This window comes from Rhodococcus sp. BH4 (assembly GCF_002079265.1).
GTDB classification, from domain to species: domain Bacteria; phylum Actinomycetota; class Actinomycetes; order Mycobacteriales; family Mycobacteriaceae; genus Rhodococcus_F; species Rhodococcus_F qingshengii.
In genome coordinates, this window is sequence record NZ_CP014942.1 from 459,443 (window position 1) to 517,113 (window position 57,671).

Annotated in this window: 52 protein-coding genes and 2 pseudogenes (1 of these 54 cut by a window edge); 17 read left to right on the forward strand and 37 right to left on the reverse strand. The window is 61.2% G+C overall.

Translation table 11 applies throughout. From position 1 onward, the window contains the following. Positions 1 to 288: 288 nt before the first annotated feature. The 4 genes from A0W34_RS32965 to A0W34_RS31525 form a co-directional block, all read right to left on the reverse strand. The gene (locus tag A0W34_RS32965; RefSeq protein ID WP_156888987.1) at positions 289 to 456 is read right to left on the reverse strand and encodes a hypothetical protein; all 168 of its coding nucleotides are present in this window, start codon (positions 454 to 456) and stop codon (positions 289 to 291) included. 27 nt (positions 457 to 483) lie between these two features. After that, complete coding sequence (locus A0W34_RS31515) at positions 484 to 978, reverse strand: hypothetical protein (RefSeq protein ID WP_081559405.1); 495 nt, start codon at positions 976 to 978, stop codon at positions 484 to 486. A 75-nt stretch (positions 979 to 1,053) separates the two neighbouring features. After that, on the reverse strand, positions 1,054 to 1,449 hold the full coding sequence (locus A0W34_RS31520; protein ID WP_081559407.1) for a hypothetical protein: 396 nt from the start codon (positions 1,447 to 1,449) through the stop codon (positions 1,054 to 1,056). A gap of 45 nt (positions 1,450 to 1,494) precedes the next feature. Further along, positions 1,495 to 2,511 carry a hypothetical protein gene (locus tag A0W34_RS31525; RefSeq protein ID WP_081559409.1) on the reverse strand — a complete coding sequence of 339 codons (1,017 nt, stop codon included), beginning with the start codon at positions 2,509 to 2,511 and terminating at the stop codon, positions 1,495 to 1,497. Positions 2,512 to 2,868: 357 nt separating this feature from the next. Between A0W34_RS31525 and A0W34_RS32970 the strand changes: the two genes are divergently transcribed. Together A0W34_RS32970 and A0W34_RS33710 are read left to right on the forward strand one after the other, a co-directional pair. Then, on the forward strand, positions 2,869 to 3,321 hold the full coding sequence (locus A0W34_RS32970; RefSeq protein ID WP_156888988.1) for a hypothetical protein: 453 nt from the start codon (positions 2,869 to 2,871) through the stop codon (positions 3,319 to 3,321). Between the two features lie 240 nt (positions 3,322 to 3,561). Continuing rightward, positions 3,562 to 3,696: a hypothetical protein gene (locus A0W34_RS33710; RefSeq protein ID WP_269750132.1), complete on the forward strand. Its 135-nt coding sequence runs from the start codon at positions 3,562 to 3,564 to the stop codon at positions 3,694 to 3,696. 278 nt (positions 3,697 to 3,974) lie between these two features. On the opposite strand, the pseudogene A0W34_RS31535 reads toward A0W34_RS33710, so the two are convergent. After that, positions 3,975 to 4,816 (reverse strand): annotated as a pseudogene (locus A0W34_RS31535) (SDR family NAD(P)-dependent oxidoreductase). Then, positions 4,813 to 5,157, reverse strand: coding sequence for a nuclear transport factor 2 family protein (locus tag A0W34_RS31540; RefSeq protein ID WP_081559413.1), 345 nt, complete (start codon positions 5,155 to 5,157; stop codon positions 4,813 to 4,815). The pseudogene A0W34_RS31535 and the gene A0W34_RS31540 overlap by 4 nt, the downstream one beginning before the upstream one ends. 190 nt (positions 5,158 to 5,347) lie before the next feature. Between A0W34_RS31540 and A0W34_RS31545 the strand changes: the two genes are divergently transcribed. Next, entirely contained in the window at positions 5,348 to 6,175 is an 828-nt protein-coding gene (locus A0W34_RS31545; RefSeq protein WP_081559415.1) for a MerR family transcriptional regulator, read from the forward strand. A gap of 844 nt (positions 6,176 to 7,019) precedes the next feature. On the opposite strand, the gene A0W34_RS31550 is transcribed toward A0W34_RS31545, so the two are convergent. Further along, the gene (locus tag A0W34_RS31550; protein ID WP_232330104.1) at positions 7,020 to 8,030 is read right to left on the reverse strand and encodes an NADP-dependent oxidoreductase; all 1,011 of its coding nucleotides are present in this window, start codon (positions 8,028 to 8,030) and stop codon (positions 7,020 to 7,022) included. 173 nt (positions 8,031 to 8,203) lie between these two features. Between A0W34_RS31550 and A0W34_RS31555 the strand changes: the two genes are divergently transcribed. After that, complete coding sequence (locus A0W34_RS31555) at positions 8,204 to 9,766, forward strand: MFS transporter (RefSeq protein ID WP_198035746.1); 1,563 nt, start codon at positions 8,204 to 8,206, stop codon at positions 9,764 to 9,766. A gap of 74 nt (positions 9,767 to 9,840) precedes the next feature. On the opposite strand, the gene A0W34_RS31560 is transcribed toward A0W34_RS31555, so the two are convergent. Then, on the reverse strand, positions 9,841 to 10,629 hold the full coding sequence (locus A0W34_RS31560) for an SDR family NAD(P)-dependent oxidoreductase (RefSeq protein ID WP_081559421.1): 789 nt from the start codon (positions 10,627 to 10,629) through the stop codon (positions 9,841 to 9,843). A gap of 88 nt (positions 10,630 to 10,717) precedes the next feature. Then, positions 10,718 to 11,752, reverse strand: coding sequence for an ABC transporter substrate-binding protein (locus A0W34_RS31565; protein WP_081559423.1), 1,035 nt, complete (start codon positions 11,750 to 11,752; stop codon positions 10,718 to 10,720). Between the two features lie 204 nt (positions 11,753 to 11,956). On the opposite strand from A0W34_RS31565, the gene A0W34_RS31570 reads away from it, so the two are divergent. The 6 genes from A0W34_RS31570 to A0W34_RS31595 all read left to right on the forward strand — a co-directional run bounded on the left by A0W34_RS31570 (position 11,957) and on the right by A0W34_RS31595 (position 19,096). Then, a complete protein-coding gene (locus A0W34_RS31570; protein ID WP_198035747.1) occupies positions 11,957 to 13,282 on the forward strand; it encodes an FAD-dependent oxidoreductase in 1,326 nt (441 codons plus the stop codon). Positions 13,283 to 13,565: 283 nt separating this feature from the next. Continuing rightward, positions 13,566 to 14,600, forward strand: a complete 1,035-nt coding sequence (locus A0W34_RS31575) for an ABC transporter substrate-binding protein (protein ID WP_081559427.1) — start codon at positions 13,566 to 13,568, stop codon at positions 14,598 to 14,600. A 77-nt stretch (positions 14,601 to 14,677) separates the two neighbouring features. Continuing rightward, on the forward strand, positions 14,678 to 15,439 hold the full coding sequence (locus A0W34_RS31580; RefSeq protein WP_081559429.1) for an SDR family NAD(P)-dependent oxidoreductase: 762 nt from the start codon (positions 14,678 to 14,680) through the stop codon (positions 15,437 to 15,439). 2 nt (positions 15,440 to 15,441) lie between these two features. Next, positions 15,442 to 16,605 (forward strand): ABC transporter ATP-binding protein, encoded by a 1,164-nt coding sequence (locus A0W34_RS31585; protein ID WP_081559431.1) that lies wholly within the window; start codon positions 15,442 to 15,444, stop codon positions 16,603 to 16,605. Beyond that, complete coding sequence (locus tag A0W34_RS31590) at positions 16,605 to 18,311, forward strand: ABC transporter permease (RefSeq protein WP_081559433.1); 1,707 nt, start codon at positions 16,605 to 16,607, stop codon at positions 18,309 to 18,311. The genes A0W34_RS31585 and A0W34_RS31590 overlap by 1 nt, the downstream gene beginning before the upstream one ends. 20 nt (positions 18,312 to 18,331) lie before the next feature. Further along, entirely contained in the window at positions 18,332 to 19,096 is a 765-nt protein-coding gene (locus A0W34_RS31595; protein ID WP_081559668.1) for an SDR family NAD(P)-dependent oxidoreductase, read from the forward strand. Positions 19,097 to 19,123: 27 nt separating this feature from the next. Here the strand turns inward: A0W34_RS31595 and A0W34_RS31600 are convergent, their stop codons facing one another. The 14 genes from A0W34_RS31600 to A0W34_RS31665 form a co-directional block, all read right to left on the reverse strand. After that, the gene (locus A0W34_RS31600) at positions 19,124 to 20,140 is read right to left on the reverse strand and encodes an MBL fold metallo-hydrolase (protein ID WP_081559435.1); all 1,017 of its coding nucleotides are present in this window, start codon (positions 20,138 to 20,140) and stop codon (positions 19,124 to 19,126) included. Continuing rightward, positions 20,137 to 20,472 carry an EthD family reductase gene (locus A0W34_RS31605; RefSeq protein WP_081559437.1) on the reverse strand — a complete coding sequence of 112 codons (336 nt, stop codon included), beginning with the start codon at positions 20,470 to 20,472 and terminating at the stop codon, positions 20,137 to 20,139. Before A0W34_RS31605 ends, A0W34_RS31600 begins: the two co-directional genes overlap by 4 nt. A gap of 72 nt (positions 20,473 to 20,544) precedes the next feature. Then, complete coding sequence (locus A0W34_RS31610) at positions 20,545 to 21,168, reverse strand: TetR family transcriptional regulator (protein WP_081559439.1); 624 nt, start codon at positions 21,166 to 21,168, stop codon at positions 20,545 to 20,547. Positions 21,169 to 21,195: 27 nt separating this feature from the next. Next, positions 21,196 to 22,704, reverse strand: coding sequence for a class I adenylate-forming enzyme family protein (locus A0W34_RS31615; protein ID WP_081559670.1), 1,509 nt, complete (start codon positions 22,702 to 22,704; stop codon positions 21,196 to 21,198). Between the two features lie 67 nt (positions 22,705 to 22,771). After that, positions 22,772 to 23,833: an NAD(P)-dependent alcohol dehydrogenase gene (locus tag A0W34_RS31620; RefSeq protein ID WP_081559441.1), complete on the reverse strand. Its 1,062-nt coding sequence runs from the start codon at positions 23,831 to 23,833 to the stop codon at positions 22,772 to 22,774. Further along, positions 23,833 to 24,621 carry an SDR family NAD(P)-dependent oxidoreductase gene (locus A0W34_RS31625; RefSeq protein WP_081559443.1) on the reverse strand — a complete coding sequence of 263 codons (789 nt, stop codon included), beginning with the start codon at positions 24,619 to 24,621 and terminating at the stop codon, positions 23,833 to 23,835. The genes A0W34_RS31620 and A0W34_RS31625 overlap by 1 nt, the downstream gene beginning before the upstream one ends. A 31-nt stretch (positions 24,622 to 24,652) precedes the next feature. Continuing rightward, complete coding sequence (locus A0W34_RS31630; RefSeq protein ID WP_081559445.1) at positions 24,653 to 25,411, reverse strand: SDR family NAD(P)-dependent oxidoreductase; 759 nt, start codon at positions 25,409 to 25,411, stop codon at positions 24,653 to 24,655. Continuing rightward, positions 25,408 to 26,610, reverse strand: a complete 1,203-nt coding sequence (locus A0W34_RS31635) for an acyl-CoA dehydrogenase family protein (protein WP_081559447.1) — start codon at positions 26,608 to 26,610, stop codon at positions 25,408 to 25,410. Before A0W34_RS31635 ends, A0W34_RS31630 begins: the two co-directional genes overlap by 4 nt. Before the next feature lie 56 nt (positions 26,611 to 26,666). Beyond that, positions 26,667 to 27,626, reverse strand: a complete 960-nt coding sequence (locus A0W34_RS31640; protein WP_081559449.1) for a phosphotransferase family protein — start codon at positions 27,624 to 27,626, stop codon at positions 26,667 to 26,669. Beyond that, on the reverse strand, positions 27,623 to 28,816 hold the full coding sequence (locus tag A0W34_RS31645; RefSeq protein WP_081559672.1) for an acyl-CoA dehydrogenase family protein: 1,194 nt from the start codon (positions 28,814 to 28,816) through the stop codon (positions 27,623 to 27,625). The genes A0W34_RS31640 and A0W34_RS31645 overlap by 4 nt, the downstream gene beginning before the upstream one ends. A 43-nt stretch (positions 28,817 to 28,859) precedes the next feature. Beyond that, positions 28,860 to 30,011, reverse strand: a complete 1,152-nt coding sequence (locus A0W34_RS31650) for a thiolase family protein (protein WP_081559451.1) — start codon at positions 30,009 to 30,011, stop codon at positions 28,860 to 28,862. Further along, positions 30,008 to 30,385, reverse strand: coding sequence for a Zn-ribbon domain-containing OB-fold protein (locus A0W34_RS31655; RefSeq protein ID WP_081559453.1), 378 nt, complete (start codon positions 30,383 to 30,385; stop codon positions 30,008 to 30,010). The genes A0W34_RS31650 and A0W34_RS31655 overlap by 4 nt, the downstream gene beginning before the upstream one ends. A gap of 32 nt (positions 30,386 to 30,417) precedes the next feature. Beyond that, the gene (locus tag A0W34_RS31660) at positions 30,418 to 31,206 is read right to left on the reverse strand and encodes an enoyl-CoA hydratase/isomerase family protein (protein WP_081559674.1); all 789 of its coding nucleotides are present in this window, start codon (positions 31,204 to 31,206) and stop codon (positions 30,418 to 30,420) included. 102 nt (positions 31,207 to 31,308) lie between these two features. After that, positions 31,309 to 32,448 (reverse strand): acyl-CoA dehydrogenase family protein, encoded by a 1,140-nt coding sequence (locus A0W34_RS31665; protein ID WP_081559455.1) that lies wholly within the window; start codon positions 32,446 to 32,448, stop codon positions 31,309 to 31,311. 95 nt (positions 32,449 to 32,543) lie between these two features. On the opposite strand from A0W34_RS31665, the gene A0W34_RS31670 reads away from it, so the two are divergent. The 4 genes from A0W34_RS31670 (at position 32,544) to A0W34_RS31685 (ending at position 36,933) form a co-directional block, all read left to right on the forward strand. Continuing rightward, positions 32,544 to 32,924 carry a nuclear transport factor 2 family protein gene (locus tag A0W34_RS31670; protein WP_081559457.1) on the forward strand — a complete coding sequence of 127 codons (381 nt, stop codon included), beginning with the start codon at positions 32,544 to 32,546 and terminating at the stop codon, positions 32,922 to 32,924. Continuing rightward, positions 32,924 to 33,298, forward strand: a complete 375-nt coding sequence (locus tag A0W34_RS31675; protein ID WP_081559459.1) for a hypothetical protein — start codon at positions 32,924 to 32,926, stop codon at positions 33,296 to 33,298. The genes A0W34_RS31670 and A0W34_RS31675 overlap by 1 nt, the downstream gene beginning before the upstream one ends. Before the next feature lie 189 nt (positions 33,299 to 33,487). Continuing rightward, on the forward strand, positions 33,488 to 34,699 hold the full coding sequence (locus A0W34_RS31680; protein WP_081559461.1) for an acetyl-CoA C-acetyltransferase: 1,212 nt from the start codon (positions 33,488 to 33,490) through the stop codon (positions 34,697 to 34,699). Positions 34,700 to 34,755: 56 nt separating this feature from the next. Continuing rightward, complete coding sequence (locus A0W34_RS31685; protein ID WP_081559463.1) at positions 34,756 to 36,933, forward strand: 3-hydroxyacyl-CoA dehydrogenase NAD-binding domain-containing protein; 2,178 nt, start codon at positions 34,756 to 34,758, stop codon at positions 36,931 to 36,933. Between the two features lie 55 nt (positions 36,934 to 36,988). On the opposite strand, the gene A0W34_RS31690 is transcribed toward A0W34_RS31685, so the two are convergent. Then, complete coding sequence (locus A0W34_RS31690) at positions 36,989 to 38,029, reverse strand: ABC transporter substrate-binding protein (protein WP_081559676.1); 1,041 nt, start codon at positions 38,027 to 38,029, stop codon at positions 36,989 to 36,991. 276 nt (positions 38,030 to 38,305) lie between these two features. Here A0W34_RS31690 and A0W34_RS31695 point away from each other — a divergent pair, with 276 nt between their 5' ends. Continuing rightward, a complete protein-coding gene (locus A0W34_RS31695; RefSeq protein ID WP_081559465.1) occupies positions 38,306 to 40,240 on the forward strand; it encodes an oxidoreductase in 1,935 nt (644 codons plus the stop codon). Positions 40,241 to 40,595: 355 nt separating this feature from the next. Here the strand turns inward: A0W34_RS31695 and A0W34_RS31700 are convergent. Together A0W34_RS31700 and A0W34_RS31705 are read right to left on the reverse strand one after the other, a co-directional pair. Next, positions 40,596 to 40,924, reverse strand: a pseudogene (locus A0W34_RS31700) (ADP-ribosylglycohydrolase family protein); the annotation flags it as partial. Between the two features lie 173 nt (positions 40,925 to 41,097). Then, positions 41,098 to 42,426 carry a DUF1254 domain-containing protein gene (locus A0W34_RS31705; protein ID WP_081559678.1) on the reverse strand — a complete coding sequence of 443 codons (1,329 nt, stop codon included), beginning with the start codon at positions 42,424 to 42,426 and terminating at the stop codon, positions 41,098 to 41,100. 301 nt (positions 42,427 to 42,727) lie between these two features. Here A0W34_RS31705 and A0W34_RS31710 point away from each other — a divergent pair, with 301 nt between their 5' ends. Continuing rightward, positions 42,728 to 45,202, forward strand: a complete 2,475-nt coding sequence (locus A0W34_RS31710; protein ID WP_198035748.1) for a LuxR C-terminal-related transcriptional regulator — start codon at positions 42,728 to 42,730, stop codon at positions 45,200 to 45,202. 69 nt (positions 45,203 to 45,271) lie between these two features. On the opposite strand, the gene A0W34_RS31715 is transcribed toward A0W34_RS31710, so the two are convergent. The 4 genes from A0W34_RS31715 to A0W34_RS31730 all read right to left on the reverse strand — a co-directional run bounded on the left by A0W34_RS31715 (position 45,272) and on the right by A0W34_RS31730 (position 49,161). Further along, positions 45,272 to 46,585: a DUF1254 domain-containing protein gene (locus A0W34_RS31715; RefSeq protein ID WP_081559469.1), complete on the reverse strand. Its 1,314-nt coding sequence runs from the start codon at positions 46,583 to 46,585 to the stop codon at positions 45,272 to 45,274. A 106-nt stretch (positions 46,586 to 46,691) separates the two neighbouring features. Next, on the reverse strand, positions 46,692 to 47,105 hold the full coding sequence (locus A0W34_RS31720) for a DUF7144 family membrane protein (protein ID WP_081559471.1): 414 nt from the start codon (positions 47,103 to 47,105) through the stop codon (positions 46,692 to 46,694). A gap of 42 nt (positions 47,106 to 47,147) precedes the next feature. Beyond that, on the reverse strand, positions 47,148 to 47,432 hold the full coding sequence (locus tag A0W34_RS31725; RefSeq protein ID WP_076948908.1) for a hypothetical protein: 285 nt from the start codon (positions 47,430 to 47,432) through the stop codon (positions 47,148 to 47,150). 55 nt (positions 47,433 to 47,487) lie between these two features. Continuing rightward, positions 47,488 to 49,161 (reverse strand): SulP family inorganic anion transporter, encoded by a 1,674-nt coding sequence (locus tag A0W34_RS31730; protein WP_081559473.1) that lies wholly within the window; start codon positions 49,159 to 49,161, stop codon positions 47,488 to 47,490. A gap of 67 nt (positions 49,162 to 49,228) precedes the next feature. Here A0W34_RS31730 and A0W34_RS31735 point away from each other — a divergent pair, with 67 nt between their 5' ends. Continuing rightward, positions 49,229 to 50,467 (forward strand): hypothetical protein, encoded by a 1,239-nt coding sequence (locus A0W34_RS31735; protein WP_156888992.1) that lies wholly within the window; start codon positions 49,229 to 49,231, stop codon positions 50,465 to 50,467. Between the two features lie 337 nt (positions 50,468 to 50,804). Here A0W34_RS31735 and A0W34_RS31740 read toward each other — a convergent pair whose 3' ends face one another. The 7 genes from A0W34_RS31740 to A0W34_RS31765 all read right to left on the reverse strand — a co-directional run. Then, positions 50,805 to 53,339, reverse strand: coding sequence for a cutinase family protein (locus A0W34_RS31740; protein ID WP_081559475.1), 2,535 nt, complete (start codon positions 53,337 to 53,339; stop codon positions 50,805 to 50,807). A gap of 939 nt (positions 53,340 to 54,278) precedes the next feature. Beyond that, positions 54,279 to 54,518: a toxin gene (locus tag A0W34_RS31745; RefSeq protein ID WP_076948904.1), complete on the reverse strand. Its 240-nt coding sequence runs from the start codon at positions 54,516 to 54,518 to the stop codon at positions 54,279 to 54,281. Further along, complete coding sequence (locus A0W34_RS31750; RefSeq protein ID WP_076948903.1) at positions 54,515 to 54,775, reverse strand: ribbon-helix-helix domain-containing protein; 261 nt, start codon at positions 54,773 to 54,775, stop codon at positions 54,515 to 54,517. Before A0W34_RS31750 ends, A0W34_RS31745 begins: the two co-directional genes overlap by 4 nt. Positions 54,776 to 54,803: 28 nt before the next feature. Beyond that, a complete protein-coding gene (locus A0W34_RS32975; protein WP_143541236.1) occupies positions 54,804 to 55,112 on the reverse strand; it encodes a hypothetical protein in 309 nt (102 codons plus the stop codon). A 285-nt stretch (positions 55,113 to 55,397) separates the two neighbouring features. After that, positions 55,398 to 55,562, reverse strand: coding sequence for a hypothetical protein (locus A0W34_RS32980; protein ID WP_156888993.1), 165 nt, complete (start codon positions 55,560 to 55,562; stop codon positions 55,398 to 55,400). A gap of 527 nt (positions 55,563 to 56,089) precedes the next feature. Further along, positions 56,090 to 56,959, reverse strand: coding sequence for a MaoC/PaaZ C-terminal domain-containing protein (locus A0W34_RS31760; RefSeq protein WP_076948901.1), 870 nt, complete (start codon positions 56,957 to 56,959; stop codon positions 56,090 to 56,092). Next, positions 56,959 to 57,671: the 3' portion of a CaiB/BaiF CoA transferase family protein gene (locus A0W34_RS31765; protein WP_081559477.1), read on the reverse strand. The gene runs 484 nt beyond the window's last position; the window shows 713 of its 1,197 coding nt (coding positions 485–1,197); its start codon lies off the right edge, out of view; the stop codon is at positions 56,959 to 56,961. The genes A0W34_RS31760 and A0W34_RS31765 overlap by 1 nt, the downstream gene beginning before the upstream one ends.

Below are 57,671 nucleotides of genomic sequence, written 5' to 3' on the forward strand. Positions count from 1 at the left end.
CGAGCGACTCCAGCGGAGCGTCATATGCCTCTGCTACAGCCTCATCCCTGATGCCGTCAACCCGGATGTCCGCAGCGTATCGAACAGATGGCGCGCTGGCGGGGAGGTGAACTGCGGGCCGCTACGGCGTTTCGCTGGCCCCGCTGTCAACTACATGGTTGCGCAGCGCGATTCGATTGTCATTTTGGCGAGGCCTCGACTGTACGTCGCCCAGCGGGCGGACGTTTCTTGCGGCTTGGGCTGAGTTCGGATGGTGCCCAGCGGATTCCCTCGGGTGCCCTCCGCGGCTCACTGTGTAGTTTCCTTCAGGACGCCCTGCCCGTCGGCTGACAGGTTGTGCGTGTCCAACAGTTCGTCCGCGTGCGCCTTCTGATCGTTGTACTTCGCGGTAGTACTGATCTCGAGCAGCATGGTGCGTATCGGAATGTCCTCGACGAGGTACAGCTCTTCGAACACGGACTGGATGTGCCAGTACGCGTTGCTTTAGCGCAGGCATTCGTAGACACCTTCGGTGCCGTAGCGCTTGATCAACGCCTCCGCTGCGATTTCCCTCGGGGCGAGATTGGTCGGGAAGCGCAGTCCCTCGGTGAGAATGGGCCAGTCTTGTTCTCCGGTCGCGTTCTCGATGAACCACCGCAACCCGGCTTTTGCGGATGCCCAGTCGCCTCGATCGATTTCGGCGAGGGCCTCCTCTCGGGTTTGTGCGGCGGCTCGTTCACTCACCAGCGGCGTTGCGGCAGAGACCGTAACTGTGGAACCCACGTCGACTGCGGGTGCGACGGCTGCAGTCCGCGCCTTGGCGGCCTGTCGTAGGAGCTTGAACGCCGCAATGAGGTGAAAGGCCGCAACCCCAATTAGTACTGCGGCTGCGATGGTCGTCCGGGTGGTTGTTTCTTCCAGGAATCCGTACGCACCGGTGAGCGCGACCGCCGCGAAAGCAGTGCGGGTAACCCATCCCGGATTGCTGGTGTCACTCATGGCGCCGCCGGGCCTCCGGCCGCGGTGTCGCCTCGTTGCGGTGCCCAGCCATCGGATACTCGTTGTGGGACATGGCTATTTCTTCGTCGTGGGTGGAGGTGGATCGCCGGGGAGGTGGGGGGATTTCGGGAAGTACCATTCGCCGTCGTCGCCTTCGATGGGCCCGAAGTTCTCCGAGAACCGTGGAGCTAGGTTCATTTTTCTTTGCTCGGGCGGGATCGCCGCCTGAGCTTTGATTTTAGCGTTGATCCTCTTCACGGTCTTTCGCTGTTCCTTCGACAACCTGAATTCACCACTGCGGTCGGTCCTCTCGACATCACCTCGGACGTAGATCCAAGCGATGAAACCCGCACAGATAGCGAAGATTCCCGACACGACCGTCCACGCGTTCAGAGCGAACCCAGTCAACACGACGCCCGCAACGAACACCATCGCCGCGACCGCTACACCGGTGTACAGCTGCTTCGTCATGTCATCTCCTGCCTTCCCCTGCCTGATATGCGGGAGCTGATCGTTTCAGCGTTGAGTGGTGGAGCGGCCAGTGTTGAAAGGTGCTCCGCCCACACGTATGTCGATCACTTCGCGGCGCTCGTCGAGCACCAGATCGACAGGTGTCGGGTGCCTGAGTACCTCGTCGAGTACGGCTGCGGCGCGCGAACCCTGTACCAGCGCGAAGTCTCCGCGATCAGAGGTGCCGATGAACCCGGCTCCCGCGTCAATCACGGTGACGTTGCGGACCAAGGGATTTCCGAGGTCTGTGATGGTGTACCCGGAACCGAGCTGGCTGCGCGTCTGCGGCCAGTTGACCGCGCGTGAGATCACCGCGAGCAGCAATACCTGGTCGATGTCGTACACGGCTACCGGTATCGCCAGGACGTCGCGTTTGTCGACGAACTGCCCCAGCGACCAGCGGCGGGATTTGATCATGCGCGATGTTGTGCCGGGCCGCGGCTTGATGCTGGCGGACAAGTAGCCACGCGTCTTCTCCGGGAACACTGCATCGATGTGGTCCCAGGGGTAGAACATGCGCACGGACGCGTTGTCGACCCACAGTCCGTCTTCGGTCAACGCCAACAGTGGGTTGTTCGACCGAAGTGCGAAACCACACAGGGCGCGAACAGCTTTCGGCAGGAGTAGCACCACTGAGATCACAGCTAATACCAGGTAGAACGGCCCGAGAAACGACCCGCCGAAGCCAGACATCGTCCAGAATGCCCCGGCAAGGAGAAACGCCGGAACCAAGAACATCCGACCCAAAACCAGATACGTCTGAGCGGTAATACTTTCGATCATGGGAACAACGATCCCGGCGACGGAGTCGACGTCGGGTCGGCCGGAATCGGATACCTGTCCCGTCGAGGGGGAAACCCACACCCGCCGTACGTTCTCGGACACCGCGGACGCGGGCCGCCTCCGCGGGGTCATCACCATCGGGACCGCAAGCAGAACAATCCACACACCGACAAGCGAAACCGGTCCAGCCCCGGTCGCCACCCCCAATCCGATGAAGAGCGCACCGGAGATGAACACCATGGCAGGCACCCAGAACCGGGCCAGCAGGTTAGGATTCTCCGTACCCCATTGCGGTGGCCACAGTAAGGCACACGGTTCGGCAGAGTTGTTCCCCACTACGGTTTGGTGGTCCTGCGTCATCGGGTCCAGCTCCTTCTGACGACCTGGGGACGATCGTCGATCTACATAGGTGTTACGTCTGGTTCTATTCACTGCAGTTAACGACACGGTGTTAACATTCAGCAACCGAAAGGGGTGGCTTTGTGGGAAGGGACATAAGTCAGAAACAAACTCCGGCCCAGGTCGACGGCAACGCAGAACCAGCGTCCGCAGCTCGCTCAGCGCACGTGATGCCGCAGTAGTTGAGGGAGGCGAGCAATGGCCATCGCAGTCATCATCATTGTCGCTGCAGTGAGCATCTGGGCGATTGTGCGTTTGACACGCGTTGCGCCTCGTCCCGCGCCAGGTCGGCGAACCCGTAGTGCTGGCCGCCGGCACACGTCGAGCGCCGCCTGGGGTGGAACCAGTGGATATGTGTACGGCCAGGGTGGTTTCGACGGCGGCGGAGGATTCTCCGATTGCGGATCAAGTGGTGGTGGCGGAGATTGCGGTTGGCTTCGTTCAGTGGGCGAAGTTCCAGGCGCTGTGATGTCGGATGTGCGCAAGACCAGCGATGTGGGGTCGTTGTTGCAGTGTCTGCTCGCGACTCAACCTGTCGGTGAGGTGAAGGTCGTTGGCGGTTGCCGGGAGATGCGTCGAGATGTGCGTTCGCGTCCGTTGCCGGCGAGTCGTAGCGGCGGGACGGTGTGGCGCAGTCGGTGGCACCGGTGATGGAGAAGCCGCAGCGGGCGAGATCAGGCCTGAAGTGGTCGCCGGGTGGACCCAAGTCTCCAGTGCAGTTGTGGACGGCTGTTCTCAACATTGGTGCCCAGGCTCTGGCGGGAGGGGACGGTGACCTGTCGGTGATCTCCAGTGGCGTCATGGGCCGTCTCGGTATCGACTCCGACGATGACTCGTGGAGGTGGCTCGTGGAGGTGGATCGTGTTGTCGTTTCCGATTATTGGCGGGTTTATGCGTCGTGTGCAGCTGGCTGCGACGCCGCTCGACAACCGTGATCCCACGTGGAGTCTGCTCGGCCATGACAGATGGGCGCCGCGGGTGATGGCGAGAGTTGCGGCGGATGCAGAACGTGGATTTCTGCTCTGATACACGAAGCGGCGGGCGGCGGCTGAACAACGGTATTTCGCCACATTCACGCTCCGTCCTACGTCTATGGCGCCGCGCGGCGCAATTGAAGTTCTGGCGGGAGCGCAGGCGGCAGGTGTTGAGGAGTCCTCTGAGTCTCCACGTTTGCAACGAACCCCAGTGTTCCAGGAATCTAGAACGCTGGGGTTCGCTGTTGGTAGGTGTCGGGCGTTCTGATCGACCGAACATGCACGGCGTCATGCCAGCCGACTTCCGGTGTGTCTCGTTTCGAGAGCTGCCTAGTTGGGGAAATCTGTTGAACGTGAGAGAGTTTCGTTGGCGCGGATGTCCGCCAGTGCCCCCTCCAGTGTGTCGGTCACGGCGTCAAAACCGCCGTTGCCTAGGACCAGTCGTCGGGGTGGCGGGTCCTGAGCCATCGCCGCGATCACTGCACGGGCACCGCGGCGCGGATCGCCGGGTTGCGCACCGTCCACGCCCACGAATGTTGCGCGGACCTGCTTGAGCATCTCGTGGTATTCCGGGATCGGCTCTGACACTGGTTCGTGAGCGAAGCCGGCGTAGGCGTTGGTGCGGGTCGCTCCTGGCTGGACTGCCAGTACGGAGATGCCCTGTGCGCCGACCTCATCGCGTAGCGTCTCAGTGACGGCTTCGACGGCGAACTTCGTCGCGCTGTAGTAGCCGAATCCGGGTGCCGCCACGAGCCCGGCGACCGAGGACACGTTGACGATCCACCCGTCGCCGCGGGCGCGCATCCCGGGCAGTATCGCGCGTGTCACCGACAGCATGGCGAAGAAGTTCAGCTCGAACATTGCCCGCATCGAGGTCTCGTTCATGCCCTCGATCGATCCGAACCAGCCGCGGCCGGCGCTGTTGACCAGCACGTCGATCCCGCCGAACTGCTCTTCGGCCGCACCGACCGCGCGCTGTACCTGCGCGGTATTAGTGACATCGAGCGAGACGACCAGAACGCGGTCACCGTACTGCTCGGCCCACGCCGCCAACTCGTGGGGACGCCGGGAGGTGAGCACTACGCGGTCTCCCGTCTCCAGTGCGGCCTCGGCAAACGCGACCCCGAGACCGCCGGGCGCGTGCCTCCTGTGATGAACCATCGTCGCGTCACGGCTCGATCACCAACTGGCTGATCAGCGCGCCGTCCAAGGTGAAGCGGTAGTGCAGGTCGGCGACCCCGCCGGGGAAGTTGCCGTCCAGGTGCTGCCCGACATCGACAGTGGTGGCGGTCGTGGTGGCGCCGGTGAATTCGGATGTATAGGTGTACTCACTGCCGCTCGCAGAGGCGGCTAGCCAGGCTCCGATCTCGTCGCGGCCTGTGTAGCTGCGGCCGTCGTCGGTTACGACCGCATCGGCGGTGAAGGTGGCCAGCGCTCGAGCGTCCTCTCGGTCGTTGAGGGCGGTCATAAACGTCTTTACTGTGTTCGGGAGTCCATCCCATGCTGTTGTCATGACCCCACGATGGAACTTCCCGTAAGGGGAATGTCAACCCAGGGTGCGATCTCGCATCGATGCCTGGCTGCAAGCGGGATCGGTTCGGTCTCGAACGGGACCTCTCGGACTTGCCCTGCAGTGTTGACCTTGCTCTAGGGGGAGACTGCAGGATGCCCCTACAACCCGCCAGCGCGCAGAGGAGGATGCCATGAGTGCACAGGTCTCGATCGGTGACTTCGCAGTGATGACCAGCCTGAGCAGGAAAGCGCTCCGGCATTACCACGACATCGGCATTCTCGAACCAGCCCATATCGATTCCCGCACGGGCTACCGCTTCTACGACACCAGCCAGGTCGATCATGCACACATCATCCGACGGTTCCGATCGCTGGGCCTTTCCATTCCCGACATCAAAGCGCTGCTGAGCACCAACGACGCCGAAACTCGCACCGAGATCATCATGACTCATCTCGAACAGATGGAAGTGCGGCTGCAACAGACCCGCGACACCGTGAGCGCGCTGCGCGAGTTGCTGTCTCCAGTGCAGACCCCCGCCTTCGTGGCGGTGCGCCATGAAGCTGCGCTCGCCGTGTGGTCAATCGGCGCTATCCTCGAGGCTTCCGAGATCGACACCTGGTTCGCGGCGACGCTAAAGACTTTGCTGGACGCAGTTGCCGCGGTAGCAGGCGCACCGTCCGCAGTGGTGCCCGGTGGTCTCTACGAGCGAGCGCTCTTCCTCGAATCGCGCGGTAAAGCAACTCTCTTTGTCCCCGCGCTGCACTCCATCGAACCTCCGGAAGGCGTCCGTGCCGAGGTCTTACCTCAGGCTGAGTTCGCGGTGCTCACCCACTCCGGCGGACACGAAGGCATCGACCGCAGTTACGCGGCCCTGGGCACATACGTCAACGAGCAACTAATCAGCCGACAGGGGCCAATCCGCGAACACTACTTCGGCGGCACGCCCTCAGCTCCCACAATGTTCACCGCAACAGAAATCTGCTGGCCGATCTTCAACACCACCCCACCGTCACCATGACAACAGCCCGTGGCCGAAATAGCCCCCCCCCGGGGGGCGGAGCCCGTAGCCTCCAAGCGGCGCCATGGTCGAGAGCCGGTGTCAGGGCCCCGGCGATCATCGTCTCGGTGACAGCAGCACGCCTAGACCTCGCCGCCGCAGTGGTCGCAGCCATCGTCAAAACCATCCTCGGGTCGCCACCGACGCCGAACGCCGAACGAGTCGTCCCGACTCGTCGAGACCGCACATCAACGCACGGCCACCTGGCCGGCATTCGCCTAAACAATCGCAGCAGACGACGTGCTGCAAAGCCGACCACTGAGGATCGGCCAATCGACGGGGGCGATTGACACTGATCACCACGTGATAGTGGATGAGATAATTTGCAACACAAATGATTGCACCTGGTAATGAATGTTACGTATTCGGTCGATGAAATACGTTGTGATGTAACGAAATATGTTTGTCGTGAATGTGCGTCGAGGATGCCGCCCTTAAGCGTGGGCGTCGAAATGGACCGCTTGCCGCCTTCAGTTCCAGGTGAGTAAATGCCTGTCACTCAACCCGGTCGGTCGGATCTGCCACTGCATCCGCCTGTCCGGCGACGTGGCCACCTGCGGTGTCCTCCGAAGAGAACTCCGCTTCGCTCCGAGGGCGAGGACGCGACCAAGTTCTATAATCCGTCGATTTACCTCGGTTGATCGTGAAAGGGCCGTGACGCCGACGTGCGCCCTTTGCTCAGTCATTCCAAGCTTCCTGACCCGAGAAAGTCGCGAATGTCCTTGATGTCTCGGCGCGTATCTGTTCACAGGGGCATGATCGTCACGGGCGGTCTTCGTAGCGATCTGGGCGCGCCGGGCTGGTCTTACAGTCGGCACAGGGTCTTTCCGATGTTATGGCCGTTGAGCATTCCGACGAGCGCGGCGGGGGCTTGTTCGAGCCCCTCGAATACCGTCTCCTGGCAGGTCAGCCTTCTCGCGTTGAGGTGTCCGCCGACTTCCGAACGGAAGTCAGTGTAGAGCTCGTCATAGGTTCCTGCGCGAAAACCCCTTATTTGCAGGCTCTTTGCGGTGACTTGAAAGAGATTGGCAGGCCCGGGTACGGGGGAGTCGGTGTCGTAGGTCGAGACGGCGCCACACATTGCGACGCGTCCCCCTGGCCGTAGGTGATCCAGGGCCGCCCCCAGGTGATCTCCGCCGACGTTGTCGAAGTAGGCGTCGATACCGTCGGGGACGAACTCGGTCAGTTGCTTTTTCAGGTCGTCGGCGCGATAGTCGATCGCGTGCGAAGCCCCGAGCGTATTCCTGAGGTACTCGACTTTTTCCGGGCCTCCCGCCGAGGCGACAACCGTGTTGCCTCGCAAAGTTGCCAATTGCACCGCAATACTCCCGACGGCGCCAGCCGCTGCCGAAACCCACAGCACGTCTTCGGGTTTGAGCTCGAGGATCTCGAAAAGCCCTACGTAAGCGGTCAGCCCTGCACTGCCCAACGGACCTAGGTACCATTCCGGGGCGAACTCGCCTGGGTCGATCCTCGTCAATCCGCCGGCACCACCGAGAGTTTCACCGCCTGCGGTGACCACTGCATAGTCGCGGTAGCCGAACATGTGCGAGACCAGCTCACCGGCAGCGAATTCTGGACTTCGCGATTCGATGACGGTACCGAGCGCCAGACCGACCAATGGATCTCCGGGGGTCAGCGGTGGTAGGTATCCCGGTGTTGTTGCTGCATTGAGTCGCAGTCGGATCGACGGGTCGATTGACAGCCACGTGTTTCGGATCAAAACCTCGCCTGGCGCCAACGGGGGCACTTCGGCATGGACGATCGCGAGATTGTCCGGCACCAGACGGCCAGCCGGGCGCGAGGAGAGACACACAACTCGATTGTGAATGGTGATGACAGAGGCCTTTCGCGCAGATGGGAACTACCGCAGTCCGGGTGATGCCAGTTCGATGACGATGCCGAAACTAGCACGAATTTCGCCTAACTGAATTAAGTTTAGGTTATTGTTCGTTGATCGAGAGGGGCATCATGGATTGCGGTCGGTCAGTGAGCATCTTTGCGCCACTGCGCATCGGGCGACTCCGCATGATGCTTGGCTTCCAACTGTGCGTAAGCGTCGGGGTATGGATTCTGGTACTTGCGGTGCAGTGGACGTTCACCGAAGCCGGGGAGTCTGCGACGACGGTATCGATGGTTCAGTTCGCCGCCAGCTTGCCGTTCTTCGTGTTGGCGTTGCCGATCGGCGCGATGGCCGAGTTCGTCAGCCATCGTCTACTGCTTGTCGGTACCGCAATGGTGTTGACTGGGTCGACGATCGTGCTGGCGGTACTGCAGCAGTTGGGTTTGGCGAAAACTCCGATTTTGATGCTTGCGGTCTTCGTCGGCGGCGCAGGTCTGGCGTCCGTCGCTATCGTCTGGCAGGCGTTGCTGCCCAACATAGTCAGCCGCGAGATGATGGCGGTGGTTCCTGCGATCGACGGTGCCGTCTTCAATGGTGCGCGCGCGATCGGGCCGGTTATCGGTGGTGCCGTTCTCGCCGGCTGGGGATCGACTTCGGCTTTCGCCTTGACTGCCGCTCTGTTCGCCGTCTGCGTCTTCGTCGCGGCGCGGACGGTACCCGCATCGACCGGGCGGGTCGAAGTGCACAATTCGATAGGCCAGGCGGTGGCAGGAAGCGTGCGCTTCATTCGCCATTCCCGCTGGACCAGGCGATTGCTGCTGCGACTGACCATGTTCGGGATCCCGGCGAGTTGTCTGTGGGGGCTTCTGCCGATGGTCGCGCATGATCGGTTGCAGGTGAGCACGTTCGGGTTCGGAATCCTCTCTGGCGCAATCGGGATCGGCGCCGTGCTCGGTACGATCCTGCTGATGCCGCTGCGCGCGCGGATGAGTTGGAATCACTTCGTGGCGCTAGGCTCGGGTGCATATGCGCTCGCTCTGGTCGGTTTGGTCGTGATCCCGTGGGTCAGCGCGATGTTTGCCGTTCTTGTGGTGGTTGGCGCCGCGTGGGTCGGGGTTCAGAGCACCTGGATGATCGCCGCTCATGCCGTGGTTCCCCGATGGATCAAGGCGCGTCTTATCGCCTTCGTCATGTTGATGTTTCAGGGGAGCCAGGCGATCGGCGCCCTGTTATGGGGCGTCCTTGCCGACTCGCTCGGCCTCGTTCCCGCCGTGCTACTGGCCGCACTGTTGATGTTCGTCTCGGTGTTCGAGACACTTCGCCGCGGGATCATGCCGAGTGAGGCGATTGCCCCCGAACTGACCGGGGCACCGGATCCCTTGGCCCCTAATGCCGAATACTCCGGTCTGCGCGTGATCGTCGAGACCACCTATCACGTGCTCCCTGGCCGTACGGAAGAGTTTCTCGACAACGTGCACGAACTCAAACTCTCCCGGCGGCGTCTTGGTGCACTGCGCTGGAGCGTGTCGCGATCGGCAAACGAGCCCGACATCTACGTTGAACACTGCACGTTCCGTGATTGGTCTGAGTACCTCGCTCAGGAGACCGAGCGACTGACCGTTCCGGAGAACCGGGTGCGGACGAAATTGGCCAAATATCTTGTCTTAGCGCCGCAAACCCGAGTACTCGTCGAGCCGAAGCTATTTTGACAAAGCACGATGCCCGGTTTTGCACGTCTTCGGAAGACGTGCAAAACCGGGCATTACTACGGAACTGACCCCGATCAGACGGTGAATCTACCACCGTTGCTCAGTAGTACGGCCCCGACGACGTTGGCGGCACCCGGCGACGCCAGGTACAGGATGTTATCTGCCAATTCCTCGGCGGTTGCGTAACCGCGGAATCCGTCCTGTGTCATCGCAGCGCGAAGGTTGGCCGGAGTGCGACTGGCCATCCCTGTGTCGACCGGTCCCGGAGCGATCGTGTTAACCCGGATGCCAAAGGGTGCAACCTCTTTAGCTACAGCCTGGCTTACCGCATGAACTCCGGCCTTCGAAGCTGAGTAGTGTGGGTAGCCGACAAGCGTGTCGAACGCCGAGGACGAGCCGACCGTCACGATGGCGCCGCTGCGGGCTGGTTTCATCGCCCGGACTGCTTCGCGGAGTATGAAGAACGTACCGTCGAGGTTGATCGACATGACGCGTCGCCAATCTTCGTCTTCGAGGCGAGTGAGAACGTCAACCGGTTCACTACGCTCAGCTGCCTCGTAGATGCGCTGTTTACTCTTCGGGTCGTCGACGCCGGCGGCATGGACGACGATGTCAACCCGCCCCTGCTCGGCGATCACTCTCGTGAAAGCCTGGGCCACCTGCGCCGAATTGCCGACATCCAAACCGATGGCCTGGCCACCGACCACAGACGCTGCTACCTCGGTTACCGCGGCTTCGTTGACGTCGCACAGATACACCGCCACGGCGCCCCGGTCAGCGAGTAGACGCGCTGTGGCAGCGCCGATTCCGGAACCTGCTCCGGTTACCACTGCGACCTGGCCCTCGAACTGCCGATCAGACATCGAATACACCTTTCAGTCCCGTCGATCCGCTTGGCGACCGCGGGTATTACGAGTAGAACACGTGCACGTGGAACGGTTGTCAAGCAGTTCAGTTGAACAGGGCTTGGAGGTCGTCGCGGTAACGCGCGGCGCCGTCACCCGTGGTCACCTCGGTGTTCTGATCGGGAACCTCTTGAGCATTCGCGATCGAACCTTCGATGTCGGGCAACACCGAGCTGTAACCGACCGACGTGGCCTCCTGGCCGGGTCGGGTGACCATGAAGTCGGCCAATACCTGCGCGGCATTGGGATGCGGTGACGAGCCGAGAGTCAGGCCGTACCAACGCGCTCCCCAGATATGTTCTCCGGCAGACCATTCAACCGGTGCCCCGGACTCCTTGGATGCCAACATCGGATCGGCCATCAAGCCGGCGGCGATCTCACCGGAAGCGAGTGCCTGAGCGAGCGGCTGATTGCTCGGATAGATGCGTGGGTTCTGGTCGGCAAGCTTCTCCAGATACTCCCTGCCGCCGTAGTATTTCTCGATGTGGGAGTAGAAGTCCAGGTATGTCGGTGACGTTGACGGACTGACGATTCCGACCTTGCCCTTGAGCGCAGGAGCGAGAAGATCTGCCGGGGAAGAGACACCGCCGGGCAGCTGGTCGGTGTTCCAGCCGAATCCCAGGATCACTGCCCCTTCGAGGAAGTACTTGTCCGAGACGATGCTTGTATCCCGGCGATAGTCCGGGTTGTCGAAACTCGGGCCGATCGGCTTGGTCGCCTTGCCTGTATCCTTGACAGTATTCATCCACGACACGTCGGTGATCACCGCGAGGTCTCCGATTCCCTTGCCGGACTTGCTTTCGGCATCGATCTTGGAAAGCAGATCCGAATCGACTCCGCGGACTATCTCGAGATCGATTGCGGGGTAGGCCTTTTCGAAGGCAGTTTCCAGGGCTGCGAGTCGGGGCGCCGCCTGGGTCGAGTAAATCGTGACCTTTCCCTCGTCATTGGCCGCAGCAACGACGTCGTCCCACGAACCTGAAACCGGCTCTGACGGGGCAGCGGGAGCGTTGCTACACGCCGTCAACGCGAGCGCCACCGCGGCGAGTGCCACGGTTGTTCTGAAAACCTGAGGGATCATGCGAACTGCTCCGTTTCTGGTACCTGCCGACGCAGAATCAAACCTAATTCAGTTCATATTAGAGTGACTCAGCCCACAGTGCAACCGTCATGTCGGCAGTGACATCGATTGACTCACTCCTCGCTGCGCTTCTACTGTAATCAAATTGAGGTCAGTTCAATTTGAACGGGAGGCGCTCACCGGCGCCGGACAATTGGAGTGAATTTGAGTGGCAATGAATACGATCTGCTGGTAATCGGGGTTGGAATGGCCGGATTGACTGCTGGGGCAAAAGCTTCCGCAGCAGGCAGGCGAGTGTGTCTGATCGAGATCAGCTCCGATGTCGGAGGTTCGGCGCGATTCGCTGGATACGCCTGGACTGCACCGAATCACGACGTCATGGCCCAACAGAATCCGAGGGGCGACGAATCTCTCAAGCGCCACCTCGTCGACAGCTTCGATGGCGGGGTCGAGTGGATCCGCTCGATTGGCATTGATGTCGACCCGGCGCAGCCCATTCTTAGCTTCGGCCGCGGGCACAGATTCGACACCAATCACTATGTCGACACCTGCAAGCGAATCGTGCTCGACGCCGGTGGATCGGTCGTGTTCAATACCGCGACCGAAGGGCTCCTGTTCGAGGACGGTGCCGTCCGCGGCGCAGTGGTGCGTACGGATGCCGAGCCTGCGCGCGAGATTCGGGCCGGCCAGATCCTCCTGGCAACCGGCGGATTCCAAGGCAACAAGGAGTTGCTCGCTCAGTACGTCCACCCGGACGCGGGCCGGATGGCTTTGCGCTCGAATCCCTACAGTTGCGGCGAAGGTTACCGCCTTGCGGTCGAGGTCGGCGCGTCGACCGGGGTCGAGGATGCAGGCTTCTACGGGCATCTGATTCCGAGCGGTGTGGAACTTGCCGATCCCGCGGACTTCGTCGACATGTCGCTGTACTACAGCGAGCATGCTCTTCTCTTCAGTCTTGACAACGAACGGTTCGTCGACGAAACGCTCGGGGATCACCTCACCACGATGGCTCTTCTCGAACAGCCGCAGGGCCGAGGCCTGCTGATTGCCGACGCGCGCGTGCACCGCGACTGGATGGTCGCGTCGTATGTCGAAGGTGCTGTGGCCGTTGACAAATTCGAACTTGCCAGCAGGCGTGGCGGCAGGGTCGGCCTCGCCGAGGACCTCGAGGAACTCGAGTATTTGCCGGAGGAATGGGGATACGACGGAGCGGCGATCGCTGCGGCGATCAGGAAGTTCAACGAGGCGGCCTCCCAGGGTGCAGAACTGGTTCCAGGCCGTAAACTCGATCGCGCTCCCTTACTCGAGGGGCCCTACTACGTGATCGAAACGGTTCCCGCGGTCACCTTCCCGTTTCACGGGATTCGGATCGACACGCAAGCCCGAGTTCTGGACGCCGCCGGACTGCCCATCCCCGGACTGTTTGCGGCCGGCTCCGACACCGGCGGATTGTGGAACCGGGCGTACGCCGGTGGCCTCGCCTCGGCTCTGGTGTTCGGTCTGTCCGCAGCCTCCGCTGCCGTCGGCTGACTCGTTCCGTTGACGGTGTCGAGCCGTCGCCCGGTTTCTTCGAAGCAATTTCGACGTCCGTGAACTTCGTGATTGACATCACAAGCTACGGGCACTACCTTCGAACTGACATCAGTTCAGTTTAAGCGGGTGGCTCTCGATTCGGCAGCCTCCGCCCGAGACCAGGCGCGATGACACACCGCGCAGGGTCAGCTTCAGAAATGCCGACGCGAGAACATCTCTCACTGGAGTGCCCACGACATGTCGATACATCGACGTCCGACGGCATGCCCGAAAGGAAGCCATGAAGTCATTCGTCCGCACCCTGGTGGCGTTGAGCGCCGCCGCAGCCATGGTCGGCATCTCGGGATGTGGCAGTAGTGAACCCGCGTCTGCTGCCGTCGACGGCAGCTGGGAAGATGTGGTCGCCGCAGCGAACGAAGAGGGCAAGGTGATGCTCTATTCGAGCCAGAAGCCGGCCAACCTCGATGCGCTCAAGGTCGCATTCCACGCTGAGTACCCGCAAATCGAATTGGAATACGTTCGCGGTACCGATCCGGATATCAATCCCCGGGTCGAGACCGAACACAAGATCGGTAAGGGTACCGCCGACGTCCACATGCTCACCGACTCGGCGTGGATCCAGAACGCCGCCAAGTCCGGTACCTATTCCGCCGAATTGGTCGGGCCCGCACTCGAAGCCTCCGAATTCGATCCAGCGGCGAGCGTGCTCGACAACCGGTTCTTCCTCACCAGCGCGGCCGTCTTTGCGCTCGGCTGGAATACCGATGCGGTACCGAACGGACTGAAGACGCCGCAGGACATCCTCAATCCGGCCTACCGCGGCAAGATCGGCATCGTCAACCCTGTGGGGATCGCTTCGTACGTTGACATGTACCGGCACTTCGCGAACACATACGGGGAGGACTACTGGAACAAGCTTGCGGAGCTGCAACCCCGCATCTACCCGAGCGCGCTCGGTGTGGCCCAGGCCCTGACGTCCGGCGAGATCGTCGTCAGCCCCTCGGTGCAGCCGCTGGTGACCGAAATGAACTCAGGCGCGCCTGTCGACTGGGTGCTGCCGCAGCAGCCGTGGGGAACCCCGTGGTACTCCCACGTTTTGAACACGGCGCCGCATCCGAACGCCGCCCAGGTGTTGGCCAACTTCCTGGTAACTGTCGCAGGTCAGACCGCCCTCAACGACGGATACGCTGCTGCACTCCCGAATATCCCTGGGGCTGTCGCCCGGGCTCAGGACATCGCGCTGCCCAATCCCGAAGACTTGACACCGGAAAAGGTCGAGCAGTACTCCCAGCAGTGGCAAAAGCTCTTCCAGTAACACCGAAACATGGCTCCGCAGAACATAAGCGCCGATCAACAAGTGGAAGGCTGACCTTGAACCACCTCACGGATTCGATGCGGGGAACGAATGTTCTTGTCACGGGAGCATCCGGCGGTATTGGCGGGGCCTGCGCCGAACTGTTCGCCGCGCACGGCGCAACCGTGTACCTTACCGATGTCGACGACGACGCCGGAAGCGCGTTCACTGCGACGTTGGGCGCAAACGCGTATTACCGCCATCTCGACGTGACGAGCGAGACTGACTGGGCCGACGCAACAGCGGCGATGGCGGCGGCCGGCCACGACATGACGGTGCTGGTCAACAGTGCCGGAGCTGCGATGAAGGCTACTCTGGCAGATACGTCACTCGACCAGTTTCGTCGGATGATCGACCTGAATCTTGTTGGCACATTCCTGGGGCTGAAGGCCGCAGCCGCGTCAATGGCAGATGGTGGGTGCGTCATCAATCTCGCATCATTGCGTGGCGTGCTCGCGACCGCCGAGTTGGGTGCGTACGGCGCAGCGAAATTCGGGGTCCGAGCCCTGACCAAGGTGGCCGCACTCGAGCTTGCCGACCGCGGTATCCGAGTCAATTCCGTCTGCCCGGGCAGCATCGAAACCGAAATCACGTCGGTATCGGACTTCTCCAACGACGACGTCGAAGCGTATGTGCGCAGCATTCCGATGCAACGGCGCGGCGCGCCGAGCGAGGTCGCGAGGGTCATTCGTTTCCTGGCCACTGACGACAGCAGCTACGTAACCGGAACCGACATCCTCGTAGACGGTGGCCAGGCCGCCGGTGTTCGTACCCCCAAAATCTCGAACGAGAAAGTATAGAAATGGCATCACAATTCGCAGTTTCAGGTCTCACGAAGACTTACGGATCGAACGTGGTGGTCGATCAACTCGATCTCGAAATCGAGCAGGGCGAGTTCCTTGTCCTGCTCGGTCCGAGTGGTTGCGGCAAGACCACAACGCTGCGGTGCCTGGCGGGATTGGAAACACCTCAGGGCGGCTCGATCTCGTTCGGCGGTAGGCACGTTTTCGATGCCTCCACCAAAACCGATGTCCCCGCACACAAGCGGAACATCGGCATGGTGTTCCAGTCGTATGCGCTCTGGCCGCACATGACGGTCCGGGACAACATCCGATACCCGCTCAAGGTCCGCAAGCTCAAACAGGCCATCGCCGACGGTGCGGTGGAGAAGGCTGCCGAGATGGTCGATTGCGGCGCACTGCTCGATCGGTACCCGTCGCAACTCAGTGGTGGGCAGCAACAGCGAGTTGCGGTGGCCCGTGGACTCGTTGCGCAACCGGATCTGGTCTTGTTCGACGAACCCCTGAGCAACTTGGATGCACGCCTCCGCGACCAGGTGCGTTCCCAGATCCATCAGCTGCATCAAAGCCTGGGCTTTACCGCAGTTTTCGTCACGCACGATCAGGCCGAGGCTTTCGCTCTTGCCGACCGGATCGCAATCATGAAGTCCGGCAGAATCGAACAGTACGACGCGCCGGAGCACGTGTTCGAGAATCCGGTGTCCGAGTATGTCGCCGCTTTCATCGGCATGGGCAATCGACTGGAGCTGCGCCGCGCCCACGACGGTTGGAACACGAGCGCGAACGACGTCATCGATCTCAGCAACGCCAGCGTGCGGGACCGTGCTGACGAGGGCACCGCCGCGGTGGCGCGGTTCCGACCGGACGACGTGCAGATGCATGCCTCGATGGACGACGTTCCGGCCGGAAACGTTGCACTGCACGCCGAACTGGTGACATACGAGTATGCCGGACGACACTTCGACGTATTGGTCAAGACGGGTACCGAACAACTGGCATTGCGTGCCAGTGCCGCCGAACACAGTGCCACATTGCGCGCCAGTGATCCGGGTACGCCCATGGTGATCAGCTTCTCTCCGTCCAGTCTGCGGGTATACGCCGATCCGGACGCCACTGCGGTGACCGTTCCCGAACTGGTCGCACCGGGTGTAGGAGACCGATCCTGATGGCAACCGCAACCGCAACGGCCGGCGGATCCGTCAAGTCGTTCTCGATTTCACGGCAGTGGCAGGCCCGCATCGGCTACGCGATTCTGATCGCCGTTCTTGCGTATCTCGTAGTGCTGCCGATGATTCGGCTGCAGATGCTGGCGTTCGAGGACGGCGGCGCGGGTTACCGTACGCAGTACGGCCGCTACGATGTGGCCGAGGCGATCTGGACGACGATCGCCCTGGCACTCGGCTCGCTCGTGATCGCGATGGTCCTCGGTACCGTACTTGCGTTCGCCGCCAGCCGACTCCCGGAGAAACTGGGATGGCTTCGCATCGTCCCCATCCTCCCGATCGTCATGCCCGCCGTCGCAAACATCGTCGGCTGGGCATTCCTGCTCTCGCCCGGTCCCGGCTACCTCAACGTGCTCCTGCGCAAGCTCCCCTGGTGGAGCGGGACCGACACCGGACCCATCGACGTGTACACCATCCCGTGGATCGTGATCCTCACAGGTTTCGGCCTCACGTCGTTCGTCTACTTGTTCGTCAGCTCCGGCATGCAGAACATCAGTTCGGAACACCTCGAAGCCGCTCAGGTGAGCGGATCGTCAACGGTCGGAATCTTCTTCAAGATCGTGCTGCCCTTGCTGCGGCCTTCACTCATCTACGGCGGCGGAATCGCATTGCTACTCGGTCTGGGACAGTTCACCGGTCCGCTACTGCTGGGCCAGAATTCGGGCGTCAAGGTCCTGACCACGGAGATGTACCGCCGAGTGTCCGAGTCCCCTTCGGATTTCGCGGCCGCGGCAGCTGCCGGTTCACCACTGGTGATCTTCGGTTTAGTGCTCGTCCTGGTGCAAAAGGTGCTGCTGGGCAACCAGACTCGGTTTGTCACGCACGGAGGCAAGGCGTTTGCCTCGTCCACCGGCCGGGCTACCTGGGCGACGGCCACCGTGGTGATCTTCTCGATGTTCGCACTGGTCATTCCGCTGATCGGGCTGATCATCGTCTCGCTGACGCCGTATTGGTCAGGATCGCTGTCGTGGGGTTTACTGACCCTGGACAACTTCCGGGAGCTCTGGTCGACTAGTGCGATCACCGAATCCGTTGTCACCAGCGTACTTACCTCTCTGGGAGCGGTGATCATCTGCATTCCGATCGGGTACGCGCTGGCCAACCTCCTGGTCCGCGGGCGCCGCTTCAAGATACTGGCGCTGCTGGCCGATCTGATGACCGCCCTGCCGCTCGGCATCCCCGCAGTGATCTTCGGCGTCGGCTTCCTGCTGACCTACACCGAACCGCCGTTCATCCTGTACGGCACCCGCACAGTCATCATCCTCGTCTACATCGTTCTGATGTTGCCGTTCGCCACACGAATGCAGATGACAGCCATGCTTGCGCTCGGAAACACATACAACGAGGCCTCGGCCACCAGCGGTGCATCCCCCTTCGTCACGACGCTGCGAATCATGTTGCCGCTCATGCGTCCGACGGTTCTCAGTGCCGTCGCGCTGATGTTCATCTTGCTCACTCACGAGTTCGCCGCGTCGCTCCTGGTACGCGCTTCCACAACTCAGGTGATGGGAACGCTGCTGTTCGACATGTGGCAGAACGGTTCGTATCCGATGGTGGCCGCCATGGCGCTGCTGATGACCGCGGTGACCACGATCGGCGTTGCCATCGCCATGCTGGTCGGCGGGCGTAACGTCCTGAGCAAGCTGTGACAGAAAGTGAAGCTGAAACGATGTCGGTAGGCAATACTCGTTTGCGTGAGAAAGTGGTACTGGTTACCGGAGCCACCGGCGGTATCGGCGTCGAAATCGTCGGCCGCCTTGCATCCGAGGGTGCTTCGGTGATCGTGACTGATATCAGTGGTGACGCGTGCGCCGAAGTGGTCGCGAAGCAGGATCAGCCCGACCGCCATCAGGCTCTCGCACTCGACATCGCTCGCGAAGAGCAATGGCAGAGGGTCATAGAGGCTGTCACCGAGCGGTATTCCCGACTCGACGCCGTGGTGAACAACGGTGCGATCGGTAGTTTGGCTTCCGTCGTCGACGAAGACGTCGATCGGTACAACAAAGTCATCGAGGTCAGTCAGACCGGAACGTGGCTCGGCATGAAACACGCCGGGGCCTATATCGAAAGCACTGGCGGCGGTTCGGTCGTCAACATCTGCTCGATCCTCGGCACGGTCGGCGGATTGGGTAACAGCTTCGCCTACGCGGCCGCCAAGGGTGCGGTCCGCACGATGACAAAGAACGCCGCATTGCACTGGGCCACGAAGGGTGTGCGCGTGAATTCGGTGCATCCGGGATTTATCGAGACCCAGCAACTGCTGCGGCGTTACGAGGGTAGTGAGCGGCACCGGGCGATGATTGCGAATACGCCGATGGGCCGACTCGGCACGGCTTCAGAAGTTGCTGCCGCCGTAGCTTTTCTGGCTGGCGATGACTCGACGTTCGTCACCGGTATCGAACTCTATGTCGACGGCGGATGGACCTGCGCCTGAGGGGGTCGGTAAACGGGGTGGATCTCTTCAGTTCGAACTGAAGAGATCCACCCCGTTCCTGTTTTGCACGGACAACTGCCCACGTTCGACAAGCACGTCGAGGTGGGCAAGCGTCTCGCAGGTGGCCACCATCTGGTTGAAGGTATCGAGAGAATCGAAGCCGCGTTCGCGCCGGGTCCAGGTCAACACCTGCGCCACTTGCAGCCCTGAGACCTCGCCCAATTCGGCTACCGCAGAAGCAGTCTGACCTAGACGGTGATCGTGGTGCGCCAACAACTCCCGGCATCGCGCGTGCAGACCCGCACCGGTGCCGCCGTGCGCCGGCATCACGATCCGGTCCCGGTCGTCGAGCATCATCTCCAGCGAGCGGAGGTACGCTCCGAGTGGCAGCTCCCAATCGCCGAGTTCGAATCCGATCGACGGCGTGATCGTCGGCAACACGTGGTCTCCGGTGAAAGAGACGTCGCGTTCGAGGTCATGAAAAACCATGTGCCCCTTGGTGTGTCCGGGAGTGTGTACCGCGGACAAGCGATGGCCTGGAATATCGAGAGCGCCGGGGGAGAGCCAGTGATCGGGAGCCTCCCAGTCCGAGGGCTCGAAGGGTTCGTCGATCGAGTCTCGAGAGACCTGCTCGGCGATTGTCGCTGCGCCGGATCGGTGCAGCTGAAGAATTGAGCTCTCCGGAACATTGTTGCCCAGCTTGGCGATTGCGGCGATGCCGGGAGATTCGGCTGCGCCGAGGTGGATTCGAGAGCCATGCCGTCGACGCAGTTCAACGGCAAACGTGTAGTGGTCACGGTGGACATGCGTGACATAGATGTCGTGAATCTCCGCCGGGTTGCGACCGATCAGCGCTAGGGCGTCGGACAGTTCGGCGTGCGTGCTGTTGCGATGCCAACCGCCGTCGACCAGCGCCAGTCCGTCCGTGGTCTCGAGCGCGTAGACGTTGATTGCACGCAGGCCGTCCTGCGGCATCTGCAATGGGATCCGGAAAACGCCGTCGGCGACGCGATAGCAACCGGGCCGATCCCAAGAGTCGGTCATTTTCCGCTGTCGGCGAGCGGCACCATGGTCTTTTCGTCGCCGTACCACATCATCCGGCGGCCACCCATGGTTCCGACGTGATCAACGGCGGCCTGCCACTGCGGACTCGCCAGCGCGGCTTCGAGTGCCTCCCGCGATTCGAAACTCAAGACGGACAAGCCATCCCACCCCTCCGACTTGCTGCCAAAAGCTTCGAGCAATTCGGTGTGCTGCCATCGCAGAAGGCCGGGAAGGGGATAGGTGACCTCCGCGTGTTCGCCGCGCCACCAAGTGATGAACTGCTGATGGGTCCAGTCGGTGGGGCGGGATGCGACGAGAACAAGATTGTACATTTCAACTCCTAATTGAATTCACTTTAGTTTAAGAGGGCAGTCAAAATTGATACTCGCCGTGCGCGGAGTGATCTACGCGCACACCATCCGCAGGGCCGCATCGGTCACTCGTTCGGCGATCTCTGTCAGGCTGAGTTTGCCGTCCGGTCGGTACCAGCGCCAAACACTGATCACGAGGGCCAAGACGAGTCGGCCCATCAAACGAGGATCGGAATCAGCGAAGACGCCTTCCTTGATTCCGTTCGCGATCAGTGCGGTCCACTTTTCTTCGATCGCTTGGACGAGTTCACGGGACTTCAGTCGTTCGGACTCCTCTTTTTCCGACTGTCGTTCCGCAGCAAGAAGATCCATGTGGCTCTGAAGAATGCGGCGCTGCAGAGCATCCCTCGGTGAAGCCTTGAGTGATACGACGATTGCCGCCCTGAGTGCCGTTGTGGGATCCGAGTCGACCTCGGTTGCAACAGTGACTCGCTCCAACGAATCGGCCAACTCCAGCCGCATGATTGTCAGCAGGCAATGTGCTTTCGACTCGAAATAGTGATAGAGCGCCGTCTGTCCGATACCGACCTCGTCGGCGATCGACGCCCACTTGGTGTGCTCGTAACCCAGTTCGCCGAACTGGTCGATCGCCGTGGCAAGAATGAGAGTTCGTTTGGAGCGCGGACTCTCCCGGCGCAACGCGGTCTCTGCTGTCATGTGGCTCCCCCGGAGGTGCGTGGATGATTAGTTCGACCTTACCCCTTTTTGAGATGAACTCGTGTCAACTTCAGAGGCCAGGCCTGAGGCGAGCGCGACCGCATCGGTCCTGGAAAGTTTGCCGACTCGGTTCTGCGGAAGGTCTTCGACGGAGAAGAGAAACTCCGGCCACTTGAACTTTGGAAAGCCCCTCGCGGCAAGCTGGGTGGTCGCCTCCGCCAGCGTCAGCGGTTGACCACCGGTGACGACGAGGGCTGCCGCGCGCTCGCCGAGGAGGTCGTCCGGCACCGGCACAACGCAGACCTGAACCACTGCGGGTAGCGACGCGATCGCCGATTCCATTTCGTTGATGTCGATATTGCGGCCGCCGCGGATGATGATTTGTTTCTGGCGTCCCATGACGCAGATAGACCCGTCTTCGCCGACTTCGACCAGATCGCCCGTCGGCAGGAAGCCGTCCGCGGTGAGCTCGGGCAGTACCGGAGCACCGCCGCGCGCATAACCGACGAACAGCGACGGTCCCTTCACCTGAGCATCCCCGATCTCACCTGCAGTGAGCAATGCCCCGGCGGCGTCGACCGCGCGAACGACGGTGCCAGGGAACGGGCGGCCGTCCCGCCCCAGCCTGATGGCCGGCGGATCATCCAGACGCGGGGTCGTGTGGCCCAGGCATTCGGACATGCCGAATACTCGAAGGAAGGTGGTACCCAGGACGGTTTCGGCGTTCCCGAGTGTGCGCTCGTTCATCGGACCGCCACCAACCGTCAGGGCGCGCATCGCCGAGAGCTTACCGTCAGCTCTTTCGGTAACCGAGAGCTGTAGGGCCATGGTCGGCACCAACATCGTCCAGGCGACCCGATGCTGCGCCATTGCCTCCAGTGCTACCGCAGGCGACCACTTGGCGATCGAAACCATCTGTCCGCCAAGGAAGGCAGGTAGATACATCCCGAAACAGAAAGCTGCGACCGACGACAGCGGCACAAAAGCGCCGACCGCCTCACCCTGTTGCAATCCGACGGTATCGATGGTGCTCCGGCACGCGTAGCGGATTGCCTCTTCGGACTGGACGACACACTTCGGGCGACCGGTCGAACCGGAGGTCATTGCGATCGCGGTGCCGCCGCGCCAGCGCTCGATCGGGGCGAAAACGCCCTGCCGAGACCTGAGCACTCGCGTGCCGAAAGCCGTTAGGGAACCGGCAAACTGGTCGTCCTTGATGCCCCAGTGGGTCAGTGCATCGGCATCGGCAACCACGAGATCCGGGTCGATGTCGTCGATCGCCATCTCGAATTCGGATTCGGTGGCGTGTGGGCTGAAGACCGCCACTACGCCGCCGCGAAGTCCGATCGCGAGGGCGGTAGCCACCGTCTGCCACGTATTGTCGGCTTGAATGAGTGCAGTGGGCGCTCCGCTGTCGAGCGAAGCGATGGTATCGGCCAGCGAGCGAGCCGCCTCGACGATCGAACCGATTGTGTGAGAACCTAACTCGTCGATCACCGCAATCTCTGCCGGATTGCCTTCCGCCCGGGCGAGCATCTCCTGTGCCAGCAACTTCACTGCGGCGTCCCTCTTCCGTCTTCGAGTTCGATTGTGTGTTGGATGGTTACAGCGATGAAGGGGCTGTGGGCACCAGTACGGCGCGGCCGGACAGATCGCCTGAACGCAGGCGATCGTAGGCCTCCAGCGCGCTGTCGAACGGGAACGTGGTCACCTCGGCATGCAGCTTTCCTGCACTGGCGAGTTCGACCACTTGACGCAGGTCCTCGATGGTGCCCCAGAACGGCGCCCGAACTTGCCAGCCGTTGACCAAACCCAAGCTCTTGCCGACGGTCAGTTGCCCGCCCGCACTTCCCACGACGACAACTCGGCCGCCGGGAGCGAGAAGCTCCGGAGCGGGTTCGACCGTCGCCTGAGCCCCGACAAAGTCGAAGACCACGTCGGCACCGCCGAGGCACGCCACAGCCTCTGTCGCTTCCGCGAGCGTCGCAAAACACGCGTGTGCTCCCGATTCGAGCGCGAGAGCGTGTGTCTGCGTTCTTGTCTCGACGGCGATGATGTCTGTGACGCCGAAAGAGCGCAGGATCTGCACCGCCAGATGGCCGAGACCGCCGATTCCTATCACCAAAGCCACAGTGTCCGAGTCGATGAGGTCGCTGTTGGTCCGGATCGCATGATATGCGGTCAGGCCGGCGTCGGCGAGCGGAGCGGCCTGCTGGGGGCTCAGCGAACCGACGCGAACGAGAACAGCTTCCGAGGGCACCAGCAGGTATTCCGCCAGCCCGCCCGGATGGCCCAACCCGTTTCCGATCGGACTGAGTCGGCCGTCCCCACGCGGAACTTTCTCCAAGCAGTAGTTCTCGCGCTCGCGCCGGCAATTGCGGCACCGGCCACATGGCCAAACACCATGAATGACAACATTTTCACCGATCCACGCGTGATCGGCCAGCGGCCCCGCACCGACGACGGTACCGGCAACCTCATGACCGAGTGTGAGAGGCAACGGGTAATCGAAACGTCCGGCGGGCGAATCCATGACGTGCAGATCCGAGCGGCACAGACCAGCGGCGCCGACTTTGATCAACAGTTGTCCCTCAGCGGGCTCGGGTACGGGGACCTCACGCACCTGCGGAGGCTGACCCCACGCCGTCAGTTGGACTGCCAACATCAGCGCGCCGTCCAACCACCGTCGACAACCAGCGCCTGGCCGGTCATGTACGAGGAGGCATCCGAGGCCAGGAACAGCACTGCGCCGTTTATCTCACCTTCGACCCCGCCGCGGCCGAGCATGGTGTTCTTACGCACCCACCCCGCCGATTTGTCATTGCTGAACAGTCCGTCGGTCATCTCCGTATCGAACCACCCAGGCACGACGGAGTTCACGCGGATCCCCCTGCGTCCCCACTGACCGGCCAATTCCCGGGTCAAGCCGAGTGCTCCGGCCTTGGAGGCCGCATAGCTCGCGCCGCCGATCGGGGCCGTGGACACCAGCCCGATCACCGAGGAGATGTTGATGTACGACGCGCGTTCGTTCTCCGGAAGTCGGGTCGAGGCGTACGTCGCCAGGTGAAAGCCTGATACCAGATTGAGCTCGAGTACCGAATTGAATCCCGCGATGGTTTCGTCCTCGGCGTTCGGAGGTCCGGGAATGCCGGCATTGTTGACGAGTACGTCCAGACGTCCGAACTGTTCGTAACACCCGTCGATCAGGGCGCGCCGATCGGCGTCGTCAGTGATGTCGCAACGAACCGGAACGATCCCCGGTACCTCGGCTGCCAAGTCCTGCAAGCGGTCGAGCCGGCGGGCCGCGGCGTACACCGTGGCCCCGGCACTGGCCAGTGTGCGCGCAAACCCCATTCCGAGACCAGACGACGCACCCGTCACGATCGCTACCCGCCCGGCCAGCCCGAACATCTCGGTCAGCATCTGTCCACCCTCGAATCCGTTGTCTGTCATGGCTTTACTGCGATATCAGGACATCGCAGCGTCAGTACACGGCGGTTCGGCCGCCGTCGACCGGGATGAGCGCGCCGGTCGTGTAGCCGGCCGCATCCGAGGCCAGGTGCGTTACCAGACCGGCGATCTCCTCCGGCCGGCCCAGTCGCCCGGCAGGCAGACGGTCCACGATCTTTCCGATGAACTCGTCGTCCCAGTTCTCGGCCATGTCGGTAGCGAAACCACCCGGCATCACACAGTTGACCCGCACCGTCGGCGCGTACTCTTGCGCAAACGCCCGGGTGAGCGCATTGAGGCCGTTCTTGGCCGCGGCGTACATCGCTTCCGGAGGGCTCGGGCGCTCCGCTCCGATACTGGAGATGTTGATGATCGAGCCGCCGCCGGCCGCCCGCATCCGGTCTCCCGCGACGGCCATCAGCCGGAAAGGTCCCTTGACGTTCACCTCGATTGTTTTGTCCCACAGTCCTTCCGAGGCGGCGAGCAAGTTGTCGGCCAGCGGTGCGATGCCGGCATTGTTGATAACGATGTCGAGGCTGCCGAATTCGGCAATGATCTTCTCGACCGCGGGCTCGATACTGTCCCAGTGCCCGACGTGCAGGGCGAACGGGTGAGCGGTTCCGGGACCGGTGTCACCGAGCGACGCCACCGCTTCGCGGCAGGATTCGAGCTTTCGACTGGAGACGATCACGGTCGCGCCCGCGTCCCGGAGTCCGCGCGCGATGGCCAGTCCCAAACCGCGGCTCGCGCCGGTCACGAGTGCGACCTTACCGGTCAATTCTGGTGTACTCATTTGTGCTTCTTCACCTCGAGGCGGGCAATGGTGCGCAGATGGACCTCGCTGGGTCCGTCTGCAATCTGCAGGGCGCGGGTAATCGCATACAGCCGAGCCAGGATCGTGTCATTGCTGACTCCGGCGGCGCCGTAAGTCTGCACCGCGCGGTCGACAACCTTGTGCGCAACTTCCATTGCTGCCACCTTGATAGCGGCCACTTCCGAGCGCGCAGACGCGTTGCCCTGGGTATCCATCAACCAAGCCGACTTGAGTACGAGCAACCTGATTTGGTCGATCTCGATGCGGCTGCGGGCAATCCATTCACGCACTACGCCGCGGTCGGTAAGGGGGCCTCCGAACGCTTCCCTTTCGAGCGCGCGCTTACACATCATGTCCAGTGCCCGTTCTGCCATACCGACGGCGCGCATCGCGTAGTGCATCCGGCCGGGGCCCAGGCGTCCCTGTGCGATGGCAAATCCGTCGCCCTCGGTGCCGAGCATGTTTGCAGCCGGTACCCGAACATCGGTGAATTGAACTTCGCCGTGGCCGAGGCGGTCTTGGAAGCCGAACATCGGCAGATCCCGAATGACCTCAACGCCGGGCGCGTCGGCCGGTACCAGGATCATGCTCTGCTGTCGGTAGGTCGGGCCTTCGGGATCCGACTTGCCCATGAAGATCATGAGCTTGCAGTCAGGATCGAGGATGCCGGAGGTGTACCACTTACGGCCGTTGAGCACGTATTCGTCACCATCACGTTGGATAGTCGATCGAATGTTTGTCGCATCCGAACTTGCCACGGCCGGTTCGGTCATCGCAAAAGCCGAACGAATACTGCAGTCCAGCAACGGCTTCAACCACTGCGTCTTCTGTTCGTCGGTGCCGAACATGGCGAGGATCTCCATGTTTCCGGTATCGGGAGCCGAGCAGTTGATCGCCTCGTTACCGATGATGGAGCGGCCGACGATCTCAGCCAGCGGAGCGTATTCGAGATTGGTGAGCCCGGCACCGAGTCCGTCGTGCGTCATGAACAGATTCCACAGACCCAATTCGCGTGCCTTCGCCTGCAGATCGCGCATGATCTGGGGCTGTTCGTGCGGGTCGTCGTTCGCAGCGACCTGGGCGTCGTACACCGATTCCGCCGGATAGACGTAATCGGCCATGAAAGATTCGAGCTTGCCGAGCAGCTCCTCGGTCCGCGGGGAATAGGCGAAATCCACGGTAGGTCTCCTTAGGTGATTATCAAGCGACGCAAAAGACCAGCGGCCTGGAAGAACTAGGGACGCAGGAGAGCGGTACCGGTCTCGATCAACCGGTTGATGGTGTCGGGCAGCTTCTCCTGATCCGGATCATGATGGCGACCCTCGCGGTGCCGACGCAGGTTGTGGCCCATGATCGCCGCCATCTTCAACCGGCCGAGTGCGTCGAACCAGTTGAGTTCGGGGAGTGCGGGACCCGTTCCGGTGTACAGCGCGACCAACTCTTCGGCGCTCGGCAGTCCGGTGACTTCCCGACCGACACCGGGGAAGTTCGAACCGTCGGCGAATACCAGGAACCAGCCCAATTCGACTCGGGGATCTCCGGTCGACCAGATTTCCCAGTCGATGAGTGCAACTGGCTCCAGTCCATCGGAGATGATGTTGCCGAGACGGTAATCACCGTGCACCAGTGTGGGTTCGATAGGTTCGGGAATGTCGGAGCGCAACAGTTCCAACAGACGATCGGCGCCGACAACCAATTCCGGTGGCACTGCGCCCAGCGTCTTGGCCCAGCGCTCGAGCTCGTCTGCCGGTGTCAGGGGATCTGCGAGCCCTGCAATGGTGGCCAGGTCCACCTCATGCAGTCGCGGTAGGACTGCAGCGGCACGACGCATTCGATTGGCAGCGAGCACCGGATCTACGGCCGGGTCGTCGAGCACGGGCTCGAGTGACTCGCCTGCAACAAATTCCATGGCAAACCACGCGGGCTCGATCTCGTCGACGACAAGTACGCGCGGCACCGGAACTTCGGTGCCGGCCAGCGCCTGCAGAATATGCGCCTGTCGCAGCATGTCGTGCCTGCCGATGGATCGCTGGCCGTCCGGCACCGCCTTGATCACCACGTCACCGGTCGAGGTGGTGGCGCGGTACGTCAGTCCGGAGTGTCCACCGAGTAGCGGCTGGAAGTCGGTTAACGTCGCGCCGCAGTCCGCCAGTAGTTTGGCGGCGACCCGTTCTTGCAGAGGCGAACTGGTCACGGTCGCGGCTCCCTTGGTAGACCGAGCACGCGCTCGGAGATGATGTTGTGCTGAATCTCGTCGGTGCCGCCCGCAATTCGGTATCCGGGGGCGCCGAGTGCGTGTTCGGACCACACGAACGTTCCCCATCGACCGGAATCGGCGGTAAGTTCACGGCCGAGCAGCAAACGGGCAACTTCGGACGTTCTGGCCATGGTGTCGGTAGCCAACAACTTTCCGAGTGAGGCTTCAGGACCCGGCTCGTTGCCGGCAAGCATCGCCCCGGCCACCCGCATATTGCTCACGCGCTGTAGATAGCTCCTGGCGACCAGGTCGGCCACCTTGTCCTTCTCGATCTCGGTCAGCTCGCGTCCGAGGTTCTGTGCGAGGGCAATTGCCTGATCTGCGTTGGCCAGACCGAGATTTCCGCCGTCCAGACGTTCGGCCGCCAGCACGGTGAGAGCAACCTGCCAACCCTTGCCGACCGGACCGAGTCGATACGTGTCTTCGAGTTCGACCCCGTCGAGGTACACCTCGTTGAACGAGCTGCCGCCGGTCATCTGACGGATCGGGCGTATGGTCACGCCAGGTGCGTTCATCGGGACCAGGAACATGGTGAGCCCGGCATGTTTCGCAACGGTGGCGTCGGTACGGCACACCGCAACTCCGTAGTCCGCCACCAGCGCGCCGGAGGTCCATACCTTGTGCCCGTCGAGAGTCCACGTGCCGGCTTCGCTGCGCAGCGCCTTGGTGCGGACGGCAGCCAGGTCCGATCCGGCCTCGGTCTCGGAGAACAGTTGGCAGGCAATGATGTCCGTGCGAAGCATCGCGCGCACGTAGCGCTCCTTCTGCTCGTCGGTGCCCCACTGCTCGATGGTCGGCGCGATCAATTGCTGTGTCACCGAGAACATCTCGGTTCGACGAGGCACGTCGAACGATTCCTCGGCGCGGCGGAAAGCCAACACGTATGACAGCGGCAGGCTGCGACCGCCGCGTTCGGGCGGCCAGCTCAATGCTCCCCAGCCGGCATCGAATTTCGCCTGCTCGTAGCGCGAGATTTCGTCGGTGTGCTCACGTTCTTGCTCAGCTGTCCAATTCTCGAATACCGCCACCGAATCCGAACCAACGCCCCACACCGATTCGGTGCGAGGTGCGGCGACGCCACGCAACCAGGCGATGGCTTCCTCGGTGAACGCGTCGAGACCTGGAATCGTTTGTGGTGTCACTGATCTGCCCTCAGTCGTCTTCGCAAACTCATACGGACAATACGGTGCAGGCACTGATGCCCGGTGCGCCGTATACGTGGGTGAACCCGATCCGGGGAGTACCGGGAACCTGACGGGCACCCGCCTCACCACGAAGTTGGATGACTATCTCGTGCACCTGCCGCAGGCCCGATGCGCCGATCGGCTCACCGTTGGCGATGCATCCACCGTCGGTGTTGATCGGAATGCGGCCGCCAATCTCTGTCTCGCCGGCCGCAATCATCGATTCCTGTTCGCCGGGTTCACAGAAGCCGCACTCGGCCATGTGCATAATTTCGGCACCGCTCTCGGTGTCCTGCAGCTGAGCCACGTCGACTTCGCCGGGGGAGATGCCTGCCTGCTCGAAGGCTGCCCGCGCGGCGTCCGCACTGACACTGGTCGGTTCACCGTTACCTTGCACGGCCGGGCTGAAAACCTCGAAGGAGCCGAACCTTCGGGTGCGATGGGTGATTGCGCGAAGTGTGACCGCTCGCGCGGCGAGCGCTTTGGTTGCGCTCTCGCTGGCAACCACGATCGCGGCGGCGCCTTCTCCGGGTGAGCAGAACATGTAACGGGTGAGCGGGTCGTTGACCATGTCGGCTGTCGCGATGGTCTCGGCGGACATCGCCTCCCGGCGCCAGGCGTTCGGATTGAGAACGCCGTTTCGATAAGCCTTCTCGGCCACGCGGGCCAGGGTGTCGGCCGAGATGTTGTGCTGGCGCATATAGCGCGAGATCTTGGCTCCGAAGAATTGTGTGGTGACCATCAGACCGGCCTCGCCGTATCCGTCCGACAGGCCCCATTCTTCCGGTCGGGGATCGAATGCCCCGCGTGGGTGCTTGTCGAAGCCGACCGCCAGTGCGATCTCGGCTGCACCCGAGCGAACTGCATTGACCGCCGAGAAGAGTGCGCTACCGCCGGTTGCGCAACCGTTCTTGACGTTGGTGAAAGGTATTCCGGTGAAACCGAGTTCGGCCACCAAGGTGTCGGCCAGCCCGGATCCGTCACTGCCGCCGAAGGCGACCTGGACGTCGGGCCATGAAAGTCCGGCATCATCGAGCGCGGCGCCGATCGCGGTGACGGCCATGGCACGCCCACTCACTCCCGGTTGCCGGCCGAACTTCGAAAGTCCGGCTCCGACGATCGAAATAGGCTGCGTCACTTGGTTGCTCCTTGCTTCGCGTCACGATCGACGGCGAACCGGGGCACCGGTGAGGTGGCGACCAACGTCACCGGTGCCTGATCCAGTCCGTCGAAGTCTTCACAGTCGATGATTGCTTCGACCTTGATTCCTTCAGGGAGTTCGATGTAACCGACCGCGAAAGGAGTGAACCCTCCGGCGGGCGGTATATACGGCGGCGATTTCGGAGGAAAACGTTGAATCGTATACGCCCACAGCACACCTCGGTTACTCAAATCGAGAGGTGCTGCCGTTGGCGTTGCGCACTTGCTGCACATGACGCCGGCCGGAAAGGCCACCGTGGCGCACACCGTGCACCGGCTGCCTTCGAGCACGATTGCTGTCTTCTCTGCCATGCCTATCCCTTCAGGTCTCGGGGTGAATCAGATCAGCGGCCGACCCACACCGGATTACGCTTCTCGAGGAATGCGGTGACGCCTTCCTTGCCGTCCTCCGACTGCAGTGCGTTGCCGACGGCCAAGTGCTCCATGACCATGAGCGACTGGATGTCGGCGTCGAGGCCCTTGTCGATGCACATCTTGGTGAGCTTCATCATGAACGGGCTCTTGTCGGTCAGGGTCGCGGCGAAGTCTGCCACGGCCTGATCGAGCTGATCGGCCGGTGCCGAAGCATTGATCAGGTCGAATGCAGCGGCCTCGGTGCCCGAGAGGAGCTTGCCGGTGAGCATGAGCTCCTTGGTCTTACGGACCCCGATCATGCGGGGAAGGCGGTAGATCGGGCCGGCGCCACCGAAGAGTGCACGACGGATGTGGAAGTCGCCGATCTTGGCGTCATCCGATGCGATCGCGAAGTCGCACGAAATCATCAGTTCGAAACCACCTGCGGTGACATAGCCTTCGAGGACTGCGATCGAGGGTGTGTTCATCGAGTAGAGACGGTCGCAGACCTTGGCCGAAAGCACGGCGACGTCCATCGCTGTGGTGCTGCCGATGAAGTCGGAGAGCAGCTCGTCCAGGTCGAAACCTGAGCAGAACGTGTTGTTGACGCCACGTAGCACCAGAACCTTGAGGTTCGGATCGTTGTCGACCTCGACAATGATCTCGTCGAGGCGGTGCAGCAGTTCAACGGTGACCGCGTTCTTCTTGTGCGGGCGGTTGAGCCAAACCCGTGCGATGTCTCCGTCTTTCTCCAACAGGATGTGGTCGGTCTCGATCATCATGAGCCTTTCGTGTGGATATAAATTGAACTGGATTCACTTCAGTATGCAGATCGGGTGACGTTGCGTCAATACCCGGCGGCGGCGGCATTTTCCGAACAGTCAAATGCCGATCAGTTCTGCGATGCGTGCGCGATGAGTGCGCGAATCGCCTTGTACTGCTTCGTTTCCCAATGCGCGGCGGAAATAGGAGTGTGCCGGGTGTTCCCACGTGAAGCCGACGCCGCCATGCAATTGCACGGCCTCGGCCGCGGCGTCTATGGCCGCGTCGGTGCAGACGGCGCCGGCCACCGCGATCGCCAATCGGGCAGTGTCCGGGGCCTCGTCGTATACGGCTGCGGCATATCTGCTTGCCGATCGAGCGCGCTCGAGCAGTACGAGTACGTCGGCCAGTCGGTGCTTGACGGCTTGAAACGAGCCGATCGGGCGCCCGAATTGGTGTCGGGTTTTCACGTATTCGACGGTCATCTCGAGCAGGGCGTCGACAAGTCCGGTGTTCTCGAAAGCGATTGCGAGCGTCCGTAAATCATGAATCCGAGTACAGACCCGGGCATAATCGTCGGCACCGACCACGGGAACTGCCGGCACTTCCGCTACGGTCAGGTCGGCCTGTCTGCGGGTGGGGTCGACGACTTCACGCTCGCGCCAGTGCACCTGACCGGCCGTCTTGATTGCGAATATCTGCCGTCCGGCGGCAGTGTCAGCGGAGACGATGACGATGTCGGCAGCAGCACCACCTACGACGGCCGAGACCTCTCCGCTGAGCAGCCAGGAGGATTCACTTTCGATACCGCTGAGTCGATCGGTCGCGGCAGTCAGTGGACTGACGCTTGTCACCGAGGATCCATCGAGGGTGTCGACCAGCAGTTCGTCGACGGGATATGTGGCCGCCAATAGTGCTTGGACGCCCAGGGTTGCCGAGGAAAGCACGGGCTCACAGGCCAGGCTCCGTCCGCACTCTTCGAGAATGATGCCGAGTTCGACCATGCCGTAACCCAGCCCGCCGCGATCTTCTGGCGCAGCGAGTGAAGTGACCGACATATTCGCGATCAATTGCTGCCAGAGGTCCGGCGAGTATCCCTCGGCCTTGTGCGAAGCCGACCGAGCCTGCTCTACGCCGCCGTGTTTCCCGAGTAGCGATCGAATCGCATCGCGAAGCTCCAATTGTTCGGGGCCGGGATTGAGGGCGGCGGGCTCGGAGAGTGGCCAGGGGGGCTCTATAGGGGAAGTAGACGATTTCATATCACTCCACTTGACTTGAGTTCAGTTTGGTTATGAATCGAGAGTAGCGCCTCAGGGTCTCGACAAGAAGGGATGAACCGAACTAAGTTCATCTCATGAGCTCAGTGATCGAAACCTATTACGCGACCGTCGACAGTGGTCGACTCGAAGATGCTGTGGCCTTGTTGGCCGAGAACGTGGAGTTCGCCATGGTTTTGCCCACCGGGGCTAACTACGGGAGTGGTCGTGCGTCGATGCTCGACTACCTGTCGGGTCGCCCTCCGGTAGATCGCAAACACAAGGTCCTGCGCGTCGCAGCCGATGGAGATCTGCACTTCCTGCACGGGTCGGTGACTGAGAACGGGACCAAGACCACAGGCTATTTCGTCGGTGTCATGCACGTCGATGCCTCCGGTTTTGTCGATCGCTATCAGGTGACCTTCGATGCAGAGTTCAGTTTGATTCCCTCCGATTCGTCCGCCGGAGGAGTTCGCTGATGAGCGAGACAAACCAGACGCCCGTGCTCACCCAGTGGTTCGAGTACATGGATTCCGACGATCCGGAGCGCGTGCTGACGATGATCAGCAAAGACTTCGTCATGTCCGTTCAGTTCTCGAAGGGCGATGGTCAGTCGGCCGAGTTCGTCGGCGATCGCAACGGTCTCGTCGCGTACCTGGCGCAACGCGAGAAGAGCGTTCTGATCCACCACGTCGACGCCGGGGCATTCGTCGACGGAGTCGAGTTGTCACTCGGCCGCACCACCCGAGGCGGCGAGTTCGAGGCTTCGTTCAACGCCACCGCGCAGCTCGACAGCGAGGGCAAGGTGCGGCGCCTACTGATCGCCCGCACCCCCGAACTGTCCTTCTCCTGATTCCAGCTCCATCCAGGCCGACCTCGGGTACCGCGCAGCCTTCCCGCGCTACCCGGGGACGCCGTATATCTCCCGCGATCTCGCACTCCTTCGCGATCTCTATCGCAGGCGCGCGCCGCCACTGCGGCAGGCGGCCCTCCCTCTCGTCCGGCCGAAACAACTGAGCCGTCATGACCAAAAGGAATCCCTGTGAGTGAACAAGCATTTATCTACGAGGCCATTCGCACGCCGAGAGGCAAACTGCGAAAAGGCTCGTTGAACAGCGTCAAGCCCGTCGACCTTGTAGTCGGGCTGATTCAGGAACTCGGAACGCGTTTTACCGCAATGGATCCCGCAGAAATCGACGACGTAGTGCTCGGCGTAGTCTCCCCGGTGGGCGAGCAGGGTGCCGTCATCGCGCGCACCGCGGCCCTGCTCGCGGGATTGCCGGATTCGGTGCCAGGCACGCAGGTCAACCGTTTCTGTGCGTCCGGTCTCGAGGCCACAAACCTGGCGGCGCAGAAAGTTGCGTCCGGCTGGGACGACCTGGTGATCGCCGGCGGCGTCGAGTCGATGTCGCGCGTCCCGATGGGTAGCGACGGCGGCGCCATCTTCACCGACCCGGCGACCGCATATGATCTGTACATCGCCCCGCAGGGAATCGGCGCCGACCTCATCGCCACGGTCGAAGGATTCACCCGCGAGGACATCGACGGTTACGCCGCACAGTCACAGCGGCGCGCGGAAAATGCTTGGAATGCAGGCTATTTCTCCAAATCCGTGGTTCCGGTGCGGGACTTCAACGGGGTCGTCCTGCTCGATCACGACGAGCATCGCCGTCCGGGAAGCACCGTCGAGAGTCTGGGCAAGCTCACACCGGCGTTCGAAAAACTCGCGGCTACAACCGGTTTCGACGAGGTTGCGCTGCAGAAGTACGTCAACATAGAAAAGATTAACCACATCCATACCGGCGGTAACTCTTCGGGCATCGTCGACGGTGCCGCACTGGTACTCGTCGGCAGCGAAGCCGCGGGTAAGCGCGGCGGCCTGACGCCGCGCGGCCGGGTCGTGGCCACCGCCCAAACCGGTAGTGAACCGACGATCATGCTGACCGGACCTACTTCCGCCACCGAACTCGCTCTGAAGCGGGCCGGACTGACCGTGGACGACATCGACGTCTTCGAACTCAACGAGGCCTTTGCCTCCGTGGTCATGAAGTGGATGCAGGATCTGAAGATCCCGCACGAGAAGACCAACGTCAACGGCGGGGCCATCGCGATGGGCCACCCACTCGGCGCTACCGGAGCCATGCTGGTCGGCACCGTGCTCGACGAACTCGAACGTACCGGCGGACGCTACGGCCTGATCACGCTGTGCATCGGCGGCGGCATGGGTATAGCCACCGTCATCGAACGCGTCTGAGTTTGCACCCCCGATCCGCTCCTGCCTCTGTTGAAGAGAAAGAACATACAGAATCAATGACTGACAACATGATCGGCTGGGCGCTCGATACTGATGGCGTCCTCGTGCTCACGATGGACGACCCGAATCAGGGCGCCAACACGATGAACGCCCTGTACACGTCGTCAATGGCCGCGACAGTCGACCGACTCGAAGCCGAGAAGGACAGTTTCGTCGGCGTCGTGCTCACCTCGGCAAAGCGAACATTCTTTGCCGGTGGTGACCTCAGGGACATGCAGGCTTGGGGACCGCAGGCGAAGAACCCGGTTTCTGCCACCGAGGTCACCACCCACCTCAACGAACTCAAGAAGGTGCTGCGGCGACTCGAGGTGCTAGGCAAGCCCGTAGTGTCCGCCATCAACGGCGCCGCGCTCGGTGGCGGGATGGAAATCGTGCTGCACACCCACCACCGCATCGCGGCCGACGTCAAGGGCAACCAACTCGGCTTACCCGAGGTCACCCTGGGTCTGTTGCCCGGCGGCGGCGGAATCTCCCGTGTCGTACGGCTGCTCGGCATCCAGGGGGCGCTGGCAAACGTGCTGCTGCAGGGCCCGCGTTTGAGCCCGACACGCGCGCTGGAGTTGGGCCTGATCGACCAGGTCGTTGGTTCGGTGGCGGAATTGCTACCGGCGGCCAAGGCTTGGATTCACGACCACGCCGATGCCATACAGCCTTGGGACACCAGGGGATTCAAGATTCCCGGCGGCGGGCCGGCTGACGTGAAGATGGCCCAGGTCCTACCGGTTATCCCGAGTCTCCTCCGTAAGCAACTCAAGGGTGCACCGATGCCGGCGCCACGCGCGATCATGGCTGCCGCGATCGAAGGCGCGTACGTCGACATCGACACTGCCGACGAGATCGAGACCCGCTACTTCGTCTCGTTGGTGACCGGCCAAGTGGCCCAGAACATGATCAACGCCTTCTTCTTCGACCTGCAGGCGATCAACGGTGGAGCGTCAAGGCCTGAAGGCTACGACAAGTTCACCGCAAAGAAGGTGGGCGTCATCGGAGCCGGAATGATGGGTGCAGCAATCGCGTACGTCTCCGCCCAAGCCGGAATCGACGTGGTACTCAAGGACATCTCGCTCGACGCTGCGGCGAAAGGCAAGCAGTACGCGGTAGCGCTGGAGGCCAAAGCGCTCGCCCGCGGCAAGACCACGGCGGAGAAGTCCGAACAACTCCTCGCCCGAATCACACCGACCACCTACGCCGCCGATTTCGCGGGCGTTGACCTGGTAATCGAAGCCGCATTCGAATCGGTCGAAGTCAAACACCAGGTATTCCAAGAAATCGAGAACATCGTCGAACCCGACGCGGTGCTCGGCTCCAACACCTCCACCCTGCCGATCACCATCCTGGCCGAAGGTGTCGCGCGCTCGGAAGACTTCATCGGAATCCACTTTTTCTCCCCGGTGGACAAGATGCCCCTGGTCGAGATCATCAAAAGCGCCAAGACGTCGGATGCTGTGTTGGCCAAGGTTATCGACTACACCCAGCAGATCCGCAAGACCCCCATCGTGGTCAATGACAGTCGTGGCTTCTTCACCTCGCGCGTCATCGGCAAGTTCCTCGACGAGGCGATGGCCGCCGTCGGCGAGGGCGTAAACCCTACGTTCATCGAGCAAGCAGGCGCACAGGCCGGATACCCGGCACCGCCACTGCAGCTCATGGACGAACTGACACTCACACTGCCGCAGAAGATCCGCAAGGAAACCGAGCGGGCACTGCTCGCCGCAGGCGAGACCGTTCCATTCCACGGTTCCAACGCCGTCATGGATCGGATGGTCGGTGAACTCGAACGCACCGGACGATCCGGCGGCGGCGGTTTCTACTCGTACGACGAGAGCGGCAAGCGCGTCGGCATCTGGCCAGGTCTGCGTGAAGCGTTCAAGTCCGGGTCCAGGGAAATTCCGTTCGAGGACATGAAGGAACGAATGCTGTTCGCTGAAGCGCTCGAGACCGTGCGCTGCTTCGACGAAGGTGTGCTGGTATCGGTCGCGGACGCTAACATCGGCTCGATCTTCGGTATCGGCTTTCCAGCCTGGACCGGCGGCGTGATCCAGTACATCAACCAGTACGACGGCGGGCTGCCAGGTTTCGTCGACCGCGCCCGAGATCTGGCGTCGAAATACGGCAGTCATTTCGAACCACCGCAGTCGTTGGTCGAGAAGGCCGAGGTGGGTGAAAAGTACTGAAGTAGTAAAGCACTGAGGTGGCCCGCCTCGATCCGAGGCGGGCCAGATCGCACCACTAACGTTGAAAGCTCCGCTCCCATTTTTCTTGGAACTTGCCGGTCAGCTCGGGAGTGAGCGCAGCGGTGTCCGGTAGAGGGATGTCCTGCGCATGTCCGACCGAACCCGAGATGTCCGGCAGAGCACTACCGTATCCGTACGAGAGTGCCTTCTGCCCTGCTTCTGTGACCATGAAGTTGGCCAGTACCTGCGCGGCATTCGGATGCGGCGCGGACGCAAGAACCAAGGAATACCACGGCGTTCCCCAAGCCGGCTCCGGCAGTACCCAGTCCACCGGGGCACCTGTCGCCATCTCCCTCACCAGCGGCTGCACCATCGGGGTTGCGGCAATCTCACCCGAGCTCAATGCTTGGGCGATACCCAGCGAACTCGGGTAGATCCGAGGATTCAGGGCCGCCAGCTTTTCGTTGAAATCGCCGTTGCCCCAATTTTTTTCGAAGAACTGGTACTCGTCGACCACGGCCGCGAATCCGCCGGGGTTCACGACCCCAACCTTCCCCTCCAGTGCTGGGTCGAGCAGGTCGTCCGGTGATCGAAGCCCCTGGGGCAGAGCGTCGGTGTTCCAGCCGAGCGCGAATATCGCCGCGCTGGTCAGAAAGAACCGGTCGTCGATCACACTTCGGTCGCGCTCGTACGCCGGATCGTCGAAGGCTGGACCCACAATCGGGGTGGAGAAGGCGCCGGAGGCGGCAGCATTTTTGATCCAGGACGGATCCGACGACATGTGAACGTCGCCTACGCCCTTGCCTGTTCGATTCTCCGTCTCGATCCGAGGGTTCATCTCGACATCCGTCCCTCGGGTGACTTCCAGGGTGATCTGCGGGTACTGCGCCGTGAACGCAATTCGCAGTGCCTCCAGATTCGCGGGATGTTGGGTCGAGTAAAGGCGCACGGAACCTTCGGCATTGGCTGCAGCGACGATGTCGTCCCAGTTGCCGGAAACCGTGCTTGTCGGAGTCTCGTTACTGCCACACGCTGCTGCCATGATCAGCGTGGCGACCGCAGTCACCGCTATGGCCGACCGAGGGAGAATCTTCATGAACATGCCCTTCTGGCGCGAGTTTGTTGCCCGTGGTCCTCATCGAGCTTCAGGGTGAATCTCGAAAAATGTTAGAGAGTAAGCGAATTCAGATTCCGCCGATAAATAACCTGAATTCGGTTTAGCTTGCGACGGCAGCATATAGTCATGTGGCTCGGGTCACAACAGGGATGATCGCAGGGCTGTTCCGCGCCGGTACGATCAGCTAAACTGAATTCAATACAGGAAAGTATGGAGTGCCATGTCAGTAGGCGCGAGCAAGGAAAGAGAGCGTTGATGGGTAACGATTTTCCCCACCTATTTTCACCGTTCACGCTCGGCGGGATGACCCTGAAGAATCGATTGGTGGCTTTGCCTGCCGGTACGAGTATGGCCGAAAACGGTGTGCCGACACACGGGGACACCGAGCATTTCGAGCGGCTCGCGGCCGGTGGAGTGGGAATGATCATCGGTGGCGCAACCGTGGTACACCCGACCACGACGCTGCGCTCACGAAAGCTCGTCGAGGCGTACATCGACGAATTCGTTCCCGCCACAGCCGCGAAAGTCGAAGTGATACATCGCCACGGTGCGAAGTTCATCGGTCAGTTGTGTCACCTCGGTCGCGAGTTCATCGGCGGCGAATCGGATGCGCCGCCATCTGCCCCGTCCCCGATAAAGACAGCGCGCGATGCGTACCCGCCTCACGAACTCACGATTGCCGAGATCGAGGACATCGTCGAAGGTTGGCGGATCTCGACCGCGAATTTGGTCAAGGCAGGCGTAGACGGCGCCGAAATCCATGCCGCGCACGGTTATCTGCCTGCTCAATTCATGTCCCCGTTGACCAACCAGCGAACCGACAGCTTTGGTGGATCGTTCGAGAACCGAATGCGGTTTCCTCGCTTGGTGATCGAGGCAATGCGCTCCGTCATGCCGGCCGGATTCGTTCTCGGCGTGCGATTGAGCGGTGAAGAGGAGATCCCCGGCGGTATGCAGATCGACGACTGCGTGCGCATCGCGGAAAACATGTCCGAACTCGGTGTCGATTACTTCTCCATCACACACGGCACCCGCGGGAAATATGTCAAGGACTCCACCAACGAGGACGCTGTCGCAATTCCGTCCGCGTCAAAGGTGCGAGCTGCCACCGGCATTCCCACTCTCGTTGGCCAGCGTATTCGCGACGCCGCCACCGCCGATCACGCGATCAAGTCCGGTTACGTCGACATGGTGGGGATGGCGCGGGCGCTCATCGCCGATCCTGACTTACCCATCAAGTCGCAGACCGGCCGCATCGACGAGATCCGTGGCTGTCTCGGCATCAATCAGGACTGCCGTGTCTTCGACCCGCATCTGCATTGCGCGGTCAACGCCGAAGTCGGGCGCGGTCGGCATCCGGGTGTCGGTGTCATCTCCCCGCGCACCAAGGAAGTATTTGTCATCGGCGGCGGGCCGGCCGGACTCGAGGCAGCGCGCGTCGCCGCAGGGCGCGGGCACCGTGTCACACTGTTCGAGCGGGACACCGTTCTCGGCGGCGCTGTCCGCGTGGCCGCGGCTGCGCCGCATCGCGCCACCTTGGTCGATATCATCGATTACCTTGGGCGAGAACTCAAAAGGCTCAAAGTCGATGTCAACCTCGGTGCCGAAATCGACGCCGACGACCTTGCCGATATCCACTCGTCAGCTGACCACGTCATCGTGGCCACCGGATCACGGCCGGCCGAACTACCGATCCAATTGTCAGGCCGAGCAGCAGCCACGGTCGACGACGTCTTGTCCGGTCGAGTAACGGAGGTGGCGAGTCGACGCGCAGTGGTATTCGACGAGGGTGACGGATTCTGGCCCGCATACAGCGCCGCCGAAGCGCTCGCAGGCCGGGGTTGGCACGTCACCTTCGCCACCCCGCTTTCTGCGTTGGTCTCGCGGATTCCGGCCGAGAGTGCAGGCCCACTTCTCGGTCGGCTCGGTGACGGCGGCGTGGAGTTCAAGATTTGCCACACCCTCGTGGTTCCGGAAGATTCCGCATTGCCACTGATTCTGCGGCCCGTGTTCGGCGGTGGTGACGTAACGGTCGACGACGCGTTGGCCGTCTGGCATCAACCACGGGTTCCGATGTCGAATCTTGGTGTCGTTGCTGGAGAGTCCGTCAGCGTCATCGGTGACTGCGTCGCGCCCCGTCGGATCAGCCATGCTGTCGCAGAGGGATATCGTGTCGGCGCAGAACTATAGAAAGTCCAGAGGTTGTCGACCGGACCTACCTCCCACATGTCGATACGCGGATCCACGCACCTGGTTGAATGGAATCATCTGATCAATCGCCGCAGCCAGTCGAAGTCGCTGCTCGAATTCAGTGTTGCACGCTGGGCCATGAAGCAGTCTGGTGCCGAAATCGATTTCACCTAGCCGAGATTGGTGTACGGAGTGGGCGCGTCGATAGTCCGCGGCTGCATGCTCAGTCCAACCCTCGGGATGGGTGCAGAACCGGCGCCATGCTCGTTTTGTCGTTCGACGCCGTCGGCACCACGAGGCTGACGGAGAGAGTTCATTCCGTCAGGTACCTGACGGAACTCTTCTGCGGCATCGGTCAGTTTTTCGTGTTCTCTCCGGGCAGTCGCAGTGCGGCGGCCTCCAACTCGGCGGATATCTCAGCTCGAATTCAGGCACCAAACCGGCACGCTTCCAGTAGTCCGGCACGACGTGGGCCGACCCGATAACCGCGCCGGCAATACAGGCAATGGAGTCCGAGTCACCGTTACTGGTTGCCGCCCACCCCAGTGCAGCGGGCCCGGTGAGCGGCGCACCATCATCACCGTCGGCGGAAGTCGCCAGATCCGCAACGAGCAGCCCCAGGGCAACCGCGCTGGCGGATTCCCACCCTTCACCGACAGCAGCACACGGATCACCGAACGCGGCCACAAGATTTCGATCTCTGAGCTGCACCGGAGGAGTACCTCTTCAAGCCTGGACACACTAAGGCACATCAGGCACGTCATGTTGCATCCATCGAACACGTATTTTTCATGCTGTTCGGCTCACTTGGAGGTTCGATGTCATTCAGCTTGGTGGAACCGAACGTGCCCACTGCGTTACGAATGTGCTCTCGTCGGCGCGGGGAGGGAGAGTCCTTCTCGGAAGACCTCGGCTCGTGGAGAGTAGATCCGGAGCGTCAGCTGGAACTCGCCTTCGGGTGAGGGGAGCCAATTCGGCGCTCGGTCCGGGCTGGGCGAAGTGTGTTGGATGAGTAGATCGAGTGATCCGTCGGTGTTGAAGACCAGATCGTCACGGTCACCCAAGGCGAAACGCTCAATCGGGTTTGCGACCTGGAATCCGTTGTTGTCGTAGAGGGTCAGTGACCAGAACGCGTCCGCGGGAGGCAGTTCGTCGTTCTCGAAGTGCAACACGTAGTCGTTCGTTCCGAGGAGTTTGTCGCCTACGTCGTCGGTGTCCCGGTTGGGATAGAGAGCGTCCTCGGGAAGGTTTGCTCCTAGTCCGGCCAAGGCGACCATCGCTCGTAGCCGGTAGCTGGTGCCGTAGGCGCCCGATCCGGTCTGCATCCACTGCCAACCGTTGCGCTCGGTGGCCAGAAGTCCGTCGGTGATCGCCGAAACAATGTTTGCCTGAGCAAGTTTCGTGGCTTCGTCCAGCAATTTCACGAGAGTGTCGTCGGGGGTGAACGGTTCTCCCGGCCGGATACCGAGTTGCTCCATCCTGAACAGCATCGGATAGTCGTTGTCGTGGGGCGTGTTCTCGGCGAGTAGATCTGCGAAGCGAGCGAAGAACTCCCGTCCGTCGAGATTCCAGATCTGGGTTTGCGGTGGTGTGATGTCGTCAACGGATGGATCTGTGCGGACCGCACTAGGTGGCACGTAGTCGGTCCCCCACGCGCTCAATGGCGTAACTCGGAATTGGTTCTGAATTGCGTGGACTGTTGGATAGTCCGCGGCGCCGTTCGCCTGGGTGCGTCCGAGGACCCAGACGTGCGGTGTGCCGGATCGGATCAGCCGGGTTCCGTCGGGAACGACTCCATCCCAGGAACTGTGTGCGATGACGAAACTTCCACCTTCACCGCCGGTGGTTCGTGTGCCGGGGACTGCGATTACGTCAGTCCACATATCCAGGATGGGGACGAGATGGTATCGGTTAGGTGCGTCGGGCGCTGTGAGGACTATCGGTTCGTCCCGTAGGTCCAGCCAGGCCATCGAGTACAAGGTGTCGAAGTTGAACCGGACGACGTCTTTCGCGTCAGCGAGCGGATATTCGCGAAAGTGTGCGAACTGATTGGCGGGTGCGCGACCCGCGACAGCCCGGTCGTCGGCGACATTCGTCGCTTGGCGTCGACTGGCATCCATGATCACAAGCGGGAATGCGTACGTGTATGCGTCTACGGCAAGTGAGAGAAGTTTGTCGTCGGTCATCGAACCTCCATGTGAAAGACTCCGACCTCCCAAAGACTGTCGGGCGAGTCCATGGAAACACCTCAATGGGCCTGAAGTCGCGTCCGCGAGCAGAAATCACCCTGACGGGGTGATTCGTGGCATCCGATTCGTCTGTAGCGCGGTCGCCTACGGTTATGAGGTGCATACCGCTTCCGCACCCGAATGGGTTCGTTCCCCGTGGTTCCTCCTCACTCCACCCGAGTGTCCTGAAGAGTCGATTCCGCGACCGCAGATCGATGCTCTTCTCGATGAGGCAGTTCTTCGATCAGCAGTAACATTGGTGACCGCACCCGCCGGTTCAGGAAAAAGTCATGCGCTGGCGCAGTGGGTTCGAAGTAGCGGTACTACCTTTGCCTGGTTGACGCTCACCCGATACGACACCACCCCGAGTCGGATACTTCGCGGGCTCATTTCTACGCTGCAGTACCGCACTCTTATGTGGGACCGGAGTTCGGTGCAAGAACTGGCGACTTTGAATCCCGACCTGGCGGATCCAGCGGTCGCATTCGAGACTTTGTGGAGATTCTTCGACACGCTCGACGAGCCGGTCGTCGTGATCATCGATGATGCGCATATCGCAGGTCCTGCCCTCGCTGACAGCGTCGTGGCGGATCTCCTGGCATGTCCTCCTCGATCGTTGCGTCTCGTGTTGGCCGGTCGCGGCCCGCTTCTGCCCCCTCTCGCGCCTCCTCATCCGCAGGGTGTGCCGTCGATCGTCGGTTCTGCCGATTTGAACTTCAGAGAGACCGAGATCGCAGCGCTCCGTGCGGCGACGCCCACCGGTCGCCAGGCTATGGCCGCGGCGAAAATTCTGGATGCTACCGGCGGTTGGCCTTTAGCTGTTCGCCTCGTACTGAATCGCGCACCGAGCGCAATTCCTGATGCAGCCTTCGTGCCGTCGCCGGACGGAACATTCGAGTTGACCGACTACGTCGCCGAGCACGTTTTGGGTAGCGTGCGCCCTGAGCTCGCCGATTTCATCCTGGCGACCACGGTGTCTTCTCGATTCGATGAGGCGCTAGCTGACCGGCTCAGTGGACGATCAGATGCAAGACTGCTTCTTCAGGAATGCATCACGTCAGGTCTATTTCTCGACCGGTACACGGACTCGCACAACCGATCGATCTACCGCTGGCATTCCGTTTTCGCCGGCCACTGCCGGATCATTCTCCGCCGCAACGACACCGCTCACGCAGATAGACTGTGCCTCATCGCCGCTGACCATATCCAGAGTCAATTTCCGATGGAAGCGGTCACGCTTGCTCTGCGCGGACACGATCCGCACTTCGCCACGAAAATCATCGAAAACCACTGGCTCGATCTCGTCATCTCCTCACAAGCCGACGCGCTCGAACTTCAGTGCATCTCACTTCCGTCCCCGTGGCGAGAGAGCGCCATGATCCGCGTCGTACGCGCGTGCTGTCGAGATCTTCTCGGCGACCGGGCGGGGGCATCGATGCTCTTCGACCAAGCTCGGGCGGCGATGACCGGTCAACCCGCAGAGAAAATGTCGCTGGTGCTTGCTGTCGCCATCAGCGAACTGGTCCTGGCGGATGACCACACTCAACTTGCCGCGGCGTGCGACACCGTCGACCGTTCACTCCGAGGCACGCACACCCTCACTCCGCCCGTGTACAGCTGCGCAGTGTTCCTGCTGGGATGGACGGAGCTTCGCCTACGCCGAGATACCGGAAGAACAATTCAGTTATTGAGAACTGCCGTTCGCGAATGTCAGATAGCAGGGCAACACACCATTGCGCACCGTGCCGCGGCCAATCTTCGTTTCGCGTTGGCCTTCAGCGGTGATTTCAACGACGCGATGGCAGCTGTTTCTGAGCTCACCGACGCCATCGATCGAGATCATTGGGATAACTACGACGGTGGCATCGATCTATTTGCCGAGGGTTTCGTCGATTATTGGAGAAACGACATCGCGCAGTCCGACAAGAAATTTCAGCAGGTGATCGTCTCGGACAACAGGCAGGCACCGTATGCGGACTTGGCTCGCATATTTCGTGCCCTTATTGCTTGTGCTGCAGGTCGTTCCGACACGCTCGATGTTGCCGAAAGAGATTTGCGATCTGTCAGTGAAGTGGAAGCGCACGGTGTTCCATGGGGGGTTTACAAGCAACTTGCTCTGGCGAAGATCGCCGAAGCACGCGGGCACGGTGATATTGCGGTGGACATCGCCGCGCGAATATCCGACGCCCGATTCGTCCCGGTGGTCTCGGTGATACTCGGAGAGCTGTATCGCCGTCGGGGTGAAAGTGATCTCGCAGTGGAGTTGGTTTCACCACTGACCGATGATGCTGCGCCGTCATTCGTCAGGGTCGCCGCGATGGTCACACTGGCGCTCGTCCACGTGGGCAGCGGCAAGTCGGTGCATGCGCATCAACTGCTCGAGCAGAGTTTGGATATCGCTGAGCCACAGACAATCCTGCGACCGTATGTCGACGGCGGCCAGGACTTGCGTGACCTACTGACCACTCACTCGCAGTGGGGTTCGAAGTACTCGGAGTTCCTCGGTGCAGCCCTGGCTTCGAGCAGCGAGTTGTCGACTCGCCACCATCTGTCCGGACAGAAACTGACTCGTCGAGAGTTGGAAGTGCTCAACTATCTTCGCACCAACATGACGATCGCGGAGATTGCGCAAGCGCTCTATGTGTCGGTGAATACGATCAAATCGCAGAAGCGCTCTCTTTATCGCAAACTCGGGGTCAGCACTCGAAGGGCTGCGGTTGCGATTCGCATGTAACCGGGTACATGCGAATCGCACCTCGTAGCGACGCCGTTGTCGAGGTGGACCTGAGCCCCCGAGAGCGAGCTATCGGATTGCTTTACGCACGGGTGGCGGATTCCAGCGGCCGTCCAGCGCCTGTGGTTGCGGAGCGTAGAGGCGCATCGTGACGCCCAGCGGCCCGAGCGGTGCCGGCAGCCAGTTCGCTTCCCGTTCCGATCCCGGATTCGCATGCTGGAGATAGAGATCGAGAGATCCATCCGAGTTGTACGTCAACGGGTCACGATCACCGATCGCGAAGCGGTCGAGTTCGTTGGCGACCTGAAATCCTTCAGCGTCGTACATGGTGACCGACCAGAACGCATAAACCGGAGGCAGCGCATCGGCATCGAAATGGATGACGTACGGAAGATCCCCTACGAGGATGTCTCCGTCGGCATCCGTGGCGAGAAACGGGTAGACGGCATCTTCAGGGGGATTCGCGCCAAGTCCGATCAGTGTGATGGCCGCCCTCTTGAAATAGTAGTTTCCGTAGACCCCCATGGTCTCGGTGAACGTGGTCCAACCGTTGACCTGCCTTCCCAATGTTGCAAGGGCAGCTCGAAGATCTGCCAGCGCAGCCGTAGCGCCGGCCTCGATTTCGTGAACCTCGGCGTCGGTGAATCGAGTCCGATCGAAGTCCTCGCCAGGAACGATGCCGATCTGAGCGATGCGCGCCAGAACCGAGAAGTCGGTCGAATGTGGCGGATTGACCTTCAGCGCTTCTGCCGCGCGCGTGAAGAAGTCGATCGCAGTGAACTCGTTGACGATCGTCAACGGTTCGGTGGTGGTGTCGCAGTCAGGATCAATGGGATGCTGTGGTGTCGATACCAGAGGTGTCACGGTGAACCCGTCCTGAACGGCGTTCACGGCGTGGTAGTCGTCTGGTCCGTTGGTCTGGGTACGGCCGATGATCCACACGTACGGTGTCGGAGCGGTAATCACCTCGATATCGGCGGGTAGATCACCGGAATAGTGGGGACCGACCACGATCCATTCTGCTGCATCGGTTCCGGTGGTTCGCTTGCCTGGATTAGCGAACACGTCGGTCCACATATCGAGCATCGGAAGCATGTAGAAGCGTTCGTCGGTGTCCGGTACCTGAACTTTGACCGGTCCTGCGGTCAGGTCGAGCCAGGCTACCGAGTAGAGCGTATCGAAATTGACTCGAACTACGACGCGCAGATCCGCGGACGGGAATGCACGTATGTGATGGAACTCGTTCGCGGGCCCGTAACCTGGTTTTGCATTCGCCTCGACGTTAAGCCCTTGCAGCCGGGTAATATCCATCGTCACCAGCGGATAGAGGTAGACGTAGGCCTCGTAGCTCAGTGTGCGTAGGTCACTGGACAAGGTGCTCATAGTTCTCCTGGGTGAGTTCTGCCGAGTTCCGGGTACTGCGGGAACTCTTGTGGGTTTCCGAAGCTGGTTGCTCGGTCGGCCCCGTGAGAGGCGATGTGTCTGTGGCTCAGTCTTCGGAGTCCCATGTGGCTACTGCCCAGATGACGACGATGTCGAGGGCGATGATCAGGATGGACCAGAGTGGGTAGTGCGGAAGCCATAGGAAGTTCGCGATGATCGACAGAGCTGCGATCAGGATCGCCGCAATGCGAGCCCATGAGGCCGCCATCATCATTCCGATTGCGATAGCGATGCCGACGGCGCCGAGCGCGATGTGGATCCAGCCCCAGGTCGTGGTATCGAATTCGTAGACATAGACCGCTCCGACGACAAAGAGGTTGTCGTTGGCCACGGCCGATATTCCTTGGAAGAGGGATATGACGCCGGCGGTGAGAAGAAGGACTGCCGCGGCGAAGTTCGTGCCGATCGCGATGCCATTTCGCACGGGATGAACCTTGGAAGGCGAAGGTGTATTGGTCATGATTTCCTCTCGATCGAGCGTGGTGGGCGGTAAAGTGGACAATCAGTGATCAGAAGGATGCGGGGCCGTGGATGTGTTCTTCTGGCGGTACCACTGCCAGCCTGCGGTGATGACAACAGCGCCGACGAGGGACCCTAGGATTCCGCTGGGGCGCAACGCTATTCCGTCGCCCGAAATCAGACTCACGAGCAAACCGCCGACTAGAGAACCACCGATTCCCGCGATGAACGCGAAGGTCCAGTCCACACGTGCGGTCGTTTTTCCCAGTATCAACTGGGCTGCCGCTCCGATGAGAATCCCGAACAGGAGTATTCCGATGATGAGCATGAGATGAGACCCTTTCGTGGAGTGACGATGCACGACTCGAACGATGTACGTTGCGTCATCTTTCCGGTACGTCCGCATCGGGCGTGGTGAATTCCATGCGAAAAGCACTGACTACGTCGCGATTCGTCCGGTACAGGCGGGCCGATTCCAACAACCCGAATCGTGTGAAGCGTTCCTGTAGAGGTGGCCGCACTCGGGAGAACCCGAGTGTCACCGAGCGGGAACGCAGCCATTCCCTCAGCGCTATCAGGGCGCCGGCGCCGGTCACGTCGATGTCGGTGACGGCTTCGAGGTCCAGGACGAATGTAGTCACCGGATGCGGTGCGGATTCGACTGCATTGCGCGCTCTATCAGCTAGGACCGAGCCGTTGGCAAAGAAGATGGGCGCAGCGAAGCGCATGATGATCACTCCCGGCGCCGTCTCCCTCACGTCGTCAACCTCGTCGAGCAGCGATACGGTCGGGTCATCCGATCCGGCGAGAATATCGACGGCGGGATTGCTTGCTCGGCGCGCAAGGTTGACCAACGACAGGACGAACGCCAAGGTGATCCCACCGATCGGACCTACGACCAGGACGCCGACGAAACATGCTGCGCCGATCGCGCATTCAGCCCTCGATTGTGTCCACAGCTCCCTGAAATCAAGAAATCCGATGAGCTTGAAGACTGCAACGGCGACGATCGCCCCTATCGCCGGAGACGGTATGTCTGCCAGCAAGTCTGTCCCGAACAGAAGCAGCAGCAAGGTTCCCACGGCCAGGACAAGGCTCGGCAGTTGCGTGCGTGAACCTGCGACGTCCATCGCTGCGGTCCGTGACGTCGACGAACCGAGGGTGAACGAGGACGAAAAACCCGATGCGATGTTCGCCGCCCCGAACGCCAGGAGGTCGCGGTTCGGATCTGTGGAGTAGTTGTTCTTCTCGCCGTACTGCCGAGAGACGAGTAGCCCTTCTGCAACGGCAACAGCGGTCAGTGCGATGGCCGAGGGGATCAGGGCGAGCCATGTCGACCAACTGAGCACTGGCACCGAAAATGTGGGGAGACCAGCCGGGACTTTTCCCAGTACCGACACCCCTTTGCCTTGAAGATCGAAAAGGACAGACGCGGCGGTGGCCGCGATCATGACCATCAAGGCCCACGGAGCAGAAGCAATGATCCGTCGCCCCCAGAGAAGTATCAGAATTGAGCTGGTTCCCAGGCACATAGCCCAGAGGTTCGCCTCACCGAGATGGCTTACGAGGTCGAACAACTTCTCACCGAATTCGCCGCCGCTGTTGATCGGCACACCCAGTACCTTCGCCGCCTGGCTGACGGTGATGTCCAACGCCAAACCGCCGACGAATCCGACAAGGATCGGTTTCGACAAGAAATCGGCCAAGAAACCGAGCTTGAACACAGCGCACAACAGAAACATCACACCGCCGAGAATCGCTTGTGCAGCAGCCATCTGGGTGTAGTTTCCACTCCCTGCCGCACCCATACCCATCAACGACGATGCGACCATCGCAGCCGCCGCAGCATCTGGCGAGGCCACGACTTGACGTGAAGAAACGAGCAACGCGAAACCTACCGTCGGCACGATCAATGCATAAAGCCCTGCAGTCGCAGGCAAGCCCGCTATTTGCGCGTATCCGATGTTCAGCGGAACGGATATTGCGAGCAATGTGATCCCAGCAGAGAACTCTCTCAGCCAGTTACTTCTGGTCAAACCCACGACGGGGAGACGCACGAGGTTCTCCTGTCCTGAGTATCGGAGTTAGATGTTCGTCACGGCAGTGCGATGCCAGCGAGCGTTTGTGAACAACGCAATCTTGATGTCCGGCTTCTCGAAGCCGCTCGTTTCGCACTTTTCATGGCATCGGCCGCCTCGAATTTACCGTTTCGACGATCTCCGAACATCACCCCACTGGGGTGAAAATTCCAGGTCGTTGAAACCGCCGCAAGGCCTCTCTGTCCACGGTGAACCCATCTTGCACACACAGAACAAGCAGACGACACTGCGTGCGCGTCCAACTTTTCTGCAGGGGCGCTTTGTTCCGGCGAACGAGTTCAACTTTTCGATGTCACGATCCGCTTCACCAATCAGCCACACAGGTCCGGTTCGGGTGATCACCCGAACACAGCTATCAACTATGTTCACTTATCGGTACTTACAGGACGTCACGTCCACCGACGGTTACGGATCACATATGGACACATCACTTCGGAAACGAGAGATCATTCGGCGCACAATCGATGACCACCTCGTCGCGATGCGGGCGTCACAACCATGGAATGCCACATTTCACGTGATTCACGACTTGATTCATATCGGGATCATCGATCGCGCGATGACGTTGGCTGCACAGTCCTTTACCTCGATTCTGCCCGTCATGATGGCGCTGTCCACCCTCGGGCTGACCGATGTCGTTCCAGGCATGGGCGGTAACGGAATTTCCGCGGTGCTCAAGCACTCCCCGACACCGTCTGTTGCTTTGGGGTTCGTTGGTGTTCTGCTGCTGATGGTCAGCGCGACGTCATATGCCAGAGCTCTCGGTCGATGCCACGCAAAGATATGGCACGTAACAACATTGACTTATCGACAAGCCTGGAGATGGCTGGCCACAATTCTAATCGTCGTCGGGGGGTCGCTCGCCGTCGTCGTGAGCTACTCGCTGTCCGTTGACGACACAACGGCACGAGTCATGGCACTCATTCTTCAATCCGTTATCTGGTGGTCTGTCTGGTCCAGTGTTCCTGCGATTTTGGTGCCTTATTACTTCAGCAGAGCAACCCTCTTCGCCTGCGGCGGCATCACGTCCATAGGTCTGATCACCCTCCAACTCGCAACACCGTTGGTGGTCCCGAGATTGATCGAAACCTCGGGACAACAATTTGGTGTGTTGGGAGTAATGGTCACACTTGTCGGTTGGTTGTTCGCCTTTTCTGTTGTCGTGATCGGCGCACCTGCTCTCGTGAAGTCACTGCAGGAGTCCCGGACTTGCGACGTGAGTCCTCGGAGATTTCCCGATCCTCGCGCTCTGCGCAGCGTGTAACGAGCCGGCGCCACTTCATGCACCGCAAGGAGCTCTCGATGGTGGTGCCGCCAGATGTTGCGGGACCGCCAGCGCGAAGAGTGGAAGTTCAGCCGCGGCTGACTCTGTCTGTGTATTTTTCGCCGGGACGGAATAACGTGCTTCGAGCGAGAGCGGTTGGTCAACTCGAAGACCCGCGGGGCACAGATTTCGGTGACATCGACCGAATATTTTAAGAGCGTGGCCCGTGTCTTCCCGCCGTTGGTCGATCTGTGGGACTACTTTATCCGCCGAGAGGGTGGGCACTGGTTTCATGGGTTTCGTGCGCGGCGTGAGTGCATCACGCCGCGCACGAAACCTAACTTCCGCCAAGCGAGCCGGATCCGAGTGATCCCGATCCGGGGATAGGAGGTTCTGGTGTTTCAGGATCTACCGGATACGGCTCGGAGTCGGGTGAATCACCGTCGACAGTGAGCAGAAGGGCGCTGGCAGGCTCGCCGGCTGCCGCGTCGACGACGATTGCTCGGGTGAAGGTTTCACCGTCACCGCGCCTCAAGACGAGTGTGTGCTGGCCGGGCGGGGTGCTGGCCGGGATGGTGATGGTGCCAGCGGCAAAGCCGTCGTCTCCGATCTCGAAGCTTCCGAGATCGGTGGGCGCCGAGTACATGAAGACGTTGACAATCTTCGACACTCCCGTCGAGACTCCGCTTTTCGCCGTGTAAACGATGTCGATCTTCTGTCCTGGGCGGGTCGAGTACTGCCGGTCGAGGTCGGTGCTCGTGCCGGGTTGGGTACTGGCGGTGTGGGTGTTCAGTGGTCGACCGAGGGCTTGGAGAGCTGAGTTCGCGGCACAGATGGTGGTGAACTGTTGCAGGCTCGTGTAAGGGCAGGCGATGTCACTGAGTTCGTACGAAGTGTGGATTCTGGCGCCGAGGCCGTTCTGCGGGTTGATGCCGATGAACGTGGTCGGGTCGCTGAGTCCGTCGGCGAAGGATGCGTCGCATACCAGGTCACCTGGCCGGCAGATGGATGTGACGACGCCGGGGTGTGCGTTGACGAAAGCGTCGGTTCCCGGTTTCCTCGTGTGTACCAGCGCCCCTGCAGTATTCGCGCCGCCGATGTTCTCGGGTCCGGAGGCCCTGTGGACGGGCGAGGCGATCAGGACGGTCTTCGTCACCAGCGCTGCGAGCGCCGGATCGTTGTCATTGATCCAGGCCAGTGCGTCTTCGATGACGTGCGCCCCTTGCGAATAGCCGGACAATATCACCTTCGGAAGCTCTGCGCCGCAGTAGGACTTGAGGCGACTCAGTACCGTATGCACGCCTGCGGCGCCGAGGTCGACCGAGGACCTGTAGTTGATCGGATAGTCGAGGGCCCCGATCTCAACTTCCACGGCAGGGTAGGCGATGCCCAGAGGAACGAACGTGTCACGGGAGCTCTTGCCGACATACCCCGACACTGCTCCGACCGGGGTGCCTATGCCTCGATTGGGGCGGTCAGCGCCGTAGAAGAACAGCCCGAATTCGTCGGCGAGTTGTTGGACCATTCCCGAGGGGTGGGAGCCGTTCGCATCTCCGTCACCGGAGCCTGGTTGCGGATCTTCACCTGAGCCCCGGACGCCGAGGAAGTAGGTCGTGCCTGCGCACCCATTGGACGGCGGCGCTCCGACCTGCACCGGGGTCAGTCGGTCCTGGGTGCTGCCCTCGCCTAGCTGACCGGAACTGCCTGACCCCCAGCAGTAGGCGTCGCCGCCGGTAACGACGGCGCACGTGTGCTGGTATCGGCCGGCGGTGATGTCGGTGACGCCGGTGATCTCGGCGACCTGCACCGGGGACCACCGGTCTTGGGTGCTGCCGTCGCCCAATTCGCCGTTGCTGCCCGAGCCCCAGCAGCGGGCGATGCCTGCGGTGATGGCGCAGTTGTGAAAGGCGCCGGCGGTGATGTCGGTGACGCCGGTGATCCCCGATACCTGCACCGGAGTCAACGCGACCTGGGTGCTTCCGTCACCGAGCTGGCCGGAATTCCCTGTTCCCCAGCAGCGGGCAATGCCGCCTGTAACGATGGCGCAGGTGTGGCTGAGGCCGGCGGTGATGTCGATGGCACCGGTGACTCCGGCGACCTGCACCGGGCTCGGTTCGATCCAGTCGCCGGCACGCACTTGGCTTCCGCTGTTGTATCCCCAACAGCGCACGGTGCCGCCGGTGGTGATCACGCAGGTGTGAGACCAGCCGACGGTGATGGCGACGGCGCCGGTGATCCCGGGCACCTGCACCGGGGTCAGATGTTCCTGGCCAGCTCCGAGATAGTCGGAAGGGTCAGCGGTTCCGTCCCCGAGCCGACCGTAATTGCCTGATCCCCAGCAGTAGACGTCACCGCCGCCTGCGATTGCGCAGGTATGAACGACACCAGCTGCTATCGAGGTGGCGCCGGTGATTCCCGCGACCTGCACCGGGGCCCACCGGTTCATTTTGGCTCCGTCACCCAACTGGCCGTTATCGCCTGATCCCCAGCAGTAGACGGCGCCGCCGCCGGCGATGGCGCAGTTGTGGTCGTAGCCCACCGTGAGGGCAGTGACGCCGCTGATTCCAGCGACCTGGACCGGCGTGTTCGACTGGCTTTGGAAGATTCCCGCCCCCAACTGACCCTGAGCATTGGTCCCCCAGCAGTAGACGGTGCCTATCTCAGCGATCGCGCAGGTATGTCCTTCCCCGGCTGCAATCGCAGTGACCGGGGGTAGCGAATCGCTCGCTCCGGGATCAGCATTCGCTGCGGGCCCACCTACCACGCCGGGGGCGATGACCAACATGGTGGTCAAGAACAGGGCAGCGCCGAGCACAACCAAAAGCCGTGGCACTCGTGCAGTGCGCAGTCGTCCGCGAGGAGACAGGGTCATTGCTACTCCGTAGATGTCAGGGGTAGATCGGGTAGTCCTGCAAGAGTCGGCTCCGAGAGGTGGGTACAAGCCACATCGGCGCTTCCCCACTTTGCCCACGGCGGTGCGTCGGTCTTGGCCGTCGTATAGACCAAAGGCAGACCAGTTGGGTTCGTCTAGGACGAATTAATACAGTACTTTGAGAGCGCTCGCGTGCCGTGCCCCCAAAAATGGGGGCACGGCACGAAGATTCTGAGCGAGCACACGGTGCATGGTGTTGGCGAAAACACCAGGTTCAGGCCGTCATATAGCTGAATTACCTGCTTCAGACATGCGAAGACGGGTGTGCTGTGGAGAGAATCCGCGAGGGTCTTACGGTCATGCGCGGTATCCGTGGGCCATGTCCAACCGAGTTCATCGCGGGTAGACACTCCGAAGCTTCGAAGCAAGCAAGGACATTCCGAGAAACCTCCTTGCTAGACGGAACGCTTCTGTCCGCAATCCCGAAAACGGTCTTGGTCTCAACAGGTCAACGCATCACCGACGATAACGGATCAACCCCAGAAGGTCGGCGAGTGGAACAGTGCCGATCGCTGGGGTCATCGGTCGAATGGTCTACCAGCGCAACAACAACGTCAAACGCGTAGGACAAGCGTTCAACCCGACGGAACTGTTCAGCAAGTACTCCGTGTTCCGCCGCGACCGCACGATACGAGTTATCAAAGTCCCCGGCCTATGCAGCTGAAAAGCCGAGACTTAGCCAGTGGACGACAGCGGCGCGCGGGTTTCTGTCCCCGGGTGCGCGGTGCACGTCAGCACGGCGACGCCCGGTTCTTCGCGGCAAGGCTAGGGCGCAGTTCCATCCTGTCGATCCGCCGGGCAGGTGGCTCCGTTGCTGGGCGACGGCCAGACTCCGACGCAACAGCGACGGGCCTCATCCTGAGCGGTGATCGGCAAGGATCATGGCAGGAGGTCGAGGTAGTGGGAACGGGCTTTCATGGCGTGGATGAGCAGTTCGTTTCCGCTGTCGAAGCGCAGGACGACTAGTTCGAGGAGGCGGCCGTCAGGGTCGAAGCCCAGCCGGAATTGGCGCGCGGGGTTGTCGTCGTCCAGATCTGCGATATACACGTGGTGCTCTGCCGCGTAGATCCCGGCCTTTTCGTTGATTCCGTGTTTGAGTGCGGATTTATGTGCCTTCACGCGACCTGGGTCCAGGCGCGCACCGCTTCTCGGATCGCTTCGGATCGGGAGACGTGTTCCTGCTCTGCGCGCGCGTTCAACGCCTCGAGCAGTGCGGCGTCCATACGTACGGGCACTACGGCCCCGGGGCCGACCCCGACGGTGGGTCGGCCGCGCTTGCGTAACTTTTCGACGTCGTAGCCGGTCTCGGCTTCGTCTGCCCATTCTTCGATCATGTCGTCGGTGACAGGCTGTCCGTTGATCGCTTCGTGAGTCATGGATATTAGTGTAATACGAAATTCTTGATCAGGGACGTTTCTGGATCCCGCTGCCGGTCGTCACACGCCCGCGCTCTACATGTCCGGATACCGCGGCGGGATCCAAAGTTTCTGGCGAAAATGCACGATAGCCAATACCGAGATATTCCGACAGGCCACCGAAGAAGTTACGGCGGGTACAGATCCCGAGACCGTCGCCACGCGCATCAAAAGGAAAGCCAGATTCGCCAACTCCCTCTTCGAACAGGCGATGAACTATCGATACATCACCCAGTCGGGAGACTCGTCCCGCTTGATTTCCGCAAGTCAGACCGGATGGATCAACATCACCGTTCATCCCCACACGGTAATTGCGGTGAACCCGTAACCAACGACGGGGAAATAAGGTGCACGATGCAGTTTGCTGACAGCTTCTGACGATGGGTTTTCCGGTGTTGAGACAGAGCACGATGATGTAGACGTTGAACGCTCAGCCGATTCCCTCGCCGTACGGCCACTGGTTCAGATGCGGGGCCGTTCCGTCGAAGATCGACCGCAGAGCGCACGAACTCGCCAACCGGTATCCGATGGGGCAGCCATCTGGTCGGACACCACGGCACTCGTCGACTCCCTCGGATGATTCTCAGAAGTGTTCAGCCATACCGATACCCACAGGGCTCTCGGACAGTGCCTCGCGTGCAGCGAAGCCGACGCCCTCACCGCACTCCTCACGCTCACAGGCCGCGCCGACGGAGCACAATTGCTCATCGAACACCACGGACGAGGCGACGAACCGGACGAGAACCACTATCGGAAGTCGGTCCGAGCAGGGGAGGGAACACCTAAAGCCCAGTGATCCGGATCATGTTAATAGGTTCGTATTAACCAGTTAAAAACGGTAGAAACAGGTTAATTGGATTGCAATTAACCTATGACTAACGCCGAAGACATCACCCGCGGATTAACTCTCAAGTCTACCGCAGTGCCCACCATAGAGATTGCACCCACGCCGGAATCACCTCACGCGCAACCTGACTGATTCTCGTCGGAGTCCTCGACTGCACCGAGTGCATCACCGGAAAAGAATGGCCACCCACGTCAGTATCGATCGTGTAAGCAGTATTCGCTGGGAGTTACTACAAGGATACCGGGCCGTTGCTTTTCGTTTGCCTGCTCACTGGATTCCGGCAGATCGCTGAAGTGGATTTTGTTGCAGCATTTGATTTCCCGGTCTTGTGACCATTGGCGAAGAAACACCGGTTGGATCAGTGATTCCCAAGAACAGCACATTTAACCTTACAGTTCTGTTGGAAATGCGGAGCTGGACTCGTGTCGCTAGCTGAGCATCATGCGGCCGTGTGTCAGTACAGGTACATCGCCGCGCTCCGGGCAGGTGGCGAAGAACCAAAGCGTAGAGCCCTCGTTCCAGACCGAGATTCGTAGGCTGTGACCGGGCAACACATAGCTGGAGAAACGAGCATTGAAACTGCCTACCCGTGCGGTATTCCCACCTAGTATCTCGTCCACCAGTGCTTTGCAGACAATCCCGTATGTCGCCAATCCGTGCAGGGTGGGCCGCTCGAAGCCTGCCTGCCGAGCGAATATTGGATCCACATGTAGTGGATTCCTCCCACCATTCAGTCGGTACAGCAGGGCTTGATCCGGACGGGTTGTTCGATGGATGACCATATCTGGTGCGCGGTCGGGCAATACTGTTGGCGTTTCGGTCGACGGGGTCTTCTTGCCCTGCCCGCCTTCGTCTTTGGCCCATATGCTTGTTCTACTGGTCCAGTAGGGCTCTCCGCTCGCTGTCATTGCGAGGGATTCCATTTCGATGACGGCGGCGTTTCCTCGATCCGACACGTTTATCATGCGCGTTGTAATCATGGCGGAGTCTCCGGGAGCGACTGGACGGTGAATAACCAATTTCTGGCCTGCATGCAGGAGTTTCGCGGGCGCCACGTCGATTCCTGGTAGCGCCGTCGTATTCGGAGTGCTCGGCGCCGAGACCCCTTTTCCTGCAACCATTGCGAACGTGGGAAGTACCTGCAGGTTTCGCTCGTAGACCCAGCGTTGTTCGGTGAGGTCGGTTGGATCAGATCCTGCGCCTATGCTCAGGTGGTACAGCAAAACGTCCCGTTTGGTCCATTGCAGGCGCTGCACGGTGGGTTTCACCGAAAGTGCGGCTGCGACGTCGATCGGCATCAGATCACCTTTGCGGACCGTAGTTCGGTGAGGTCCTCGTCATTGAATCCGAGCAGGGTTCGGTAGATTTCGTCCGTGTGGGCGCCCAATGCGCATCCGAGCGTTTCGATGCGACCCGGCGTCTCGCTGAAGTGCGGTAGCGGTGCAACCATCGAAATTTCGCCGAAATCTGGATCCTCGACATCGACGATGGTGCCCCGCTCGCGGTAGTGGGGGTTGCTGGCGATGTCGGCGACGTTCATGAGGGGAGATGCAGGAATGCCTACCGCACTGAGGATCTCGGTTGCTTCATCGGCATTCTTCTCTGCTGCCCACTCGCCGATGATCTTGTAGAGGTATTCGGGGTTCTCCGCGCGCGCGGCGCGCGTAGCGAAGCGCGGGTCGTCGGCAAGATCGGGTCGGCCCAAGACCTGTGCGAGGCGGCGGAACAGCGGATCGGTTCCCGCGTGCACAGCAATCCGGCGGCCGTCTGCAGTATCGAAGTCACTCGCCGGAACCAATGCCGGATTACGGTTACCGCTTCGCTCCCGGGTCATGCCATTCGAGGAGTAGGACAGCAGCGCATCCTCACTGGCCCGGAACCCTGCCTCGTAGAGTGAGGAGTCGATGATTTGCCCCCGTCCACCGTTGGCGTCTCGGTGGTACAGGGCAGTCACTGTGGCGAAAGCTGTCAGGTAGGCGGCCATATAGTCGATCATCGCGAATCCTGTTC

Bases quoted from the DNA above. Each gene is read 5' to 3' on its own strand.
- A0W34_RS31740 (WP_081559475.1), bottom strand. From the start codon at position 53,339: ATGACCCTGTCTCCTCGCGGACGACTGCGCACTGCACGAGTGCCACGG.
- A0W34_RS31725 (WP_076948908.1), bottom strand. From the start codon at position 47,432: ATGCTCATCATCGGAATACTCCTGTTCGGGATTCTCATCGGAGCGGCA.
- A0W34_RS31520 (WP_081559407.1), bottom strand. From the start codon at position 1,449: ATGACGAAGCAGCTGTACACCGGTGTAGCGGTCGCGGCGATGGTGTTC.
- A0W34_RS31610 (WP_081559439.1), bottom strand. From the start codon at position 21,168: ATGACAGCAGAGACCGCGTTGCGCCGGGAGAGTCCGCGCTCCAAACGA.
- A0W34_RS31760 (WP_076948901.1), bottom strand. From the start codon at position 56,959: ATGCCGATCGACGTCGCAGCCGCACTTTCGGTGAAACCCACCGTGCAG.
- A0W34_RS31620 (WP_081559441.1), bottom strand. From the start codon at position 23,833: ATGTTGGCAGTCCAACTGACGGCGTGGGGTCAGCCTCCGCAGGTGCGT.
- A0W34_RS31695 (WP_081559465.1), top strand. From the start codon at position 38,306: ATGGGTAACGATTTTCCCCACCTATTTTCACCGTTCACGCTCGGCGGG.
- A0W34_RS32970 (WP_156888988.1), top strand. From the start codon at position 2,869: ATGGCCATCGCAGTCATCATCATTGTCGCTGCAGTGAGCATCTGGGCG.
- A0W34_RS31675 (WP_081559459.1), top strand. From the start codon at position 32,924: ATGAGCGAGACAAACCAGACGCCCGTGCTCACCCAGTGGTTCGAGTAC.
- A0W34_RS31615 (WP_081559670.1), bottom strand. From the start codon at position 22,704: ATGCTCGCCCGGGCGGAAGGCAATCCGGCAGAGATTGCGGTGATCGAC.
- A0W34_RS31600 (WP_081559435.1), bottom strand. From the start codon at position 20,140: ATGACCGACTCTTGGGATCGGCCCGGTTGCTATCGCGTCGCCGACGGC.
- A0W34_RS31750 (WP_076948903.1), bottom strand. From the start codon at position 54,775: ATGACTCACGAAGCGATCAACGGACAGCCTGTCACCGACGACATGATC.
- A0W34_RS31525 (WP_081559409.1), bottom strand. From the start codon at position 2,511: ATGGTGTTCATCTCCGGTGCGCTCTTCATCGGATTGGGGGTGGCGACC.
- A0W34_RS31590 (WP_081559433.1), top strand. From the start codon at position 16,605: ATGGCAACCGCAACCGCAACGGCCGGCGGATCCGTCAAGTCGTTCTCG.
- A0W34_RS31705 (WP_081559678.1), bottom strand. From the start codon at position 42,426: ATGACCGACGACAAACTTCTCTCACTTGCCGTAGACGCATACACGTAC.
- A0W34_RS31545 (WP_081559415.1), top strand. From the start codon at position 5,348: ATGAGTGCACAGGTCTCGATCGGTGACTTCGCAGTGATGACCAGCCTG.
- A0W34_RS31580 (WP_081559429.1), top strand. From the start codon at position 14,678: ATGCGGGGAACGAATGTTCTTGTCACGGGAGCATCCGGCGGTATTGGC.
- A0W34_RS31565 (WP_081559423.1), bottom strand. From the start codon at position 11,752: ATGATCCCTCAGGTTTTCAGAACAACCGTGGCACTCGCCGCGGTGGCG.
- A0W34_RS31575 (WP_081559427.1), top strand. From the start codon at position 13,566: ATGAAGTCATTCGTCCGCACCCTGGTGGCGTTGAGCGCCGCCGCAGCC.
- A0W34_RS31605 (WP_081559437.1), bottom strand. From the start codon at position 20,472: ATGTACAATCTTGTTCTCGTCGCATCCCGCCCCACCGACTGGACCCAT.
- A0W34_RS31540 (WP_081559413.1), bottom strand. From the start codon at position 5,157: ATGACAACAGCATGGGATGGACTCCCGAACACAGTAAAGACGTTTATG.
- A0W34_RS31660 (WP_081559674.1), bottom strand. From the start codon at position 31,206: ATGATCGAGACCGACCACATCCTGTTGGAGAAAGACGGAGACATCGCA.
- A0W34_RS33710 (WP_269750132.1), top strand. From the start codon at position 3,562: ATGCGTCGTGTGCAGCTGGCTGCGACGCCGCTCGACAACCGTGATCCC.
- A0W34_RS31595 (WP_081559668.1), top strand. From the start codon at position 18,332: ATGTCGGTAGGCAATACTCGTTTGCGTGAGAAAGTGGTACTGGTTACC.
- A0W34_RS31630 (WP_081559445.1), bottom strand. From the start codon at position 25,411: ATGAGTACACCAGAATTGACCGGTAAGGTCGCACTCGTGACCGGCGCG.
- A0W34_RS31670 (WP_081559457.1), top strand. From the start codon at position 32,544: ATGAGCTCAGTGATCGAAACCTATTACGCGACCGTCGACAGTGGTCGA.
- A0W34_RS31560 (WP_081559421.1), bottom strand. From the start codon at position 10,629: ATGTCTGATCGGCAGTTCGAGGGCCAGGTCGCAGTGGTAACCGGAGCA.
- A0W34_RS31690 (WP_081559676.1), bottom strand. From the start codon at position 38,029: ATGAAGATTCTCCCTCGGTCGGCCATAGCGGTGACTGCGGTCGCCACG.
- A0W34_RS31685 (WP_081559463.1), top strand. From the start codon at position 34,756: ATGACTGACAACATGATCGGCTGGGCGCTCGATACTGATGGCGTCCTC.
- A0W34_RS31665 (WP_081559455.1), bottom strand. From the start codon at position 32,448: ATGAAATCGTCTACTTCCCCTATAGAGCCCCCCTGGCCACTCTCCGAG.
- A0W34_RS32975 (WP_143541236.1), bottom strand. From the start codon at position 55,112: ATGAACGGTGATGTTGATCCATCCGGTCTGACTTGCGGAAATCAAGCG.
- A0W34_RS31720 (WP_081559471.1), bottom strand. From the start codon at position 47,105: ATGACCAATACACCTTCGCCTTCCAAGGTTCATCCCGTGCGAAATGGC.
- A0W34_RS31655 (WP_081559453.1), bottom strand. From the start codon at position 30,385: ATGGCAGAGAAGACAGCAATCGTGCTCGAAGGCAGCCGGTGCACGGTG.
- A0W34_RS31715 (WP_081559469.1), bottom strand. From the start codon at position 46,585: ATGAGCACCTTGTCCAGTGACCTACGCACACTGAGCTACGAGGCCTAC.
- A0W34_RS31515 (WP_081559405.1), bottom strand. From the start codon at position 978: ATGAGTGACACCAGCAATCCGGGATGGGTTACCCGCACTGCTTTCGCG.
- A0W34_RS31625 (WP_081559443.1), bottom strand. From the start codon at position 24,621: ATGACAGACAACGGATTCGAGGGTGGACAGATGCTGACCGAGATGTTC.
- A0W34_RS31585 (WP_081559431.1), top strand. From the start codon at position 15,442: ATGGCATCACAATTCGCAGTTTCAGGTCTCACGAAGACTTACGGATCG.